Raw genomic sequence first — 57,671 nt, forward strand, 5'->3', positions numbered from 1 at the left:
AAATTTCCCACAGCAATCAGTAAACTTTCCCCAGCAATCAGAGACTTGTCCCTACTGTATTGCCTTGAAACAAAGTACCCATTTCCTCTACCGTCTCAAGCCACGTCATTGACTCCTCCGGGACCCCATCGCCATGCCGCTGGCCCGTTTTCGTACTCTGTTTTTCCCAGGCTTGCTGGCCTCGTTGGCGATCCTGTTTGCCGCTTTCGCCCTCGAAAGAAACCTGGGGTTGCTGCCTTGCTCGCTGTGTTCTGGCCAGCGCCTGCTGCTGGGCCTGTATGCGCTGGTCTGCCTGGTTGCGCTGGTGCATGCCCCACAGCGTCTCGGTTGGCTGGCCTACACGATGTTGGCATTGGCCTGCTCGGCCGGCGGCGCGCTGTTGGCGGCGCGGCAGGTCTGGCTGCAGGGCTCGGAGTTTGCTCATGGCGCCTGCCTGCAGCCGCTGCCGACGGTGTTTGAGCAGCCGTGGCGGCAAGCGTTGGAAACCCTGCTCAAGGGTGGCCCTGACTGCGGCGCGTTGTCCTGGAGCTTTCTCGACCTGACCTTGCCCGAGTGGAGCCTGCTGGCCTTCCTGCTGCTGGCAGCGCTGCCGCTGTCGCGGCTGGTGGCTGATCGTTTGCGCCGCCTCGCCCAACATTGATCCAGCGCAAGCTTGGCGCATGGTTCGACCGGCGGCGCGCTATCAAGGGATGAAACGCTTGTATGAACTTTGTCCGATGCGTACCTTGATGGGCAGCACGTGCGGGAATAATCTCCCAGCACGGACACTGAAAACACAACTGCTCGATGCCGTACTGCTGACTTCCCTTTGTCGCGCACCTTTGCGCAACGAGGTGCAGCGGCATCTACCCAGAAGGGAAGAACTGCCATGCTCGATAGTTGCCAGAATGCCCAGGAACGCTGGGGCGGGGTCCACAAGCTGATCGATCGCTGGCTGCTGGAGCGCCAGGAGTTGGTGGTGGCTTTCCGCGCCCTGCGCGACGCCAAGCCAGCCTTCGCTGACAAGGCGCAGAGCCGTGATTTCTGCGGCGTGTTGGTCGACTATGTATCGGCTTGGCATTTCGAAGTGTTCGAGCAGCTGCTCAGCGAGGCCAAGGCCTTCGACGACAAGCGCGCCCTGGCGCTGGCCGAAGACATGAACCCACGCATCACCGACATCACCCAGATCGCGCTGGACTTCAACGATCACTGTGACAAGGCCGAATGCAACGACCCTGAGCGCTTCGCCCAGACCCTGCAAGCACTGGGCGGCCATCTGCGCGAACGCTTCGAGCTGGAAGACTGCCTGATCGAAGTGCTGCACACCGCACATAAACAGGAAGCTGCACTGCAGGCGTGATCGCCTCGATCAGTCGGCCACTGCCAGCAATTCGATTTCGAATACCAACGGGGTGTAGGGTGCGATCAGGTCGCCCGCCCCGTCGGCGCCGTAAGCCTGCGCCGAAGGGATCACCAACCGCCATTTGGCTCCCGCCTTCATTTTTGGCAGCGCCGCCTGCCAGCCTTCGATCACCGAGTCCAGACTGAACCACTGCGGTTGCTGGTTCTGGTCGAACACCGAGCCATCCGGCAGACGTCCTACATAGCGCACTTGCACCTTGCCGCCGGGCTTGGGCTGCGCGCCAGTGCCTGCCTGTAACTCACTGTAAAGAATTCCTTCAGGTAACTCATGGGTGCCGACTCGGCCGCGTTCATTGGCCATGAAGCGGATTTCAGCCGCTTGTGCCTTGCTGCCCTGGGCCTCGGTTTCATGCTGCTCGAGCAGGCTTTGCATCTGTGCTTGATCGAGCCGCAGCGGCTTGCCTTGGTAGGCCTGGCGCAGGCCTTCGACCAGGGCTTCCAGTTGCAGGTCAGGGACCTCCTGACGCAGCCGCTCACCGAGGCTCGCGCCCAGGCTGTAGGCCATATCCTGATCGGTATTGCTGGCCGGCGCGGCAACACTCAATGGTGCGAGCAGGCAGAAGCTGAGCAGAAGATAACGGGACACGATCGACTCCGGACGCGATGGCCAAGTAGCAACAGCCGAACAAGGGCCAACTACACTTGCTCGAGCGGCACCATAACAACTTTGCCCAGGCATGCAACGCGGCCCCAGCAATACTGTCAAGATGCCCTAGCGGCGGTAGCAGCAGAAGCATAGTATGAGCCGCAATCTCATCAGCCAGGAGGTAAACCATGTCGGCCAAGAAGAAGCCAGTAAGTACGCCGTTGCACCTGCTCCAGCAACTTTCCGGTAGCCTGCTCGAACATCTGGAAGATGCCTGCTCGCAAGCGCTGGCGGATGCAGAGAAACTGTTGGCAAAGTTGGAAAAACAACGTGGCAAGGCGCAGGAAAAACTGCACGGTTCGCGGCTGAAACTGCAAGACGCTGCCCAGGCTGGCAAAGCCAAGGCGCAAAACAAGGCGCACAAGGCTGCCAGCGAACTTGAAGAAGTGCTCGACTCGCTCAAAGAACGTCAATCGCAGACCCGCATCTACATCCAGCAGCTAAAGCGCGATGCGCAGCAGAGCCTGAAAATCGCTCAAGGCGTAGGCAAGGTCCGTGAAGCAGCCGCCAAGGCCCTCGAGCAACGCACTGTTGCCGAACCTGCTGCCAGCAAGGCGCCAGCCAAGGCAGCCGGCAAGACCACTGCCAGCAAAGCTCCAGCCAAAGTCGCTGCGGTCAAACCCGCCGCCAAGCCAGCTGCTGCCAAAGCGCCTGTTAAAGCTGTTGCCAAACCGGCTGCCAGCAAGGCACCAGCCAAGGCCGCTGCAGCCAAGCCTGCCGTTGCCAAAGTAGCTGCCAAGCCCGCTGCCAGCAAAGCCGCAGCCAGGACTGCCGCTGCCAAACCTGCGGCTGCCAAAGCGCCAGCCAAACCTGCCGCTGCCAAACCCGTTGCTGCCAAGGCTGCAGCCAAACCTGCTGCTGCCAAGCCTGCAGCCAGCAAGGCGCCAGCTAAAGCCTCTGCAGCCAAACCCGCCGTTGCCAAAGCACCGGCCAAGGCCGCAGCAACCAAGCCAGCTGCCGCCAAGCCAACCGCTGCCAAAAAAGACGACGCCAAAGCCAGCACCGCAGCAACCAGCACCAACTCGGCAGCACCAGCGGCAACGCCTGCTGTAGCGGCCAACACCCCAGCTCAGTCGCCGTCTTCGGCGTCCTGAAGGGCTGACGCTGCGGCGCGCAATTGATCCAGCGCGCCGTGGTCGCGGCACAGGTCCGGCGCCAGCCGGACCAGCCAATCGTCCGCGGTCTCGTCCGAGCCTGCGGGCCATTGCTGCGAGCAAGCCTGCAAACGCTCGAGCAAGGTTCTTTCAGCTTGTAGTTCCAGGCCCTTCAACTGCTCCCGCAACAGTGCCAGCGCGGCATCGCCCTGCGCTGCCATACGCCATTGCTGACGCAGCGTGCGCAGTGCTTGGACTACCTCGATTCGCCACGGCTCAGCTAAGGCCAGTAGGGCGCACACGCGCTCATCGCTGACGCGTGCCCGGCGCGCTTGCAGCCAGCTTGCGCAGAGCAGCAGGCACACGTCGGCGCCGTCCTCCTGCAGTTGCAGGCAAGCCGCTTCAACCCCGGGCCGGGCGTACAGGGCCAAGGCGTAATTCCACAGGTCGGTGTGCATGGTTCCACTCGCGCTAGCGGCCGAGGAAGCTGGTAGACTCCGCGACCATCATGATCAGACTAACCAACCTCACTTTACAGCGTGGTCCGCAGCGCCTGCTAGATAGCGCCGAGATGACGCTGCACGCCGGTCATAAAGCCGGCCTCATCGGTGCCAACGGCGCCGGCAAATCCAGCCTGTTCGCCTTGCTGCGCGGCGAGCTCACGCCCGACGGCGGCGACTGCCAGCTGCCCGGCGACTGGCGCATCGCACACATGCGTCAGGAGGTCGATACCCTCGAGCGCGTGGCAGTCGACTATGTGCTCGATGGCGACCTGCGCCTGCGTCAGGTCCAGGCCGAGCTGGCAGTGGCCGAGCAAGCCCACGACGGCACTGCGCTGGCCCGCTTGCACAGCGAGCTGGAGGGCGCCGACGGTTATACCGCTGACGCCCGTGCGCGCAAGTTGCTGGCCGGCCTTGGCTTCAGTAACGAGCAGATGGACCGCCGCGTCGGTGACTTCTCCGGTGGCTGGCGAATGCGCCTGAACCTGGCGCAGGCCCTGATGTGCCCGTCCGACCTGCTGCTGCTCGACGAGCCGACCAACCACTTGGACCTGGACGCCATCCTCTGGCTGGAAGACTGGCTCAAGGGCTACCCGGGCACGCTGCTGCTGATCTCCCACGACCGCGACTTCCTCGATTCGGTGGTCGACCACGTGCTCCACGTCGAGCAGCGCAAGCTGACCCTGTACAAGGGTGGCTACAGCGCCTTCGAACGCACCCGCGCCGAACGTCTGGCCCAGCAGCAACAGGCCTTCGAGAAGCAGCAGGCGCAGCGCGCGCACATGGAAAAGTACATCGCCCGCTTCAAGGCGCAAGCGACCAAGGCCCGTCAGGCGCAGAGCCGGATCAAGGCCCTGGAACGTATGGAAGAGTTGTCGGCAGCGCACGTCGACTCGCCGTTCGACTTCGTCTTCCGCGAATCGCAAAAAATCTCCAGCCCATTGCTCGACCTTTCCGAAGGCCGTCTGGGTTACGGCGACACCGCCGTGCTGGAGAAGGTCAAGCTGCAGCTCACGCCGGGTGCGCGGATCGGCCTGCTCGGGCCCAACGGCGCCGGCAAGTCGACCCTGATCAAGAACCTTGCCGGCGAACTGCAGCCGCTGGGCGGGCGCCTGGTGCGCGGTGAGAACCTTTCGGTTGGCTATTTCGCCCAGCATCAGCTGGACTCGCTGGACGACAAGGCCAGCCCGCTGCTGCACCTGCAGCGGATTGCCCCGACCGAGCGCGAGCAAACCCTGCGCGACTTCCTCGGCGGCTTCGACTTCCACGGCCCGCGTGCCGAGGAGCCGGTGGTGAACTTCTCCGGTGGGGAAAAAGCCCGGCTGGCCCTGGCCTTGATCGCCTGGGAACGGCCCAACCTGCTGCTGCTCGACGAGCCGACCAACCACCTCGACCTGGAAATGCGCCTGGCGCTGACCATGGCTTTGCAGGAGTTCAGCGGGGCAGTGGTGGTGGTCTCTCACGATCGTCACCTGCTCAAGAGCACCACCGACGACTTCCTGCTGGTTGCTGACGGCAAGGTCGATACCTTCGACGGTGACCTCGATGACTACAGCCGCTGGCTGATCGACTACCGCCAGCGCAACGCGCCGGTCAGCAGCACCCCGGTCAACCCGGACAAGACCGACAAGAAGGCCCAGCGTCAGGCCGCCGCTGCCCTGCGCCAGCAACTGGCGCCGCACAAGCGCGCTGCCGACAAGCTCGAAGCCGAGCTGGGCCAGGTGCACAGTCAGCTGGCCGAGATCGACACGGCCCTGGCCGACAGCGGCCTGTACGAGCAATCGCGCAAGGACGCTCTGCGTGACCTGCTCGGCCGTCAGAGTAAACTCAAGCAGCGCGAAGCCGAGCTTGAAGAGGCCTGGATGGAGGCACTTGAGCTGCTCGAAAGCATGCAGGCCGAACTTGAGGCATTGTCCTGATGGAAGACCTGCACGGCCTGCTGCCGGGGCAATGGATGGACTCGCTGTGGCTGGGCGCGCAGATTCTGTTGATCCTCACCGCGGCGTTCATCCTGCAGCGCTTTGTCGGCCGTTGCCTGAGCCGGCTGGGCGAACGCTATCCACTGCCACCAGAATTGCTGGTACCGGTACGTGGCGGCCTGCGCTGGCTGATCATGGGCAGTGCTCTGCTGTTTGTGCTGGAGCGTCTTGGCGTCTCGGCCACCGTGCTCTGGACCGCGCTGTCAGGCTTTGTCGCCGTAGCAGCGGTGGCGTTCTTCGCCATGTGGAGCGTGTTGTCCAACCTGCTCTGCGCCGTGCTGATCTTTACTGTCGGGCCGTTTCGTATCGGTGACGTCGTCGAGCTGGTGGAAACCCTCGACAAGCCGGGCGTGAAGGGCCGGGTAATTGCGATCAACCTGCTGTTCACCACCCTGATGGAAATGCCCGATGCCGGCGGCGCGCTGGTGCAGGTGCCGAATAGCCAGTTCTTCCAGAAGTGCGTACGGCGCTGGCGTGGCACCGAGGTGCCGGGTGTAGCCAAGGATGTCGCTGTCCAGGCTGACTGATGTTAGCCGCACCTGCTGCAATCACACAAAAAACCGCTGGTGATTTCGCCGCCAACCTCTTAGCTTAATGTTTTGCAACATATCCGCTATGAGGTGCTACATGTCGATGGAAACGTGGTTGGCGTTCTTTGCCGCGTGCTGGGTGATCAGCCTGTCGCCGGGGGCGGGGGCGATTGCCTCGATGTCCAGCGGCCTGCAGTACGGTTTCTGGCGCGGTTACTGGAACGCCCTGGGCCTGCAACTCGGTCTGCTGCTGCAGATCGCGATCATTGCAGCCGGCGTCGGCGCCATCCTCGCCGCCTCGTCTACCGCGTTTCAGGTGATCAAGTGGTTCGGCGTGTTCTACCTCGTGTACCTCGCCTACAAGCAATGGCGCGCGCTGCCTATGGACATGAGCGCCGAGTCGCCGATACGGCCGATCGGCAAGCCGCTGAGCCTGGTGTTCCGTGGTTTTCTGGTCAATGTCAGCAACCCCAAGGCGCTGGTGTTCATGCTCGCCGTGCTGCCGCAGTTCATCGACCCGCATCAGGCGCTGCTGCCGCAGTACCTGACGATTGCCGCGACCATGGTCTGCGTCGACCTGCTGGTGATGGCCGGTTACACCGGGCTGGCCTCGCGGGTGCTGCGGCTGCTGCGCACGCCTAAACAGCAGAAGCGCCTGAACCGTACCTTTGCCGGGTTGTTCGTCGGCGCCGCGGCGTTCCTCGCCACCCTGCGCCGGGCGCCGCTGTGACGCTTGTCGGATAAAAAGTGCAAATTGCTTCGACCTTGAGTGGCCTGGCTGGTGTCTATCTTTGAGCAAGGTGGCTGCGGCCACCTCATCTCTCACTCAACCAGCGCCGGGCCGGCGTCGTCGACGGCCAGCTTGGCGAGGAGGCACCCATGGAAGCACCGACTCATCAGTTTGCCGAACTGTTCATGCAACTGGGGCTGGACCACGATGCGCAGAGTATCGACCAGTTCATCACCTCGCACTCGCCGCTGAAAAACGAAATCAAGCTGGTCGATGCGCCGTTCTGGAGCGACTCGCAGCGCGCATTCCTCAAAGAAGCGGTGCTTGAGGACGCCGACTGGGCAATCCCCTTTGATCAACTCAACGAAGCCCTGCGTCGCCCCCGCAAATAAAGCGCCGAGCGGCACCTGATGGGTTAAGTGGCGTTGCTATGCTGAGGTAAAACAACAAGGGGATAGCGTGATGAAAGATCCCTACGCAGCCGGTTTCTGGTGCCTCCTGGCAATCCTCGGCACCCTGACCACCGGCTACTTCTACGGTATCTGGCACACCCATCAGCTGAACCAGGCCGTGCAGTTTCTGTACGCCGCTGCTGCGGTCACCGCGGCAGCGGCGCTCTGCGGGCTGGCCTGGATCGCCTGGCAGCACTTGCAGCTGAACAGGCGCGAACTGAGCCAGGGCCATACCCTGGTCACCATCTGGAACACCAAAGTTGCCCTGCGCCGGGTCGAAACCGTGTTCGACCGTTATTTCTGGGGCAGTTACTGGCACTCCGGGCGCACCTTCGAAGAGGTCATGGGCGAACTCAAGGGCACGCCGCTAGAGCAAAGCCTGGATGCGCTGAAGTGCCAATGCCGCGAGCTCGACCGCGAAATCCACGACCCTCATCAGCACTGGCTGGCATTTGCCCGCGACCTTTCCAGCGTGGCCACGGCCATGGCCCGTGAGCGCTACCAACTGGATCTGGGCGACGGGCCGGTGGCCGGCAAAGGCGGCACGGCAGTGCTCAACCGTGATCTGGAAGTGCTGGTGTACACCTGGTCAGCGCGCCTGCGCAGCTTCGACCATCAGTTGGACGAGCTGGAAAGCGCCTATCACTGAAGCAACCTTCACTCGCCGCGAATGTACTGTTGCAGCTGGCTGATCAGGTTGGCCTGCTCGCTAATGGTTTCCTTGACCAGGTCGCCGATCGACAACAAGCCGAGTAGCTTGCCCTCACTGACCACCGGCAGGTGGCGCAGATGGCGGTCGGTCATCAGTTGCATGCACTCATCGAGCTTGGTTCTGGGTTCAACCGTGATCACCGCTGCGGTCATGATTTCGGCCACTGTAGTGAACGGCGAAGAGCGGCCCTTGAGCATCAGCTTGCGCGCATAATCACGTTCGCTGACGATGCCCACCACGCGCTCGTCTTCAACCACCGGCAAGGCGCCGATGTTTTTTTCCGCGAGCAGCTTCAGCGCCGCCAGCACCGACTCGGTTGGGCCGATGGTGTAGACGGTCTGGTGTTGTGCCTTGCTCTTGAGGATTTCGTCGACGGTTTTCATGCAGGCCTCGGTGCGCGAATGGGGGATGCTCAGGTAAATAAAGCATCCGCCAAGGCGCCTTGCACGGCAACGCGGAAAACGGCATGGACTCGATTGAAAAACGTCATGGCTGCAAACGGGCGTACGGCGTGCGCCCGTTTGCGCTTCAGCAGCCGTTGCCCTGCGAGACTTCGCGGCTGGCTTGTTCCAACGCGGCGGCCACCGCAGCTGCATCATCAGCGGTATACACCCGCCCGCCAGTATTGCTGGCGGCGCAGTTGGAGCCGGTGCTGGCACTGATGTTGACGATGTTGATCCGCAGCCGTGGCTGGTTCTGGGCGATCTGCTCGGAGACTTTGCAGATGCTGGTGCCACAGCTGTCGCGGCCGTCGACGAACATCACGATGACGCCATCGCGCTCACGCCCGTCCATGCTGGCCGCTGCCGCCTCCAGGCTGATCCCAAGGCCAGTGCCACCGCGTGCATTGAGCCCGGCGATACGCTCGATCAGGTCGCTGCGCTGATCGCGGGCGAACACGCCGTGGTCGATCGGCGAGTTGCAGCCGTTGAAGGTCACCAGACGCATCGCCACCTTGGGGTCGAGGTCTTCGATGACCGCGCCCAAGGCCGTCTTGGCCACGCTCAGGCGAGTCGTCGGTGGGGCCTTGCCCGACGGCAGATACTGCTCGACCACCGGGATCTTCGCCAGCAGGCTGATGTACCACGGGTCGTCTGCGCGCTTGACGCGGATGCGCTCGTTCATCGAGCCGGAGGTATCCAGCACCACGGCGAACTCCGAAGCCTGAAAGCCAGCGCCTGGGGTGCACATGGCGCTGTGATCGGCCTGCCAGCGCGCCCACAGCATTGGCCAGTTCAACCACAGCGCATAGAGCAACGCCAGCAGCAGGCCGAACAGCAGCCATGGCCACAGCCGCAGGCGCCGCGCAGGTACGGCCCTGGGCGGTGGTGCAGGCCTGGGCTGCGGGGCCGGCCTGGCTGCGGGCGGCGCCGGCTTGGGTGCTGGTGCAGGCGGTGGCGGCGGCGTTGGCGCGGCCACCGGCACGGTCTGCCCCCAGCGGATCACCAACGGCTCGCCGTTGATGCTGTAGAGGTTGCCCAGATCAGGCGGCGCGATCAGGCTGCGCAGGGCGCCTGCTGCCTGGGTCTGACCACGCTGCTGCAGCTCGTTGGCCAACTGACCGACTGCGGCCTGGCGCTCTTCATAGCGTTGTAGCAGCGCTGCCTGCTGGTCGCGGCCCAGCTCGGCATACACATGCGGCTGGCCTTCCAGCGGCGACCACCACTCCAGCACACCGTCACGCCCCTGGCGGGGAATGGCATATAGATGAGCAATGGCCGGCGGGAAGTGCTGGCGGATCAACGCTACCCGCTGCTCGAGTGCAGCGGCGGCGTCCTGGCTGGCGTGGCTGTCGCGAATTACCCGTTGCATCGCTCGTCCTAGTTGCAGTTGTTGCTGCTGGAAACTTCCTGGCTCGCCTGTTTCAGCGCGGCCGCCACTTGCACGGCGTTATCGCCGCTGTAGACCCGGCCGCCGGTGCTGTCGGCAATGCAGTTGGCCAGGCTGTTGTTGCTGATATTGACCAGATTGACCCGCAGCCGCGGCTGCTCCTGGGCGATGCGCTGAGCGACTGCACAGACATCCTCGCCACAGCCATCGGCGCCGTCGACGAACATCACGATCACGCCATCGCGGTCGCGGCCGTTCATGCTTTTTGCGGCAAGGTCGAGGCTGGCGCTCAAGGCGGTGCCGTCATTCGGCACCAGACCCTCGATGCCGCTGATCAGCGCCGGGCGCTGGGCCGGGGTGAACAGACCATGGTCGAGCGGCGCTCGGCAGCCGTCGAAGGTGATGAAGCGCGTGTCGATGGCCGGGTGCAGATCATCGACCATCTGCTTGAGGCTCTGCTTGGCGACATCGATGCGTACCGGCGCGCGGGTAACCTCGGCGACTCGCGCCTGGTCGATGGCGGGGTCGGCGATGTTCTGGAAGAACCACTGCTCGTCCTCCGCCGTCGCTGCGACGCTCAGTAGCATCGAACCGGAGGTATCCAGCACCACCGAGAACTCCGGGGGCAGCGCCTGATCATCTTTCATGCAGGCAAATTTGGCCGGCTCGCGCTGTTCATACCAGCGTTGCAGGTACGGCCAGCCAAACCACAAGGCCAGGGCCAGCAGCAACAGGCCAAGCAGGGGCAGCAGGAACCACGGCAACCAGATCCAGCGGCGCGGGCGCGGTACGGGCACTGGCGCTGCCGCCACCGGTGCTGGCTTGACCGGCGCCGGCTGCGCCCAGCGCACCAGCAACGGGTCGCCGTTGACGCTGTACAGGTGCTCGAGGTTGGCCGGGCCGATCAGCGCGCGCAGCACGCTCGCCTCCTGCTCCTGGCCGCGTTCCTTCAGCTCGCCGACCAACTGGCGCAGGGCGTCCTGGCGCTGCTCATAGACGCGCAGCAAGGTGGTCTGCTGCTCGCTGGTAAGGTCGTGATAGCGCTGCGGCTGGCCTTCCAGCGGCGACCACCATTCACGCACACCGTCCTGGCCGGTGCGCGGGGTGGCGTACAGATTAGCGATGCTGGCCGGGAAGTGCCTGACGATGATCGCCATGGCCTGTTCCAACACCCGCGGATCGTCCTGCGCGGGTCGGGTATCGCGGGTGACCCGCTGCATGTGGATATCCTGAAAAAGGATCGGCAGCCGCAGCTGCCGAAGGGCTTACTCGTAACCCAGGCTCAGCTGCAAACGGCTGACCTGTTGCTGCAGGGCCTTGAGCTCCTGCTTGCGCGCTTCGACCTGCGCGCTGCTGGCGTTCTGCATTGGCGCTGCCTGGCGGTTCTTCAGCTGTTGCTCGAGGCTGGCGATCTGCTGCTGCACTTCCTGCTTGTTGCCATGGCGGCTCTTGAGCGTGGCCAGCAGCCCGTTCAGGGATTTCTCCAGGTTGGCCTGCTGGCGTTGCTGGCCGGCCAAGTCCTGGCGGGTCGAGCTCTGCAGGGCGCTGAGCTCGCTGAACACCTGATTGAACTGGCGGTTCTGCTCCTGCGCGGTGACCAACTGCTGCTCGCTGTTGCGCACGCCTTCGGCATAGCCGCCGCCGTAGTCGCAATTGAGCTTGCTGACCAGGCTGGTGCTATTGTCGGTAGCGTTGCACTGCGAGGCAGTGGTGGCGCAACCGCCGAGGCTGGCGAGCAGGGCAAGGCCCAGGCAATGACGAAGTGACATGGGCTGTTCCTTAACCGAGGGTAATCGCGGAGCGCTGGTTGTAGAGGCCGTCGACCTCCTGCTGCAGGGCGACGACTTTGTTGTTCATCTTGGCGATCTCGGCCTCGACCTTTTGCACTTCGGCCGGGCTGGCACCACCGTCACGCTCGAGTTTGGCGACCTTCTCGAACTCGGTGACGCGGCTTTTCATGTTGCCCAGGTCTTTGCGCATCAGGCCGATGTTGGTATCGACATTGGCGATCTCCTGCTGCGCCTTGGCCTTGTCGACAGTCTTGGCCTTGATGCTCTTCTGGATGTCGGCAATCTGCTGTTTGTCGTCGGCAATCACCCGCTGCAGGGTGTTGCTGCGCTCGACCACCTTGGCGTTTTCTTTCTGCACTTCGCCGGTCATCGCGTTCAACCGCTGGGTAGTGTCAGCGTACTGCGTGCGGCGCTGGTCGAGGTAGTAGTTGGCGCCCATGGCCACACCGCAGGCGGCAACCCCGGCGATCACCGCGCAGGCAGCCTTGTTGCCCGAGTTGGACAGTACGCAGGCGAGCACGCCGGCACCGGCGGCCACGGCGCAGGCCTGGTATCCCGAAGTGCTGAAGAACTTGGCGTCGGCGCCCGAGGTCAGGCGCGGGTCGGCCTTGCCGCCGCCGCTGTCACCAAGCATCGAGCTGCCGGTACTGGCGCAGCCGGTCAGGACCAGGCAGGCGGCCATCATCAGGCTCATCCAGGAGCTGCTACGAGCGGTTTTTCTGTGCATCACGATTACGCTTCCTTGTGGTGTCAGTGGGCGACGGCTTTGCAGCTGTTCAGCCAGGCGTTGGTATCAATTTTCTGCGACTTGAGGAACGACACCTGGTTGGCCCAATGGGCGCGCAGGTACGGCGTCAGTTCCTTGAGATTGTTGTTGGCCGTAAGCACCCCTTCGAGCACCGGCACCTGCGCTTCGAGCAGGCTCTTGCCATACAGCGAGCCGGATTCGACCAGCGAGCTTGCGTAGTAACGGCTGAGCTTGTGCAGGCGCGCACTTTGCTCGTCGAGCTTGCTCTTGCGCATGCCGCAGGTCGGGTCTTCTTCGCCGGCCTTGCAGTTGGCGGCGTAGTTTTTCTGCAGAAAGTCCAGGTACTGGCCGTCGTCGAGCATCTTGGTGCAAAGGAACGCACCCAGGTTGAGGCTGGCGCGAATCGCTTGGTCGCGGGCTTCCTGTTGCTGCTGGTTGCTCGCGCGCAGCTGGTTTTCGACGGTTTTCAACTGACCCTTGAGGGCCTCGTCCTGCACGCTCGAGGCCAGCGCTTCGAGGGCCTTGACCGTGCCTTTTTCCTTGCTGTCGGCGGCCGGCTGGTCGTTACCCAGGCTGCTCCAGCTCTTCTCGATGGCCTTGACCCGTTCGCGTGAGGTCAGGGTCGGCGATACCAGCGCCAGGCGCATGCCGTTGGTTTTTTTGGTCACCGCGCCTTCGGCGTTGTAGTAGGGCTCTTCCTGACGCAGGGCAGTGCGCAGCTCGGCTTCGCTGGTCAGGTAGTTGCCGCCACGCACTACGTAGCCGCCGGCCTGGCCGTGCTGGCGGTCGAGTTTGTTCAGGCGGAACGGTTCGAACATCATCTCGCTGGCGTTGCCGAGCATGTCATGCAGGCCCAGCGGATTGGGCTTGAGCAGGCCGCTCAACTGCAGCTGGCCGTTGGCCGATTGCGCACCGGCAAACCATTCATGGGCGTTCAGGCCATCGGCCATCGGGTAACGAATGTCGCGGAATTCGGCGGTGCTGACCTGCAATCCGCCGCGTGCGGCAAACTCCCACTCGACTTCGGTCGGCAGGCGCACGAAGCCCTGCGCGCCGTCTTCGCGGGGCAGCTTGTCAGCAGCATTGGCTCGCAACCAGCGGTTGTACTTGTCGGCGGCCTGCAAGGCGTCCAGCCAGCTGATCGAGACCACCGGCAGGCGCTGTTTGTTGGACGGCGTCGGGCAGGTTTCGTCGGTCAGGGCGCGGTATTGCAGCTGGCTCATCTCGTACTTGGCCAGCAGGTAATAGCGCGACTTGTCGCCCTTGGCGCTGGTGAAGCTGCCGGCGATAAAGGCTGGCCGGGTCTGCTCGACATAGCCGTACTCGGCGCTGTCGGCGCCGATATTGATCGGGTAGTCGTCGAGCGGCCCGGCCACCGGGATCAGTACCTTGCGAAACACCATTGCGCCGTCACAGGGCATCGGTAGCACGACATCGTCGGCATCGGCCATGGGATTGTAGAATTTCTCGTCCCAGCTCGCTGCCGCGGCGTCCAGGGCGAAGCCAAGCGCGAGGGGCGCCAGGGCCAGGCGAGCAAAGGTTTTACAGTTCACGCAGACTCTCCGCAGGTTGGATCCGTATCGCCCGCACGGCGCCGATCAAGGCAACCAGGCCAGCGACCAGCAAGGCCAGCAGCAGGGCCACCAGGCCATGCCAGACAGTGATATGGCAAATAAAGGCACCGGTCGCCTGGCTGCTGCCGAGCAACTGGTCGAACAGCAGGCTGCCCAGGTAATAACAGGCCAGCCCGCCGACAAACCCGGTCAGGCTCAGCAGCAGCGCTTGCAGCACCACGTAGACGGCCACCGCGCTGCTGGTGAAGCCGAGCAGGCGCAGCACCGCCAGGTCGCGGCGTTTGCGGTCGATGTTGGCCAGAAACGCCCCCACCAACGAGGCAATGCAGCCGATCAGGGCAGCGCCGGCGATGACTCCGAAGATCAGCCCCAGCACATGGTTGATGGCTTTGACGCTGTCGATTTCAGCCAGCCGGCTGCTGGTCTCGATGCGCTGTTGATTGAGCCACTGCTCCAGCGGCGCGACGCTGTCGATATCGCGTGCATAGATCCGCGCACGGGCATAGCCGACTCCGACCGCCTCCAGCGACTGGCCGCTGCCGGCGCCCAACGCAGGCACCAGGTAGCCGTCGCGGTAATGCTCAAGATCCAGCAGCAGCTCAGGGCTGACGAACGCCGCGGGGCGGGCAAAGCGCACCGCGGCAACAATCGCTTGCACGCGCAGGGTACGTTCGCCGCGTTCATTGACTTCGTTGAGGCGGCGGCTGACGCGCAGGCGCACGCTGTCGCCGACCTTGGCTTCGAGGCGCTGTGCCGCGCGCTCGCTGAGGATCAGTTGATCGGCTTGCAGTGCGCTGAATTCGCTGGCCAGCAGCGGGTCGTTGGCCGCGGTCGGGATCACTTCGACGTTGTCGACAAAGCGCCCACGCTCGCCAAGCAGGTCGGCCTGGGTATTCAGCGAGCGGGTCTGGCCAATCGCAAAGCCAACCTCGGGCCGTTGTTGCAGGCGTTGCAGCCAGGCCTGGTCGTAATGGCCGCTGCTGAGCATCTTCACTTCGAGGTTGCGCGGGTCGCTGAGCAGCTCCTGCTGCAATTGGCTGACTACCCCATGCTTGAGGCCGAACAGCAACAGCAATGGCGCGATCACCGCCACCAGCGACGCGGCCATGCACAGCGACACGTTGCGGTCATGCCAGAGGTCGGCCAGCGACAGCCTGACCAGCAGCGCCAGGCGCTTATACCAAGGGTTCAAAACGGGTCTCCCCCTGGCCATTGATCGCGCCCAGACGCGGCAGGCCAAAGCGCTCGACCAGCGCCCAGTCATGCGACACCAGCAAGGCGCTCAGGCCCAGTTCGGCGACCAGCTCCAGCAGCAGCTCGAACAGCCGCTGCGCGTTGTGTGGATCAAGCGCGGCGGTTGGCTCGTCGGCCAGCAGCACCCGCGGTTCATGGGCGATGGCGCGCACGCAGGCGACCCGCTGGCGCTCACCGATCGACAGTGCTTGCGGCAGCTTGTCGAGCAATGGCGTCAGGCTCAGCGCTGCGACGGCTTTTTCGACTGCATGGCTGTGCGCGTCCAGACCGAGCAGACGGCGCGGCAAGAGGATGTTGTCGCGCACGCTGAGAAACGGCAGCAAGCCGCCGCTCTGCAGGACGAAACCCAGCTCGCGTGAGCGCAGTGCAGCCAAGGCCGCATGCTGCTCGCCGGCCAGTAGCCGGGCAACGTCGTGCTGCTCGCTGCCGAGCAGGTAACAGTCCAGTCGCTCAGGCTTGAGCAGCAGGCCGATGGCTTCGAGCAGCGTGCTCTTGCCGCAGCCGCTCTCGCCGGTTACCGCCCATACCTCGCCCGCGCGCAACTGCAGCGCATCCAGGCGCACGGCGTGTGACTGTGGTCCCTGGCCGCGGACCACACGCAATCCCTTGATCTCGAGCATAAGTGGTCAGGGCATCATTTCCAGAGGAACCGGGTAGACGTTGTCGCGGCTGTCGGCGCCCGGGGCCAGCGCCACCCAGCGGTCAACATCGGCGTTGTAACGCTGGTAGTGGCGCAGCTTGGTGCTCAGGTTGCGGATGAATTTCTCCTGGGCCAGGCCGTCCCAGCCTTTCCATGTTTCTTCATCGAGGTTGAGCACTTCGCTCTGGTACGGCAGGCCATCGAGGTATTCGCCGAGCACACCGAGGTCGGCCACGCGGGCGTCTTGCTTGAGCTGGTTAGGGTCGGCGCCCATGGTTGCGGCCACGGCGCGCAGGCGGGTGAACATCTCGCTGGGCGAGATCATGCCTTCGTTGGCGGCGTCGAGGATCTGCTTGAGCACGTCGCTGAGGTCGCTCAGCTGCGCCTTGGTCAGCAGCACCCGTACATCGGTGGTGGGTACGTTCTGCTTGATCGGGTCACGGTCGCTGATCCACGCCTCGAACACCGGCGGCGCCTGGGTGCCGCTGGCCTTGCCCAGGTACGCCAGCTGCATCGCGTGGCCAATCAGCGCGGCGTCTTCGAGCATCTTCTGCTCGGCCGGGCTGGCCTTGGCATTGGTGGCGCTGCCAACGGCGTCTTCGCCCATGTACGCCGAACGGACCTGCTGGGTGATGGCGCCGGCGAGGCTGTCAACCTTGCGGCCGAACTCGTCGACATCACCGGCATTGACCGGGTAGTACAGCGAGGTGTTGGTGCCTGGGTAGGTCGACAGAGCGCGGTACTGCGCTTCGGCGCTGCCGTGGTTCTTGGCCCCGCTCGGGGTCTTCAGGTGCAAGGTGTACAGAGCAACGCCAGGGTTGCTGGCTTCGATCTTGACCTGCTCGGCGCCAAGGCCGGTGCTGGACAGTTTGTCGCCGCCATCCAGCGCGCCGGCATCGGTGATCAGCACCACGTAGCGCGCGCCAAACTGGCTCCAGTCGACCTTGTCGACCGCATGCATGACCCCGGCATAGGCGTCTTCATCGAAGACCTTGCTGGAGACCTTGGCCTGCTTCAGATCCGCCACCTTGCTGAGGAAGTCGGCACCGTCCTTGACCGTGTTGGGGTCGGCGTACATCTTGCTGACGTACTCCAGGCCCGGCACTGCCTGGGTGCTGGAACGGTAGGCGATCAGGCCGAACTTGACCTGCTGGCCGAGGTTTTCCTTCTCGATCTGGGCGTAGACACGCTTGATCGCTTCGCGGGTGCGGTCGATGTACGGGTCCATCGAAATGGTCGAGTCGATGACGAATACCACCGCCGCGCTGAACGCTTTCATCTGGGTGTTGGCGGCAGCCTGGCTGGCAGCGCTGCCGGCCGCAGGTGCCGAGGTGCTGGCCGCGTCGGCCTTGCTCACCGAGGCGACGTTGAGGATGCGCGTGCGAAAGCCTTCTTCAGTCATTACTTCTTCGCCGCTCAGGACCGGCAGCAGGTAGAAGTTTTTCTGCAGGTCGACGAAGTACTCCGGCTCCTGGGCCAATACCCCAGGCGCTTCCTTGCCGTTCTTGAGCTGGGCGCGCAGTGGCGCGACCTTGCTGACCGGGTCGGGCGCATCGAGGATGCCTTCGAGCTGGCTGCGGTCTTTGAAGAACATCAGCCGGTCGCGGTTGGCCGGGTTGGTGAAGGCCAGGGTCAGCTGCATTTTCCATTCGACAGTGCAGTCACCCGGCAGCCAGCCGATGCTCTTGCCCTGGGTATCCGGGCCGACGCGCAGCCACTGGCGGTTGTCCACCGCCGCGCGCTCGTACACATAAAAGCGGCTGAAGGTCGGCTGGGCCTTGCCCGGCGCAGCGCCTGCAGCGTCGCTGAGCTTGCAGCCGGGGGTGGTCAGCACGCGCTGGGACAGGGTCTTCTTGCCCTCTTGCAACAGCGGCTTGTCGGCCGCGTGCAGGGCTGGGCTCAGGCTCAAGGCCAGCAGGGCGGCGCCAAGGCTGCGCAGGCTCATGGCTTGAGCTCCTCGAAGCGTTGCTTGGCTTCGGCGTTGTTCTCATCGAAACCGAGAATGGTCTCGTACCAGTAGGCTGCGGTGGCGTTGTCTGGCGCCTTGAAGCATTCGCTGGGCTGGTGGTACTTGGGGTCGTACTCGCGGGCATAGGCACTGGCGATTTCGATGTCGCCGCCCTGGGCGCGGTTGGCGTACAGCCGCTGGGCAACGCCGCAGTGGTTGCTGGCCTTGGCCTGGTTGATCACTTCCAGCAGCGCGGCCGAGCCTGGGGCGTTCTGGATGCAGGCCTGGACGAACGGGATCTCGCCTTCGCTCTGCATGCTTTCCAGGGTGCAGGGCAGGGCAGCAGTGGGCGCAGGGGCCGCTGGCTGTTCGGTTTTGGGCTCGGGCTTCGGTGCTTCGGCCGGTGCGGTTGGTTGTTTGTTGAACCACCACCAGGCGCCGCCTGCGGCGAGCAGCAACAGAACCACCAGCAGCAGCGGCAGCAGCCAGCGGTTGCCGGTCTTGGCCGGAGCAGGGGAGATCGGCTTGCGGGTATTGATTACCGGCTCTGGGGTCGGCTCCGGTTCAACGGCTGTGGCTACAGGTTCTTCAGGCACGCTGACTGGCGCTGGCGCGACCGGCTCAGGTGCGGGTGGAACCGGCAGCGAGGGCGGCGTCTGCTGTGGTGCACCTGAAGTCGATGGCAGCACCTCATTGTTGATGCGCAGCATGCCCATGTCGCTCTGGCCTTGCTGCGGATCGCTCAGCTCGACGCGGAAGTTGGCGGTGCCGCTGGCTTCCAGCAAGGGGTCGATCAGCTCAGGACCAATGCGCGTTTCCAGGCCCGGCGCGCCGTCCACCGGCTGCAAGGCATCGAGCTTGAAACCATGGGCGACGTTGCCCCAGCGTGCGCCGGGGTGGAGGAACTCGTGGGTCTGGCTGCTCTGCAGAGACAGCTCCAGGCCGTCACTTGCGCCCTCCCAGCCGGTGATCCGCAGCACGGCATGGCCCGGCGTGTTCACGGTCAGTGGCAGCACATCAACTCTGATACCCATTACAGTCAGCTCGCTTCAAAGGTGTTCAGCAACACCGCCAACTGGCGGCGTTGCTCGGTGGTAATTTCTGGGTCGGCGCCGTTCTTGGCGTTTTCCTGGGTCAGCCAGGCCAGGCCCGACAGCCAGTCGACGTGAAAGCCCTGCTCCTGGTGCGACGGCTGCGCCGGCAGCTCCGGCAGTTCGCCGAGGGCGACGTTCTGGTAGAAACTGAACACCGGATGGCGGTCGCCAAGCAGGCTGCTCGGGCGCTGGCCGAGCGGCTGCGCGAGCAGGCCGAACCAGGACAGGAAGTCACGCATCAACAGCTGCACGTTCATCACCTGGCGCTGTACCAGCTGGTCGCGCCGGGCACCGCCGATGATGCGGCGGGTCACGGCCTGGTCGAGCTGTGCGAGGAAGGCCGGGCGGCGCACGGCGCTGATCAGCTCTTCGGTCAAGGCATCGGCCAGTTCGCGGCTGATGCGCATGCTGTTCAGGCGCAAGGTCTGCGTGCCCAGCTCGCGCATGTGGCAGATCCACGCTTTAAGTGCGGCGCGGGCAAAGCGTTGTTCCGAATTCAAGCGCTGGGCCAGCGGTTTGGCTGGGGCTGCGGGCGCAGATGGCGCGGCTGCCGGGCTGGCGAACAGGCTGCCGAAGTTGATCGCGGGGGCTTTGTTGGCCGGCGCTTTGGCGGCGCCCTCCGGCTCTGGTTCGGCGTCGCCATCGATGCCGTTGATGTCATACACACCGCCCAGGTACAGCTCGCGCAGCTCTTCGTCCGGCAGCTGCAGGGCGTTGATCAGTTCGCAGATCGCATCCGGGTCGGCGCCGAGGTTTTCCACCAGGTATTGGGTCTTTTCGCGCTTCTTGTTCAGCAGCTGCTCGAAGTCCTCTTCGCGCCATGCATGCAGGCCATGTTCGAGCAGATCGGCGCGGCACTTGCGCAGCTGTTCGTCGATGCGCGTCAGCTTGAAGTCGATGTCGCTGATGCCTTGGAAGCTGGCGCTGAAGCGGCTGATGCCCCCGTCGTTGAGGGCGAGCATGGCTTGCCAGGCATCGGCCGGGTCTTTGATATGGCGCTGCACCGAGGGGCTTTGCACAAAGCACTGCTGCAGCTGCTGCAGGCGCAACTCGTGGCGCTCGTTGAAGTGAGTTTCTTCGCCGCTGCCGCTGTCGCGCTCGATGAACGCGGTGTCGAGGCGTGGCTTGCGCACCAGGTAGGTGTTGTTGAACGGCCTGTCGGCCCACTCTTTCATCCATTCCTGGGCGCCGAAGCGCTCGATCATGGTCAGCTTCATCATGTTCTCGCAACCTTCAGGCAGCTGCCCTTCGCTGAGGCCGAGGGTGTTGCCGATGAAACCGTCGAGCATGGTCAGCGCCCAGATCAGGCCCGGGGTGCGCTGGCCGCGTTCTTTTGGCGTGGCGCCCTGGGTCTTGTGGATCCAGCGGGTCAGCACCGGGCCGACGCTGACCACTTCACTCTGCTTGAACGAGCTGGTGCACAGCACCAGGCCGTTCATCTGCTGGGCATCGGTGTAGCGCTCGAACAGGTAGGCGACCTTGCCGCGCAGGATCAGGCTGGAGGCCGGGTTGACCTCTTCGACCGCGTCCGGGCTGGCAGCGTCTTCCAGGCGCAGCAGCTTTTGCCGGGTCCGATAGCCAGGGAAGTCGAGCAAATCGACCGCTTCGACCACCGGGTCCTTGGGGCTGTTGATCAGGCGGAAGGTCATCTCGGCAGTCAGCGCGGCGAGCTGGGCGACCGTCAGGCCGACACTGCTCTGGACCTTGTCGCCGTGCAGTGGCAGCACGCTCACCGGCAAATCGCGGCTGGTGCCGAGACGGCCAAGAATATCCACGTTCATGATGCTGTTGGTCGGCGTGTAGCTGCCGTTGTCGTCCTTCACCAACACGCTCAAAGGCGCATAGACGGTGTCGGGGAAGCCCAGCTTGTGCAGGCCGCCGACCAGCAGTTCATACACTTCGGTGAGCGCTGGCTGCTCGCCCCACAGCACCGAAAACAGCTTGGCGCGCTGGCGATAGCTCAGGTGCGGCGCGAGCTTGATTGCTCGTGGCCAGTAATGGTCCTCGAGCTTGCGTACCGATTTTTCGTAGTTGCCCTTGAGGTAGTCCCACAAGGCGACCACGTCGTCACCGTTGACGCCGGGATGCAGTTGCTCCTGCTCGCGGCCTTCGAAGCCTTTGAGCAGCGCTTGCAGGCTATCGTCGGTGAAGCTGTAGTCGAGCTTCTCCTGATCGAAATCCTCGAACCAGGCGTTGGCGAGAATCTTCGCCACTTCAACTTCGCTGAACAGCTTCAGCTCGACCGGGTAGTTGGCATCCGGGCTGGGCTTGGCCAAGCGGCTGAAGCGGGTAACCAGGCCGGTGGCTTCCTTGCCCAACCCGGTCGGGTTGATGTGCTCGATGAAGTCCAGGGTCTTGCCACCAAAGTCGGTTTCAAGCCGGCCGCGCTGATCTGCCGCCAGGGCCGAGATCAGGTACGACTTGCCCGCCTGGGACAGGCCGAAGAAGCCGATCACCATTGGCGTCGACGCGGCCTTGCGCAGGTCCTTGGCGCGGTTGCGCGCCTGGCGCAGGCGCAGGCTCAGGCCATCGGCCTCGGCTTCCACGCTGGCGGCGTTGCCACGCACCTGGTCGATCCACGACAGGGCCTGGCCGGCGCCTTCATGGACAGCGCCCCAGGCGTTCATCAACTGTTGTTGCTTCGGCGTAAGGTCGCTCATTTTCCTTTGACGTTCCCGCTGTCGAGCCAATAGTCGCTGTCACTCAAGCTCATGGTTGGCATGGTATTGAGGGCAAGCTCCAGATCCCGGTCGTAATCGAAATCGGCATCCTGAATATTCGATTGCAGGTCGCAGATGATCAGCTTGTCGCTGATCAAACCCTGCTCCAGCAGTTGGTCCGACGGCTCCTCGACCTCCAGGCGCACGCGCAGTACCGGCGCTTCGCCGCCCTTGCCGAGTGCCTTGGAGAACGCGCTGCTGCCGCGCGGGGTGAAGCGCAAGGTGTACAGCGGCGAGGCCGACCAGCGCTCGGCCGACAACTGCCGATAGCCCAGGTGCATGTCGCCGCGCATTTCCAGCCACGGCGTGCCGCGCTGCTCGCCTTCGCCAACAATCGGCAGTTCGATCCGGCCTTTGGCCGACTGCAGGTTGTGGTAGAGCACGTCGGCATGCTTTATGGTGCCGGCGGTGTCGATCTGGCCAAAGTGCTTGATGATCGAGTACGGCTTGAGCTCGACGGTGCGGAAATAGAAGTTCGGCACGCTGTGCTTGGAGCACAGCAGGCAGATCATCGCGCCGACCGAAGCGGTGCTCTTCGGGTCATCGATCAGGCCGTTGCGGTGGAACGGGTACCAGCCGCCGGTGCGGTAGTTCTGCAGCGGCAGGATGCGCCCTGGCGGCAGCGGCAGGCGCTGGCGGATGAACGCCTGAATGCCCGGCAGGCGCGACGGTCGGCCGGTCAGCAGGAGCATGTCGCAAGGGTAGTGCGAGATCACTTCGCACAGCTCGGCGAGGATCCGGGTGATGTTGATCTGGCCGCCGATGAAGGCGGCATGGACCTGCTCGAGGTCAAACGTGATCGGCGTCTGCAGCAGCTCCAGCGTGCCTTCGCGGCCGACTTCGCGGCGCACTGCGGCATTGACGAACTCGAGCACGCTGTCGTTGATCACGGCAGTGCCCAGCACCTCTTGCCAGGTCTGCTCGACGACGTCCTGCGGCTGCGCCGGGTCGTAGTTCTCGTACGCCTTGAGCAGGGCCAGACCCAGCGGCACGAAGATCTGCAGGTTGAGCTGCTGACGCAGGATGCGCTCTTGCGCCGAGGCATCACCGTTGCCGCACAGGCGCGACATCATCGCGTCCGGCGCACTCACGCCAGCGCCCTGCAGGGCCTTGCGGAACGACGGCAGGATGAACTCCTGGATCACGTCGAGGAGGATGTCGTCGCCAGCCACCTTGAAACCATCGCGGAAACGCTGGTTCGGCACGATGTGCGCGTTGGCCCCGGCGCCGCCGTTGTTGCCACGGTCGAGGCGATAGTCGGTGATCACCAGGTCAGTGGTGCCGCCGCCGATATCGATGGTGGCCAGGGTGATCTGCTCGGCTTCCTGCTTGTCCGGGCGGGCGAGGGCGGCGAAGAATTCTTCCGGATGACCGGCGAAGTTCTCGTTGACCTCGTTGTACAGGTACACCAGCTGGCCGCAGCTGGCTTCATCCCAATCGACGCGGATGCTTGGCAGCGGCGTGCGCGGGACGATGCTCTTGTCCTTGAACGGGTTGCTCTCGCCGGCATGCCAGCCAAAGCTCTTCCAGACCAGGCCGACGGCTTCGTACATGCGGTTGCTGAGGATGCTGCGCTCGGCTTGAGGCATGCCTGGCGGCACGGTCAGGGTGATGCTGTTGAGGCGGCGCGGCACGCGCGCGTGGCCCTGGCGCGAACGTTGCGCCGGGCTGTTGATCTGGGCCAGCGCCTGGGTGACCACTTCGGCCAGCATGAAGGTCATCAGATTGCTGCGCGAATAGCGCGGGGTGAACACCGGCATGTCGTTCTTCGGCGGCAGGTACAGGGCCTGGCCGAGGTCGTTGATCAGGTGCGCGAACGGTGCGGCGGTGGCCAGCGGCTCCTTGTCGCTCTTGACGTAGGAGGTATTGAAGCGCCAGCCATGGCCGTAGGCCTTTTCATCCCACAGATAACGCTTGGGGCTGGACAGCCCGGTCGAGCCTTCGGTACCGCGGCGTCGGCTGGCCAGGCGTCCGGCTTCGCCACCGACGCGGGCGATGGTCGGCCACTGGAAGGCATTGTGGCGGCCGCTCTTGACCGAGAAATTATCCTTGCCGAAGTAGGCCTGGGTGAACTCGACGCGGCTCTCGAAGGCTTCGTTGTAGACCTTCTCCGGCTCGCTCAGGTCGCGCAGTTCGAGCACATAGTTGTGACGCATGCCGGAGCCTGCCTGACCGTGGTCCTCGATGAGGATGCCGCAGGTGCGCGAGTTGCCCACATCGAGTACCAGGTCGACCGGGATTGGCTGCACCACACCCTGAATCTCGTTGGCGACAACCTTGATTTCCGGGATTTCGACCTTGGGCTTCTCGACGCTCTGCTCAGCCGGCACCGGCCGACGCAACAGGCTCAGCAGGTTGAGGTAGTGGGCCAGGTGACGGTTGCCCTGCAGATCACGTTCAAGGCGCTCGCGGGTCCACTCGGCGCGGGCTTCGCCATACAGCTCGGCAAGCCACTCGCGGATCCAGCCGTGGGTCAGGAACCAGCCGTATTCACGGGCGCTGCAGGCCAGCTTGAAATCGACCCCGGAACGCACGTCTTCTTCGTTCGGCGCCAAGTAATGAGCACCGGCCACTGCGGCCATGATGCGCGTATCGAAGGCCAGCGTCAGGCGATGGGTATTGCCGTCCAGGTCCGGCTCGGCCAGCTTTACCAGGCGCATCCGCGACCAGTTGTTGGGGCCTTCGTCAAACCGATGCGGGGCCATGAAGCGCAGGAACGGCAACGGCAGCCAGACGCCATCGAACAGCTTCAGGCTTTCTTCCATGGCGACGCGGAAGTGGTTGTCGTCGCTGCTGTCGAATTCGACCTGGACGACCTTGTCCGGCTCCGGCTCGTAGAAGTCCTTGTACTCGCGCGACCACAGCAGGCGCGTGGGCACCATGCCGTTGTTGAGCTGGACGAACTTGCCCGCTTGCTCGCCGTCCGGGCCGAGACGCAGGGCGAAATCCATGAATTGAATGCCGGTATCGCTGACCAGCGTGACCGTTTCTTCGAACTGGGTGATTTCGGGCAACATCTTCTGCGTCTCGTATTATTGGCCGGCTTGTTTCATCAGCATCGGGAAGGCGTCGGCGCCATAGTTGCCGGCGCAGTCAGCCGGGCCGGATGCGCCTGGCTTGCAATTGACCTGGGGCAGGTCGTAGCTGCTGCCGTCAGCACAGGCGGCTTGGCCGGCACTGGTAATCGACAGCTGACCTTGATTCATGGCCGCCGAAACCGGTGCCTGGCAGCGCACGCCATCGGAGCGGCTGACGGTGGCATTGCCTTTGCCGTCCTTGAAGTCGTACTTCAGGCGCAGCGGCTTGCTGGTGCCGACTTCCTGGATGCCGGCACCGGCCCAGTCGCCATTGAGGAAGCTGGCGGTGCCTTCGGCGGCGTCAGGCGGAATGCTCAGCAGGTTCGCCTGGGGAGCGGGCGCAGGGGGTTCTTTTGGCAGTTCGGGTGGTGTTGGGCTCGGGCCTGGCTCGGGTGCAGGCACGGGCTCCGCGGCGGGTTCAGGTGCAGGTTCAGGCGTTGGCTCCGGGGCGGGCTCAGGCGCGCTGGTATCGCCCGGCACTGGCGGTTCAGGTGTTGGCTCGGGTGCAGGTGGCGTTGCATCTGGGTTGCCGGCCCCTGGGCCAGTGCCGCCAGCGCCTGGCAGGCCAGCACCGGAGCCCGGCACTTGACCGGTGCCAGTACCCAGGTTGCCGGTGCCGCTGCCGCTGTGAGTTCCAGTGTCGATCACCGGCGCTTTCGGATTCAGTTCAGGCAGCTGCAGGCCCGGCACATTCAGGCCCGGCCAGCAGCTGCGCAGGCCGAACAGCAGCAGCAACAGCAGCAAAAATGGCAGCAGCCACCACCAACCCAGCCGACGCCACCACGGCGCGGCAGCAACCGGCAATGGCGGCGCAACCGGCGGTACTGGCGCAGGAGCAATGGGTGGCACGGGCGGTGGTGCGATCACTGGCTCGACGGCTTTGGCGGCACGCGGATACAGGCAATGCAAGGGCTGGCGGCTGCGCTCGGCGCCGGCATGGATAAAGCCCCAGAAGGTCAGGACCGGGCGGCCATCCACCAGATACACGAAGTTTTCGTCGGGAAACGGCACCACACAGGTCAGCAGCTTGCCGAACACCGTGTTGTCGCCCTGCACGGCATTGCGGGCACCGGGCAACGGCGTACCGTTGGCATCCAGGCCGAGCATACTGTTGCTCAGATCGTTGATGCGCAGCTGCAGTACTTCGAGCTGGGCTCGGGCAGGCGCTCGCTCTTCTTCGGTAGCGCTGCTCCACGGGATCACATCGCCCGGGCGCTCGCTGTACCAGTCAAGGGTACTGCCCAGCGCATCCGGCTGCGGGATGGCCAGGTGCTCGACCAGGTGCGGATGCTCCGGGTACTTGCGGCGGATCGCCTCGCGCAGCTGCAAAGCGGCACGATAGACCGGCTGGCCAGTCTCTCCCAACGCGGTAAAGTCTTCACTCTTACCACTGCGTAGCAATACTCCGCGCATCCTTGTAGACCCTACCTAGTCTTGTATAGATCCGTTTCAGTAATCACACCTTGATACTGAATAACCGCGCAACACTACTTGCAAAGTCATTTAGCCGTCAATTTAAGTTAGATGGCTTTTTGACGTCATTGCCCCGGCTTGCGGTTAAACTGCCCGCACCCGTTCAGCGGTACCGGCTGATCTGCCCTTGCACAATGGAGCGTGACCACGATGAGTCTCTGGGATGACCTGAAGAAAAAGGCCTACGACGCCAACCCCGAGCTAGCTGCCAAAGCCGCCCAGGCGCTGGACAAAGCCCGTGACCTGGCTGTTGAGGCCGGGCAAAAAGCTGCGCCGATCCTCAAGCAGGCCAGCGACAAGGCCACCGTCTACGCCCAAGAGAAAACCCCGATTCTCAAGGCCCAGGCGCTCAAGGCCATCGACGACGCCAAGCTGCGCCGCGCCCAGTTGCAAGAGCAGGCCAAGCGCGACAAGGCCGCCCGCGCCGAAATGATCCGCACCATGTACGACATCACCCTGGCGCCCGACGACGTCAACTTCATCGAAGAGCCGTTCAACCACTTCGAGCGCCAGCTGGGGTTCTTTGTCTTCAATGGCGAAGTGCTCGACAGCCAGAAGCGCAACCAGACCCACCTCGACGCCTACCACTCGCACCGCACCACTGGCGGCACGATGTGGCAGGGCACCGGCTCGACTGGCAGCAGTTCGTCGAGCATGCAGGTGAGCACCCACAACGTGCAGGAGCATGAGTTCTGGGTGCGCCTGGAAAACGGCAAAGAGTCGTGCTTCCAGCTCAACAACACCCAGGTGCGCATCCGCCCCGGCCAGCACGTCAGCCTGCTGTTCGTGCATAACGCCGGCAACCAGAACGGCACCCTGGTCGCGCTGTACAACCACAATGCCGGGGAAAACTTCACCGTCCTCACCCCGGCGCAGATCAACCAGGCGTTCGACCTGTACACCCAGGCGCCAGGGTTCTTCAATCAGCGTGAAGTCAACGACACCCGCACCCGGCTGTTGCAGGCGCTCGACCTGCGGATTGGTCAACTGGTGCGCTACATGGCTGTGCACGGCGACCGCCGTAATGGGCAACTGATCGATGCAGAACAGGATTGATCGACTGCGGGTCGCTTGAGCGGCCCGTCACACAAGGAAAGCAACATGAAGTTGAAATGGGCCGTAGCGATGGGTGGGGTACTGGGGCTGGCCGGTTGCGATGCAGTCAGCCAGTTCCAGCAGGCGCGAGCGCTGCAGGAGCTGCGCCAGGAGTGTTTTGGCAATTTCACCAACAGCTGTGTCAGCAAGACCATTGATTACAACATCGGTCTGCTTGAAGCAGTGCCGTTCGCCGCGCCTGAAGACAAGCAGGCCATACTCGCGATGTTTGGCGATGCCGGCTGGGACCTCTATGAACAGGCAGTGCGTGAGGTCAAGGATGACGTCGTCAGTGCGCTCGAAGCGAGCCGTCCCGGGATGTTTTCACGCTGGATTCTTGGCGATGCACAGCCGTTCGATGGCAAAGGGGTGATGGAGTTTTCCCAGAGCGAACTGGAGCCTATTCGCAAGCGCATAAGCGAGGTATACATTGCCAGGATCAAAGCTGCTGGCCTGACCCCGAATGCCCAGGCAATGGCGCACTACAGCGCAGCCAGCCAACCTGCCACCAGCACCGTTATTGCCCCAGAACAGCAGCCAGCCGTGCAGCCGGCAGGCGCAACTGATGCGCTGCTCAAGGCCGCCATCGACCAGATGGTCGCGGACGAAATCGCAACCGACGGCGGCAGTGAATACGACGAAGGCCGTCAGCTGCTGGAAGTGGATCTCGATGGAGATGGCGTCGAAGATGCCGTGGTGCTTTACACCATCGAAGGCCAGGGCGGTGGCAATGGCTCGTTCCAGACCCTTGCGGCGCTGTACCGTGATGGCAACAGCTGGAGCGCCAAAGGCAAGACCATCCTCGGCGGCGCCACCGACCTGCAGCTGCTCGGCCCGAACCTGATCGGCGTGACCGTGTTGACTCACAGCGACGAAGATCCACGCTGCTGCCCGAGCCAGGAGAGTGTGGTCAAGTATCAGTGGAATGGTGCAGCCTTTGCCGAGCTGCCGGATACGGTTAAGTCAGCGCGTTGATGTTTGTATAGGCCTCGGCAGGGATGCGGTAGTGGCGTCTTTGCCGAGCGCTGGCTTGGTGCGCTTCGCTCAAGCTAAGTGATATTCAGCGCCAAGCAGCGCCGCAAAGCTGTCCTTGGCAGGGTGGCTGCCAGTGTGCTTGTTGCAGATGAAGTAGTTCTGCACTGGCGCCAGGTCGGCGAAGCTGAAGCCGTTGATCCCGCCAATGTTCTTGAACTGCTCAAACAAGCCTTTTGGCACCAGCGATACGCCTTCCCCCGCGCGTACGCAGCCCAGAATGGTGCCGTAGCTGGCAATGCTGGTGATGTTCACCTCTAGCCCGTGCGGCGTCAGCCAGCGTTGCAGCGACTGCCGGTACGGGCAGCCTTCAGGCCACATCAACCAGGTTCGCCCCTGCAGATCGAGCGGACTGTGGATAACTCCCGAGTCGGACGCCGCGATAACTACCAGCTCCTCCCGATAGATCGGCGAGCGCTCTACGTCGGGATGCTCGACATTTACCGCAACCACAGCGCCGTCCAGCGTGTGCTTGACCACCTCGGCCAGCAATTGCGACCAGGTCGCCGTGCTGAACTGCATTTCGACGGCGGGGTGTTGCTGCCGATACTTTGCCAGCAGTGCAGGTAAGCGGCCGGTTGCAGCGGACTCGATGGCGCCGACGCGCAGCACGCCTGACGGCTTGGCATCGGCATCGAGCGCTCGACAGGCTTCCTGGCATAGGGCGAGTATGCGATTGGTGTAGTCGAGAAAAAGCGTGCCCGAAGGGCTGATGATCAGGCCCCTGCCTTTGCGAATGAACAGTTGTACACCCAACTCTTGTTCCAGCTGTTTGATCCGGTTGGTGATGTTGGAGGGTACGCAGTGCAGGATTTCAGAAGCGCGAACGATGCTGCCCTGGTCGGCAACCACTTTGAACATGGTGAGTTGGGCCAGCTCCATGAATGCATCGCTCACTGAAAGTGAAGGGTCGAGTGAGTATAAGTAACTTGTCCCGGCAGGCTCAACGCACCTAGTTTGTGAGCTCTGCCACGGGCGACACACTCATGTTATTTGAAACCAGTATTTATCTATTGGGCCTGTTCGCTTTCTGCGCAGGCCTGATCGACGCCGCCGTAGGTGGCGGTGGCCTGATACAGCTGCCCGCCCTGCTGCATGCGTTGCCTCAGCACGCCATACCTACCGTGCTTGGCACCAACAAACTGGTGGTGCTGGCCGGTAATCTGTCGTCGATTTCTACCTACATCAAAAGAATACGGATTGTCTGGAAGCTGATGCTGCCGACCATGGTGGCCGCATTTGTATTTGCATTCCTCGGTGCACTTTCGACTTCGTTGATACGTAAAGACGTGATGGAGTTGCTGGTTTTTTGCATCCTGGTAGTAATGGCGATCTACACCTTTGCCAAGAAAGACCTGGGCCGCTTGCACACCCATTCAACCTGCGGGGCCAAGGAAATAGCACTGGGTGTTTTGTTCGGTGCATTGATCGGGTTTTACGACGGGGTCTTTGGCCCTGGCAGCGGCAGCCTGCTGCTGTTTGTCTTCGTGAAGTACTTTGGCTTCGACTTTCTCAATGCCTCTGCTTCGGCAAAGCTGGTGAACCTGGGCACGTTCAGCGCTGCGCTGCTGTTCTTTGCGCCAGCGGGGCATGTGCTGTGGGCGCTTGGCGCGGTGGTGGCGCTGTTCAACATGGCCGGCTCACTGGCCGGGGCGTTTCTGGCCTTGCGCTATGGCAGCGGGTTTATCCGGATCTTGTTTCTGATCCTGCTGGTGTTTCTGATCGGCAGGATGGGCTTGTCGCTGCTTGGCAGGTGAGGTCCGCACAAACGAAAAAGCCCCGGGACAAGTCCCAGGGCTTTTTCTTGATGTGGCGCACTCGGCGGGATTCGAACCCACGACCCCTGCCTTCGGAGGGCAGTACTCTATCCAGCTGAGCTACGAGTGCAACGCGGCGCAATGATACCCATCTTGGCCTAGCGCGTCCATCGCCTTGATCTGTAGCCGTTTTCGTTGTGAAACATGCCCAGCGGCACTACGGGCACGAATGTCGTAGCGGTGCTTACCTCACAAGGCAATCAACTCAGGGCGCAAGCCCTCCACCCGCTGCGACGCGGGCTTGAAGTAACCGCCGTCGCCGGTGATCTGATGCAGCACCCGCTCGCGCAAACCATGCAGCGCCACCCCGGTGCGCTGGCGCGGGTGCGGCAGGTCTATCTCGACCACCGCCTTGATCCGCCCCGGGCGCGGCTCCAGTACCACCACACGATCCGCCAGATAGGTGGCCTCTTCGGCATCGTGGGTGACCAGCAAGGTGGTGATGCCTGAGCGCTCGCGGATCGCCAGCAGTTCGTCCTGCAACTGCTGTCGGGTCAAGGCGTCGAGTGCGCCAAACGGCTCGTCCAACAGCAGGATGCGCGGGCTGGCGACCAACCCTCGGGCGATGGCCACGCGTTGGGCCATGCCGCCAGACAGCTGGTGCGGATACGCCGTCTCGAAGCCAACCAGACCCACTAACTGCACGAACTCATGCACGCGGCGGGCGCGTTCGCCCTGGCTCAGTTTCTCGTTGACCAGCCCCAGGCCGATGTTCTGCTCGACTGTCAGCCACGGGAACAGCCGGTGCTCCTGAAAGACAATGCCGCGTTCGCCGCCGATGCCCTGCACCGGCTTGCCATCGACGTGAATACTGCCGCTGTAGTCGGTATCCAGGCCCACCAACAGCCGCAGCAAGGTCGACTTGCCGCACCCGGAGGCGCCGACGATGGCGATGAATTCGCCTTCGTTGATGGCCAGGTTGAAGTTGTTGATGGCCTCGAAGGCCTGGCCATCGACGGTAAAGGTTTTGCCGACTTGCTCGAAGCTCACCAGCGCTGGCGTGGTGTCGGCTTGATTGGCGGCGTGCAGGGTCGAGGTGTTGAAGGCATTCATGCAGTTCTCCAGCGCGTGGCGCGCGATTCGAGGCGTTGTCCAAGGTTGCCGAGCACGGCGCCGATCAGGCCGATCAGGACCATCGCCGCCATCACTTGGTCCATGCGGAACAGCTGCTGCGCGCCGAGCATCAGGCTGGCGATACCGCCATCGGACGGCATGAAGTATTCCGCGCCGATGGTGCCCAGCCAGGCATAGATCAGCGACAGGCGCAGGCCGGCAAATATTGCGGGGGCAGCGCCGGGCAAAATCAGCAAGCGCAGGCGTTTGGGCAGGTTCAGGCCCATCACTTGGGCAGCCTCTCCCAACTGCGGCGACAGGCTGGCGATGCCGCGCTGGGTTGCAATGAACAGCGGGAAGAACGCCGCCAGGCCGACAAAGACCAGCTTGGCCGCTTCGCCCAGGCCGAACCACGCGGTGAGCAATGGCACCCAGGCAAAGATCGCCACCTGGCGCAGGGCTGACAGGGTCGGGCCGAGGGTTCGTTCGGCGGGTTTCGACAAGCCCAGCAGCACCCCCAGCGCAAAGCCTGCACCGCCGCCCAGCAGCAGTCCGCTCAGTGCCCGCTGCAGACTCAAGCGCAGCGCCTCCAGCAGCGAGCCATCGGCGAGGCCTGCCTGCAGGCTGGCCAGCACGCCCAGTGGCGAAGTAAGAATATTGTCGTCGACCCAGCCAAAGCTGCTGGCCGCCTGCCACAGCGTCAGCAGGCCCAGCGGCAACAACAATCCTTGCCAGGCCCGTGGTAACTGCGCCCGGCTTTGCTCGCCGGTAGCCGCTTGCGGCCAGAACAGCAGGCGTCGCTCCAGGCTGCTGAAACCGCGGTCCATCAAGAACCCGACCGCGCCGATCAGCACGATGCAGAGGAATACCAGATCGAGCATGAACAGCTGCCGACCCCACACCATCAGGTAGCCGATGCCCTCGCTGGAGGCCAGCAGCTCGACGGCCAGCAGCGAGGTCCAGCCTGTCGCCAGCGCCAGCCGCACTCCCGCCAGAAACGACGGCAGGGCAGCCGGCAACAGCAGCCGACGGAACAGCAAATGTGCCGGCAGGCGCAAGGTCGCTGCGGCTTCCCGCAGTTTGGGTTGTGCATCGCGCACGCCCACCAGCGTGTGCAAGGTCACCGGCACCACTACCGCCTTGATCAGCACCACCAGCTTGAGCAGCTCGCCGATGCCGAAAAACAACATGAACAGCGGGATCCAGGCCAGCGTCGGGATCTGTGCCAGTGCGATGAACGTCGGCATCACCAACGTCTGCGCCCTGCGCGAAGCGCCCAGCCAGGTCCCCAACAGCAATCCGCCGGCAATGCCCGCGAGCAACCCGCAAAGCAGCCGCTGCAAACTTATCCACAGGTGCCCCCAAAGCTCGGCACTGCCAAACTCCAGCGCACTCTGCCAAACCAGCGCCGGCCCCGGCAGAATCTGCTCGCTCATCCAATGCCAACGGCTGGCCACCACCCACAACAACGCCAAACCCACTGGCACTATCCAGGCCAGCCACCCTTGGCCGGAGCGGTCATGTCGGGGCGCCATGTCGGACGCAATAGGGCTGCGCAGCTGCCCCAGCAATCCCCGCCCCTGTCGCAAAATGTCGCCCATCGCGCCCTCCAGCAAACCGCAATTAACATATTCAATAAAAGAATAAAAAATTACGCATAGATAATTTCAAGACATAAGAGCATGCAGGCCACGCATCGAGAACCCCCCAGCCAATGCGTTCTGCTCATATTTCAAATGCACGTTCCGCAACCCCGGCGACACACCCCGCCAACCCTGATTTATGCCTTTTAGTTACTAAGGAATGCACATTCAGTCTTTGTTACTTCTAACCATCCTTGCCTAGCTTCTGCCCAAAGCGCCGGCCCTTGCCGGTGGCAGCCTGCCAAGGAGCCGTGCCATGAAAACCCCGCTACGTCACCTACTCACCCGCTTCGCCCCGACCGTGCTGGCCGGCCTGCTGAGCAGCTTCGCCCTGACTACTCAGGCCGCCGAAGTCGACAGCATCCGTATCGCCGTGCCCGACCTCAGCGCCGGCAGCAAGCCCAGCGCCGGTGGCGTGGTCGACGTGCTGCGCAGCCAGCAACTGCTGGAAAAGGAATTCGCCAAAGACGGCATCAAAATCGACTGGCACTTCTTCAAGGGCGCCGGCCCGGTGATCAACGAAGCGCTGGCCAACGGCCAGGCCGACTTCGCCTACCTCGGCGACCTGGCAGCGATCATCGGCAAGGCCAATGGCCTCGATACGCGGGTGCTGTCGGCTGGTGTGCGGGGGGTCAAGAGTTACCTCGGCGTGGTGCCGGGCTCAGGCATCAAGACCCTGGCCGACCTCAAGGGCAAGCGCGTGGCGGTGTTCCGCGGCACGGCAAACCAGCTGTCGTTCGCCAGCGCGTTGGCCAGCCAGGGCTTGTCCGAACGCGACCTGAAAGTCATCAACCTGGATTTCAACGCCGCCAATGCCGCCATCGCCGCCAAGCAGATCGACGCCACCTGGGGCCTGTCCAATCTGCTCTCACTGCGTGAGCGCGGGCTGGTCGAGCTGCCGGTCAGCTCACGCGACCTCAAGGGTGCTGGCAGCACCCAGGCGGTGCTGCTGGGCACCGGCGAATTCATCCGCCAGCACCCCGAACTGACTGCACGTTTGGTCAAGGCCCAGGAGCAGGCCAGCCAATGGCTGCGCGACGAGCACAACCGCCAGGCCTACATCGAGCTGGTGGCCACCACTGCCAATTATCCGCGGGTGATTCTGGAAGGCGACCTGGCTGACGAAAACCTCGCCGAGTACTTCGATCCACGGCTGGACGCCGAGTTTGTCGGCTTGCTCCAGCAAGGCGTCGATCTGGCTGCCAAAGAGCGCCTGATCCGCCGTGGCTTCCCGGTCTCCGAATGGATCGAGCCACGCTTCCTCGACGCTGCCCTGCAACAGACCCAGGCCACCCAGGCCGCCCGCTGAATCATCACAACGCCTGTCTTATGACCGTGAGGACCACCGCTATGAGCAACGCCGCACTGGCTACCGCGCCACACACCGCTGCACTGGAAATCCTGCCGATTGGCGGCCGCATCGGCGCCGAGATTCGCGGCATCGCGCTGTCGGCCGAGCTGGACGCCGCCAGCATCGATGCCATCCAGGCTGCCCTGGTGGAACACAAGGTGATCTTCTTCCGCGCCCAGCATCACCTCGACGATGCCGCCCAGGAAGCCTTTGCCAAGCGCCTCGGCGAACCAGTCGCACACCCGACCGTGCCGGTACTCGACGGCAGCCATTACCTGTTCCAGCTCGACGGCGCCGAAGGCCAGCGGGCCAATGCCTGGCACACCGACGTGACCTTCGTCGATGCCTACCCGAAAGCTTCGATCCTGCGCAGCGTGGTCGCTCCCGCCTCTGGCGGCGACACCGTCTGGGCCAATACCGCAGCCGCCTACCGCGAGCTGCCTGAGCCGCTGCGCGAGCTGGCTGACAAGCTCTGGGCCGTGCACAGCAACGAATACGACTATGCCGCGGCCAAGCCGGATGTCAGCCCGGAGAAGCTCGAGCGCCACCGCAAGGTGTTCACCTCGACCGTTTACGAGACCGAACACCCGGTGGTGCGTGTGCACCCCATCAGTGGCGAGCGCGTGCTGCAACTGGGCCAGTTCGTCAAACGCATCAAAGGTTATTCACAGGCCGATTCGGCGCACCTGTTCGCTGTGTTGCAAGGGCATGTCACTCGCCTGGAAAACACTGTGCGCTGGCGTTGGCAGGTCGGCGATGTGGCGATCTGGGACAACCGCGCCACCCAGCACTACGCGCTGGACGACTACGGCACCCAGCCGCGCATCGTGCGCCGGGTGACCTTGGCCGGCGAAGTGCCGGTGGGGGTTGATGGCCAGTTGAGCCGCACTACTCGCAAGGGCTGATATGGCTTGGGGCCGCTTTGCGGCCCCAAGATCGACCTGAAACACTCAAGTCTCGCTATCACAGGCAAGCAACTGCCTGACCAACCCCTGCGCCAACGGCGACAAGCCATATCCCACCCGGCTAACCACGCCATAACGGGTATAGCACTCATCTTCCTGCTCCTGGCTGAGGTCAACCAGCTCCAGCGCCACCAGCCCACCTTCCCCCTGATACGGCCGCAGATTGGCGCTGCAGGCGATGCCGATGGTGTCCGAGTGCGCGACCACATTGAGCAGCGCATAACCATGCTCACACTCGACGCTGGGCAAAAAATCTTGCCGGCCACTGAGGTCGCTGAGGATCTTGCGGATGTTCGGCGGGCGGAAGGTGGTCGCCAGCGGATAGTCGAACAGGTCCCGCGCGCGCACCTCGGCTTGAGCCGTGAGCGGATGCCCGGCGCGGCAGCAGAAGTGCCAGCGCTGCGGCGTCAGCTTGTGCACGCGGTAGTCCGGGTCGGCTTCAAACTGACGCGTGTCGGCGACAAAGAACTCGATCTCTTCGGCCATCAACCGGCGGTTCAGCGCCTGCCAGTTATCCACCTGAAAACAGGTGCGCGCCGCCGGGTACTCGGCAACGAACCGCGCCACCGCCCGCGGTACCAACCCGCCGGCCGGCGCCGGCCCCGAGCCGAAGCGCACCAGGCCGGTCGTCGCGCCGTTGAACTGGTTGATCTCGTTGGCCAGGTTATGCGCGCCATGCACCAGCCGACGCGCGTGCTCCAGCACCAGCAAACCCTGCCGGGTCGGTGCCAGCTCCTTGCTGGCGCGGTCGATCAGGCGACAGCCGACGTTGTGCTCGAGGGTCTGAATGCTCCGGCTGAAGGCCGATTGCGACAGGCTCACGGCAACGGCCGCAGCGACGAAGCTGCGGTGCTCGACCAGGGCGATGAAGTGGCGCAGTTGGCGCAGATCTATATGCATTTTCTACATGGAAACTTTCGGTGAAATGCAATTGGCAGGAAGGGTTGTGAACCTTATAAAGGGTGTTACTTATTCCACAAAATATGAATTAAACATATTTATAGATCCAATAAGAATATAAGCCTGCCAGACCGCGATTCGGTTCCGCCAACGGAAATGCTCGCCAAGGCCCACGCCTCTAGGAGCACCCGTATGTCTCGACTTTCCCGCTGGCCCGCCCGGGCCACACTGTTTGCCCTGCAGCCGCTTGCCGCCGGGGTGTTGCTTGCGGCGGCCAACAGCAGTTTTGCTGATCAAACCGTCAGCGCCACGCCTGCGGTGGAGGCGGGCGCCCAGCTCGGTACGGTCACGGTCAACGCCCGCCGCCGCGAAGAAACCGCGCAAAGCGTACCGACCGCGATCAGTGTGCTCAGCAGCGAAACCCTCGAAACCCAGCGCATCTACCGTGTGCAGGATCTGCAACAGCTGGTGCCGAGCACCAACGTCTCCTACGTGCATGCACGTCAGTCGAGCATTTCCATCCGTGGCCTGGGCAACAACCCGGCCAGCGATGGCCTCGAAGGCAGCGTCGGCATCTATCTGGACAACGTCTACCTCGGCCGCCCGGGCATGGCCGTATTCGACCTGCTCGACGTCGAGCAACTGGAAGTGCTGCGCGGCCCGCAAGGCACCTTGTTCGGCAAGAACACCACCGCTGGCGTGCTCAACATCACCACGCGCAAACCCACCTTCCATACAGAGGGCAGCGTGCAGACCTCGCTGGCCGAAGATGGCTACTGGCAGACCCAGGCCAGCTACTCCGGCCCGCTCAGCGACACCCTGGCCGGGCGCATCAGCGCTTACCGCACCGAAGACGACGGCTATGTGAAGAACGTCTATAACGGCGACGATCTTAATGGCGGCAAGCGTCAGGGCTTTCGTACCCAGTTGCTGTTCAAGCCCAACGAGGCGTTCAACCTGCGCTGGATCGGCGAGTACAACGAAGAGGACTCCAACAACGGCATCCTCAGCCTGTACAGCACCGGCCCGACCATCAACGGGGTCAACCGCTATGAAAGCCTGGCCAACCAGGCCGGTGCGACGCTGGTGTCGGGCAAGGACCGCAAGGTCAACTTCGACTCCGATCAGCAGGTAACGGTGTTCCAGGGCGGCACCTCGGTCGAGGCCAACTGGACCCTGCCCAACGACTTCACCCTGACCTCGATCAGCGCCTACCGCTGGTGGGACTTCACCCCGCGCAACGACGACGGCCTCAACGTGGCGGCCAGCTACAACGCCGGCGTGTCGGTGCGCGACAAGCAGTACTCGCAGGAAATTCGCCTGGCCTCGCCGACCGGCGGCTTCTTCGATTACGTGCTCGGTGCCTACTACTTCAAGCAGGACCTGGACAACAAATCGTTCAACTATTACGGCCCGCAGGCGGACATCTGGAACGCCACCCCGGCGGGCGCGCTGGCCAACGTCACCACGATCGGCAACGGCCACATCGATACCGACAGTTACGCGCTGTTCGCCCAGGGCACCTGGCACCTGACCGACCGCCTCGACTTCACCGCCGGCGTGCGCGGCACCTATGAAGAGAAAAGCGCCTGGGTCGACCGCGCTGCGCCCAGCGGTGGCGCGGCGGTTACCGGTGCGGCCGCTGCGGCGCGCAATGGCCGGGTCGGCGCCTACGACTCGGGCGACCTCAACCAGTACAGCTTCAGCCCGACCGGCCTGCTCAGCCTGAGCTACCGCTTCAGCGATGCCGTGCTCGGCTACGCCAGCCTCACCCACGGCGAGAAATCAGGCGGGGTCAACCTTACCGTCGGCGCCGCGCCAAGGCTGGGCACCGACTCGTTGCTGGTCGGTACCGAGCGGGTCAACAACGCCGAAGTCGGGCTCAAGACCACCCTGTTCGACAACCGCCTGCAGCTCAACAGCAACCTGTTCTGGGCCCAGGTGCATGGCTACCAGGCCAACGTCTACGACCAGGTCAACCGCGTGCAGTACCTGGCCAACGCCGGCAGCGTGCGTTCGCGCGGGGTCGAGTTCGAAGCCACGGCGCTGCCGATCCAGGGCCTGACCCTGAACTTCAACGGCTCGTGGAACGACGTGCGCTACACCGACTACAAGGACGCGCCATGCCCGCCGGAAGTGAGCCTGGCCAATGCCACCGCCACCTGCGACTTGTCTGGCCATCAAGTGGTCGGCGCCTCCAAGTACATCGCCAACTTCAACGGCCAATACAAATGGCAACTGACGGATCGCATCGAGCCCTACGTCACCGCCAGCTACGCCTTTCGCTCGCGGGCGGTTGGCACCATCGATGACTCCGACTTCGGCCAGATCCCCAGCTACGCGCTGGTCAACCTCTCTACCGGCGTGCGCCTGGACCAAGGTGACGGCGTCGTCGACCTGTCGCTGTGGGTGAAAAACGCCGGCGACAAAACCTACTTCACCAGCCTGTGGAACTCCGCCAACGGCGGTTATGCCGGCGTGCTCGGCACCCCACGCACCTTCGGTGCCACCGCCCGTTACGACTTCTAAGTACAAGGAGCTTTGCCATGAATGCCAAGACCGAAACCCTCGACCTGCCCGAAGGCGCTTGCCTGACTGCCAAGGTCCCCGACCGTGACGAAGCGCTGCTCGGCGACGTGGTGGTCAACCCTTACCGGCTGGCGCCGCTGACCGCGATCATCCGCGATGGCGGCCGCGCGATCAGCGCCGCCCATGTGCGCGTGCGCGGCCGTGGCGAGCGCGGGGTGGATATCAGCTACGACGTCAGCGACCGCTCGCTTTGGACCTACGGCGGCATCCCGGTGTTTGGCCTGTACCCGGACCACGTCAACCAGGTCGAGGTCAGTTACAAGCTCGACGGCGAGCGCATCCGCGAGCAGTACCAGATCTACGCCCCGGCCGTGCGCCTGCCGGTGGTGGCCAAGCAGACCGCCGCCCTGCCTGAAGTAGTACCGGTCAAGGTCGCGCCGGGCTTCGAGCAGCGCCTGTACCTGTTCAACCACCTGCTCGGCGATATCCCAGGTGGCCGTGCGCTGAAATGGAATGCCCTGGGCGGCGCTGCCGAGTGGGATCAGGTCGGCAACAACTGGATCGCCGACAGCAATGGCGACGTGCGCTGGTATCTGGACATCGAACAGATCCACGACTCTAACCGCCGTGACGGCCTCGGCGGGACCATGGGCTTCCAGCAGACCCGCGACGGCAAACTGATCTGGGGCCAGGGCCAGACCTACTCCAAGTACGATCTGCTCGGCCGCCAGGTGTGGCAGCGCAACCTGCCGGACAAGTTCGCCGACTTCTCCCACGAGATTCGCGAAACACCCCATGGCACCTACCTGCTGCGGGTCGGCACCAGCGACTATCGCCGCCCTGACGGCAAGCGCGTGCGCTCGGTGCGCGACCACATCATCGAGGTCAACGAAGCCGGCGATGTGCTGGAGTTCTGGGACCTCAACCAGATCCTCGACCCGTATCGCGGCGACCTGCTGGAAACCCTCGGCAAGGCCGCCGTGCAATTACCCGCAGGCGTGGCTCGGCAGGACAGCAACCTGGCCAATGAACTGGCCGAGGGCGACCTGCCGTTCGGCGACATCCCCGGAGTCGGCACCGGACGCAACTGGGCCCACGTCAATGCCATCGACTACGACGCAGATGACGACAGCATTATCATTTCAGCACGCCACCAAGGCGTGGTTAAGATCGGTCGCGACAAGCAGGTGAAGTGGATTCTGGCCTCACCGCAGGGCTGGCCGCAGCGCCTGCGCGACAAGGTGCTGAAGCCGATCGCCAGCGAGGGCTTCGACTGGTCGTGGACCCAGCACACCGCCTGGCTCACCGGCAAAGGCACGCTGACTGTGTTCGATAATGGCTGGGGCCGCGACTTTGCCGCGACCAAGCTCAGCGGCAACTACAGCCGCGCCGTCGAATACCGTATCGATGAAGCCAAAGGCACGGTCGAGCAGGTCTGGGAATACGGCAAGGAGCGCGGAGACGAGTGGTACAGCCCGGTCACCTCGGTGGTCGCCTACCGCCCGGAAACCGACACCCAGTTCATCTACTCGGCCTCGGTCGGCTTCCTCACCAAGGACAAACTCACCACCACCACCCTCAACGAAGTGCGCCGCGGCACCCAGGAGGTGCTGGTCGAGCTCAAGGTGCTCAGCCGCCAGCCAGGCAGCGTCGGCTACCGCGCGCTGGTCATCGAACTCGACAAGGCATTCTAAAACCGTACACGTACCTGTGGGAGCGGGTTCACCGGGACGCCGGACCGCCGCGAAGGGCTGCGCAGCGGCCCCGCATTATCAGCTTCGCCGCTGACATCGCCGGGCCCGCTTTGCGGGCCTTTCGGACCGGTCCGGCGCCCCGGCAAGGCCGCTCCTACACCAAGACTGCGCTATTCCCCAAATATCCGCCGCGCCAGCGTCGCTGGCCTTTCACGACGAGCGGGGCTACTGTTGTCGGGCCCTGCGCGGGCCACGCAACGCTGACGAAAATCGGACGAGGTGTTCAACCACTCGTTCTTTTTTTCGAACAGCCTATTGTCCAAGACCCAACAGACCCTTACGATTCGTTTGAGATTTCAAACGCTCAAGCCCCGTAACGGCCGTTTTCCGTGTTGGGGTGCGTGTTCAACAATCAATAATTCGCTCCGTGCGCTCACGGTGCTCAAGGGAAGCCGACATGCAGCTCAAAGACGCTCAGTTGTTCCGCCAGCAAGCCTTCGTCAACGGTGAATGGCTGGATGCGGACAACGGCCAGACCATCCAGGTGACCAACCCGGCTACCGGTGAAGTCATCGGCACCGTGCCAAAGATGGGCGCCGCTGAAACCCGCCGCGCCATCGAAGCTGCCGACAAAGCCCTGCCGGCCTGGCGTGCCCTGACTGCCAAAGAGCGTTCGAACAAGCTGCGTCGCTGGTTCGAGCTGATGATCGAGAACCAGGACGACCTGGCTCGCCTGATGACCACCGAGCAAGGCAAGCCGCTGGCTGAAGCCAAGGGCGAAATCGCCTACGCCGCCTCGTTCATCGAGTGGTTCGCCGAAGAAGCCAAGCGCGTTTATGGCGACACCATCCCGGGCCATCAGCCAGACAAGCGCCTGATCGTCATCAAGCAGCCAATCGGCGTTACCGCGGCCATCACCCCGTGGAACTTCCCGGCCGCGATGATCACCCGTAAAGCCGGCCCGGCTCTGGCCGCTGGCTGCACCATGGTGCTCAAGCCGGCTTCGCAGACCCCGTATTCCGCTCTGGCCCTGGCCGAGCTGGCCACCCGCGCCGGCATCCCGGCTGGCGTGTTCAGCGTCGTCACCGGCAGCGCCGGCGACATCGGCACCGAGCTGACCGGCAACTCGATCGTGCGCAAGCTGTCCTTCACCGGCTCGACCGAAATCGGCCGTCAGCTGATGCAGGAATGCGCCAAGGACATCAAAAAGGTCTCGCTGGAGCTGGGTGGCAACGCTCCGTTCATCGTGTTCGACGACGCTGACCTGGACAAGGCAGTCGAAGGCGCGATCATCTCCAAGTACCGCAACAACGGCCAGACCTGCGTCTGCGCCAACCGTATCTACGTGCAGGACGGCGTCTACGACGCGTTCGCCGAGAAGCTCAAGGCCGCTGTGGCCAAGCTCAAGATCGGTAACGGCCTGGAAGACGGCACCACCACCGGCCCGCTGATCGACGGCAAGGCTGTAGCCAAGGTTCAGGAGCACATCCAGGACGCGGTCAGCAAAGGCGCCAAGATCCTTTCCGGCGGCAAGCTGATCGAAGGCAACTTCTTCGAACCGACCATCCTCGTCGACGTGCCGAAAACTGCGGCCGTGGCCAAGGAAGAGACCTTCGGCCCACTGGCGCCGCTGTTCCGCTTCAAAGACGAAGCCGAAGTCATCGCCATGTCCAACGACACCGAATTCGGCCTGGCCTCGTACTTCTACGCCCGCGACATGAGCCGTGTGTTCCGTGTTGCCGAAGCGCTGGAATACGGCATGGTCGGCATCAACACCGGCTTGATCTCCAACGAAGTTGCGCCATTCGGCGGCATCAAGGCCTCGGGCCTGGGCCGCGAAGGTTCCAAGTACGGCATCGAGGACTACCTCGAAATCAAGTACCTGTGCATCAGCGTCTGATCCAGTAGCAAGGTTTTTACCTCTGCCAGCGGGGCGCGAGAGCGACGTCTCGCTGGTCTTTTTATATTGCAGGACCTGGTGGCCCGGGCGCTCGCGCCAGTCGATCAACGAATACTGATCGCGAACAGACCCAGCCACCCCCAAGCGCCGCTCTTAGTCGGCGCAATTGAGGGCACTATGAGCAAGACCAACGAATCCTTGATGCAACGTCGTGTCGCCGCCGTCCCACGTGGCGTTGGCCAGATCCACCCGATCTTCGTCGACACCGCGAAGAACGCTACCGTGATCGACGTTGAAGGCCGCGAACTGATCGACTTCGCCGGCGGCATCGCCGTACTCAACACCGGCCACCTGCACCCGAAAGTGGTTGCCGCTGTTCAGCACCAGCTGACCAAGGTCAGCCACACCTGCTTCCAGGTGCTGGCCTACGAGCCTTACGTTGAGCTGTGCGAAAAAATCAACGAGCTGGTCCCAGGCGACTTTGACAAGAAGACCCTGCTGGTCACCACCGGCTCCGAAGCGGTTGAAAACGCCGTCAAGATCGCCCGCGCTGCCACTGGCCGTGCTGGCGTGATCGCCTTCACCGGCGGCTACCACGGCCGTACCATGATGACCCTGGGTCTGACCGGTAAAGTCGTACCGTACTCGGCCGGCATGGGCCTGATGCCAGGCGGCATCTTCCGCGCGATCTTCCCGAACGAGCTGCACGGCGTGAGCATCGACGACTCGATCGCTTCCATCGAGCGCATCTTCAAGAACGACGCCGAGCCAAAAGACATCGCTGCAATCATCATCGAACCAGTTCAGGGCGAAGGTGGTTTCATCCCGGTGACCAAGCCGTTCATGCAGCGCCTGCGCGCCCTTTGCGACCAGCACGGCATCCTGCTGATCGCCGACGAAGTGCAGACCGGCGCTGGCCGTACTGGCACCTTCTTCGCCATGGAACAGATGGGCGTTGCGCCTGACCTGACCACCTTCGCCAAATCCATCGCTGGCGGCTTCCCGCTGGCCGGTGTGTGCGGCAAGGCCGAGTACATGGACGCCATCGCTCCAGGCGGCCTGGGCGGCACCTACGCCGGTTCGCCGATCGCCTGCGCCGCGGCCCTGGCCGTGATCCAGGTGTTCGAAGAAGAAAAACTGCTCGACCGCAGCAAGGCTGTTGGCGAGCACCTGGTCGCTGGCCTGCGCCAGATCCAGGCCAAGCACCCGATCATCGGTGATGTGCGTGCACTGGGTTCGATGATTGCAGTTGAAGTGTTCGACGCAGCTGGCTCGCACACGCCAAACGCTGCAGCAGTCAACCAGGTCGTGGCCAAGGCGCGCGACAAGGGCCTGATCCTGCTGTCGTGCGGTACTTACGGCAACGTCCTGCGCATCCTGGTGCCGCTGACCGCCGAAGACGCCCTGCTCGACAAGGGCCTGGCGATCATCGAAGAGTGCTTCGCTGAACTCGCGTAATGTGACCCGCGTCAGAAAAAAACCCGCCTAGGCGGGTTTTTTTATGCCTGTCGACCGGGCTAGACGCTATGGTTAGCCCACGGACCTGTTTTGGAAGCTGCAACGGATTGCGTGACACGATTACTCAGGAGTAGCCCATGAGCGTTGCAAACCCCACCGCGCCTTGCGTTTTGATTGCCGAAGGCGACCCATGGGTGCGCGACATGCTGCGCGAAACCCTGCTAAGCGTGCGCTGCGACGCCCGCCTGCAGATCTGCGCCGACGGCACCCAGGCGCTGGCGGCACTGGCCAGCAAGCCTGACCTGATCATCGCCGACCGTGAGCTGGTGGGTGACATTGACGGCCTCGACCTGCTGCGCAGAGTGCGTGGCAAAAGCCAGACGCCGAGCCTGCCGTTCATTTTGCTGAGCAACCGCAGCGACAGCGCCAGCGTGCGCGAAGTGCTGCCGTTGCAACCCACTGAATACCTGAGCAAACCGCTCAACATCGACAAACTGCGCAAGCGCCTCGAAGTGCTGCTGACCAGCGTCGGCGAGGAGATCGCCTGCCCGGTGCCGCCGCTCAGCCCCGGAGCCAAGCTGCCGGCGTATCTTGAGCAGCGCCGCGCCAGTGCCGACGGTGGGCCGCTGCTGGCCGACGTCGAGCAAGCCATCCAGCGCGCGCTCAACCCGCAAGGGCTGGACCTGCGCGTGCTTGAAGAAGAGGTACGCAGCGACCCGCAGATCACCGCGGTATTGATCGCCGCCGCCAACAGCGCGGCGATGCACAGCGATGCCCCGGCACAGACTTTGCTGCAGGCGCTGAACAAACTCGGCAGCACCCAGAGCATGAACCTGGTGCTCGGCCTGACCCTCAAGCGCAGCGCGCGGCTGAGCGACCCACTGCTGGCCCGGCATGCCGCTCACTACTGGGACTTGTCGCTGCACACCGCAGAGTACGGCCGCACCCTGGCGCGCATGCTTGAAGTTGATGAAGGTCGCTGCTACTGCGCCGGCCTGCTGCATTGTCTGGGCGACCTAGCGGTGCTGCGTTGCCTGCAGGAGTGGCGCCTGGCCGGCGGTGAGCTGGATGAAGATCAGGTGCAACTGTCGCTCAACGAATTCGGCGCCCCATTCGGCTCGGCGCTGCGCACCCGCTGGCGCTTGCCGCTGCCGCTGCGCGAGCTGATTGCGGCGGTGTATGCCTTGGGTGGCGGGGTCTACTCGCGGCAGATTCTGGCCATGAGCCTGGCCGGGCAGCTGGCGCGGGTGCCGGCAGATCAAGGTCTGGAAAAGGTCGCCAGCAACAAGACTGCACGGTTGTTGAAACTCGGCCTGCCAGAGCTGAATCGGCTGCGCAGAGTCGACGCCGCGCCAGTCCAGGAGGCTGCCGCCAGCGAGGCGCCTTCGACCGATGAAGCAGCCACGGTCAGCAAAGAGTAACTACAGGACCGCGCGACAAAACCCGACGCTCAGAGTGCGATTTGTTTCACAAATCGCTCTGCTGTGCTGATTTTTCCTACTTCATCACGCAACTTTTCTGCGAATGACACGTCAGACCGTTCGATTTCAGGCCTGCAGGACATCCCCCCTGTCCCAGGCCTTTACCCGTTTCCGGTTCACAAGGACGTGTCATGCCTCCACTCGCGCAACGCGGCGCGGTGACTGTTGCTGTCGCCCGCTCATTCGCCTCGCTTGTTCCTCCACTATGCCTGCTGCTGGCAGGTCTGGTGGCCAGCCAGTCAGCTTCGGCAGCCGTTGCCGATGAAGAATTGCGCCAACGCGAGCGCGAGCGAATCCTGCGCGAGCAACTCGACACCCGCCCTGACGTGCGCCTGGAAGCTGCACCTGTGGCCGAGGCTCAGGCGCGCCTGCCGCGTGATGAAAAACCCTGCTTCAAGATCAACGATATCCGCCTGATCGGCGAGGCTGCCGAGCAGTTCCAGTGGGCGCTGCAGGCCGCCAACCCCAGCGACGACCCAGCGCTGGGCCAGTGCCTGGGCGGTGCCGGCATCAACCTGACGATGAAGCGCATGCAGAACGCGATCATCGCCAAGGGCTACGTCACCACCCGCGTCCTGGCCGAAGCGCAAGACCTCAACAGCGGCATCCTGGTGCTGACCCTGCTGCCCGGCCGCATCGGCCAGGTGCGCTTTGCCGAGGGCACCAGCGGGCGCGCCAACGCCTGGAACGCGATGCCGGCCAAGCCTGGCGATCTGCTCAACCTGCGCGACATCGAACAAGCGCTGGAAAACTTCAAACGGGTGCCCACTGCCGAAGCCGATATCCGCATCGCGCCTGCCGCCAGCAGCACCGCCAAGCCGGGCGAGAGCGACGTGATCATTGCTTGGCGCCAGCGCTTTCCGGCGCGCCTGAGCCTGTCGGTGGACAACAGCGGCAGCAAGACCACCGGCAAATACCAGGGCGCCGTGGCGCTGTCGCTGGACAACCCGCTATCGCTCAATGACCTGTTCTACGCCAGCTTCAACCACGACCTGGGCGGCGGCACCTCCGGCGACAAGGGCTCGAAAGGGCACACCCTGCATTACTCGCTGCCGTTCGGGTACTGGCAGCTGGCGTTCACCAGCAGCGAGTACGACTACCACCAGACGGTGGCCGGGGTTAACCAGGACTTCCTCTACCGCGGCGAAAGCCGCAACAACGAGCTGCGCCTGTCGCGTCTGGTGTACCGCGATGCGGTGCGCAAGACGACGATGTGGGGCAGCCTGTGGACGCGCTCTTCGGAAAACTTCATCGACGACACCGAACTGCTCCAGCAACACCGGCGCATGGCCGGTTGGCAGGCGGGCATTGGTCATCGTGAGTTCATCGGCGCTTCAACCCTTGATCTTGGCCTGAGCTACCGCCGTGGCACCGGCGCCCACAGTGCCTTGGAGGCGCCGGAAGAAGCCTTCGGCGACGGCACCGCCCGCTCGAAAATCATCCAGGCCGACGCCCAGCTGCAAGTGCCGTTCGACGCCTATGGCCAGCGCCTGCGCTACATCGGCGGCTGGCGCGCGCAGTGGAACCGCACCGAACTGGTCCCGCAAGACCGCTTCAGCATCGGCACGCGCTATTCGGTGCGTGGTTTCGATGGCGAGAACATCCTCTCTGCCGACCGCGGCTGGACCTTGAGCAACGAACTCGGCCTGGCCCTGGGCAGTAGCGGCCAAGAGTTGTACGCCGGGGTCGACTACGGCGAAGTCGGCGGCAACTCCGCCGACTACCTGATCGGCCGGCGCCTGGCCGGTGCCGTGGTCGGTGTGCGCGGCGGTTATCGCAACCTCTCTTACGACTGGTCGTGGGGTACGCCGTTGAAAAAGCCCGATGGCTTTGAAACCGCCAACTTCACCAGCGCGTTTACCGTCGCGCTGTCGTTCTGAGGAGGCTGCCATGCGCATCGACACCTTCGACATCACCGCCCCAGGCTTGATCGACGAACCTTGGAACGAAGCCACCGCGCTGGGCGCTGCGACCTGGCTATGGATGCACTCCACGGCCCACCGCGACGCCCCGTTGCACAGCCTCGCCAGCCTGCTGTTGCCGGCGCTCAAGCACCGCCAGTTCGTGCTGGGCAGCGAGGGCGGTCGCCCGGTGTTTTTCGTCTCCTGGCTGAACCTCAGCGAGGCCGCCGAACAGCGCTACCTGACCCGCTCGCCGATCGAGCTGGACGAAGCCGACTGGTGCAGCGGCGAGCGCATGTGGATCAACGACTGGGTCACCCCGTTTGGCCACAGCGCCGCCCTCGGTCGCCTGCTGGCCCGCCGCTTGATGCCCGAGCGCTGCGCGCGGGCGCTGCATCACCGCGGCGAACAACAGGGCTTCAGGGTCAACACTTTTCATGGCATCGGGGTGATCCCGGAGCAGGCGCGCGCCTGGTTTGCCGCTCACCCATTGGCCGCCGACGCCTGACGCAAAGGGATTTGCAATGAACAAACATCTGTATCGCATCATCTTCAACAAGGCGCGCGGCCTGCTCATGGTCGTCGCCGAAACCGTCAGCAGCGCCGGCAAGGCGCCCGGCGTCAGCAGTGGCAGCGGCGTGGTGGCCAAGCCCTGCGTCGCCAGCCTCAACGGCCTGCGCTACGCCCTGATGGGCGCGCTTGGGCTGATCAGCCTCAGCGTGGCCCCGGCCTGGGCCGCTGGCATCGTCGCCGACCGTGGCGCGCCCAGCGGGCAGCAGCCGATGGTGATCAACAGCGCCAACGGCACGCCGCAGGTCAACATCCGCGCGCCGAGCGCCGGCGGGGTGTCGCGCAACAACTACAGCCAGTTCGACGTCGATGGCCGTGGCGCGATCCTCAACAACGCGGTCGGCAACAGCAAAACCCAGTTGGGCGGCTGGATCGAGGGCAACCCGTATCTTGGCCGGGGCAGTGCCAAGGTCATCCTCAACGAAGTCAATTCGAGCAACCCGAGCCAGTTGCGTGGCTACGTCGAAGTCGCCGGCCAGCGCGCCGAAGTGGTCATCGCCAACCCGGCCGGGATCACCTGTGACGGCTGCGGCTTCATCAACGCCGACCGCTCGACCCTGACCACCGGCCGGGCACAGATGGAGAACGGCCGCATCACCGGCTACCGTGTCGAAGGCGGCACCCTGAGCATTACCGGCAAGGGCCTGGATGCCCGCGACAGCGACTACACCGACCTGATCGCGCGCAGCGTTGAGGTCAACGCCGGGATCTGGGCCAACGACCTCAAGGTCACCGCCGGGCGCAATCAGGTCAACGCCGACAATACCCAGGCCACCGCCCTGGCCAAGGACGACAGCGCCCAGCCCGAGGTGGCCATCGACGTCGCCGAGCTGGGCGGCATGTACGCCGGCAAGATCAAGCTGGTCGGTACCGAGGCCGGGGTTGGCGTACGCAACGCCGGGCAGATCGGCGCCATGGCCGGTGACGTGGTGATCAGCGCCGACGGCAAGCTGCTCAACCAGGGCGCCATCAGCAGTGCTGGGGCGACCCGCGTGGCCAGTGCCACGGCAGTGGACAACAGCGGCAGCCTGTACGCCAAAGGCGACCTGCACGCCAGCAGCCAGGGTACCGTCACCAACACCGGCGAGCTGGCCGCTCAGGGCAATCTAAACATCGACGCGGCCAAACTCGACAGCAGCCGCGACTCGCTGCTGGCAGCCGGCGTTGACGCCCAGGGTACTTCCAGCGGCAACGCCACGCTCACGGTCAAGGCTAAGCAGATTGCCGCCCACGGCCAGAACCACGCCAGCGGCACCCTTGATCTGCAAGGCGACACGGTCGACCTCAGCCACAGCCGCAGCTACGCCGGCAACCTCAACCTGACCGCCAACAACGGCGACCTTGACCTCAGCTCGAGCACCATCGACAGCGCTGGCCGCCTCGACGCCAAAGCCAGCTCAACCGTGCGCAGCGACAGCGCCAAGGTCAATGTCGGCGACCTGCAGGTCAACGCCGACAAGCTCTCGAACAACGGCGGCGAACTGGTCCAGACCGGCACCGCAGCAAGCGTCATCAAAGTCGCCGGCCAGCTCGACAACAGCGACGGCCGCATCGCCAGCAACGCCCGCGAGCTCAGCCTCGACGCAGGCACTCTGGCCAACCGCAAAGGTAAGGTCGAGCACGCCGGCAACGGCAAACTCGACGTCCGCGCCAGCGAAATCGACGGTAACGGCGGCACCCTGGCCAGTAATGGCGCCCTGCAGATCAGCGCGCAAAAGGCCCAGCTTGCCAACGGCCAGACCCAAGGCCGGCAAGTGCTGCTCGACAGCCGTGACCTGGACACCAGCGGCGGCACCGTGATCGCCACCCACGGCGGCACTCTGCAAGTGCGCGACGCGCAGCGCCTGGACAACCGTGGCGGCACCCTGGCTGCTGGCGGCGCCATGACCGTCACTGCCGGCGAAGTGCTCAACGACGGCGGCACGCTCAGCGCCGGCAACACCCTCAACCTGAACGCCGACAGCCTCAGCAACATCGCCGGCACCCTCGCCGCGACCCAGGCCATGCAAGTGATTGCCGGCCAGCTCGACAACAGCGGCGGCACCCTCGGCTCGGTCGAGGCCGGGCTGTTCGTCGAAGTCAGCAACGGTCAGCTGCAGAACCAGGGCGGGCGCCTCGAAGCGGCTGGCGATATTCAACTCGGCGCACTTGGCCTGAACAACAGCCAGGGCGTGATCAGTGGCCGCGAGCTGCTGCTCGACAGCCGTGGGCAAAGCGTCAACAACAACGGCGGCACCCTCGATGCACAAGCCAGGCTCGACCTGCGCAGCGGCGAGCTGCACAACAGCGGCGGGCTGATCCAGGCCGGTGGCCGGCTGTTCGTCGACACCGGCAGCGCCGCCCTGCACAACAGCGCCTCAGGCGCTGACAGAGGCATCGTCGGCCAGGCCGAAGTCGAACTGCGCAGCGCGCAACTGGATAACCAGCAGGGCTTTATCGGCGCCAAGGGCAACCTGTTGCTGGCAGCCACCACCCTCAACAATCAGGGCCAGATCGCCGGCGAAAGCCAGGTGCAGTTGCTCGGTAACCGCCTCGACAACCAGGGCGGCAAGGTGCAGGCCAAAGGTGCGTTGATCGTTGAACAGAACGAGCGCATCGACAACCGCGGCGGCCTGCTGCGCAGCGCTGGGCAAACCCGGCTGACCACCGCGCAGCTCGACAACCGCACCAGCCAGGGCAACGAGCAAGGCATCGAAGGCCAGTCGCTGTTGCTGCGCGCTGACACTCTGGAAAACCAGCAAGGCGCCCTGCGCGCTGACGCCGGCATCGACCTCGGCCTGGCCCAGGCGCTGTACAACGACGCCGGCCTGATCTCGGCTGGCAGCGAATTGCGCTTGGCCGATCGCGACCCGGCGCAGAACCGCCTGGCCGTCGACAACGGCAGTGGCACCTTGCTCGGCGGCAGCCTGCTGTCGCTCAATGCGGCGTACTTCAGCGGCAGCGGCCGCCTGCTCAGCCTCGGTGACCTGATCCTGCGCCAGCAGGGCAACCTCAGCCTCGGCGGCCAGGTGCAAGCCAACGGCAAGGTCGATATCGATATCGGCGGCGGCGCCCTGTACAACAGCGGCAAACTGCTCGCCGGGCAAGCGCTGATCGTGCGCGGCCAGGCGCTGGACAACGCCGCCAGCGGCGAAATGGCAGCCACCCAGGTCGACCTGCGGGTCAACGGCCAACTGCACAACCGCGGCCTGATCGACGGTCAGCAGGTGCGCCTGCAAGCCGATGAGCTATTCAACCTCGGCACCGGGCGCATTTACGGCGACCGTCTGGCCATCGCCAGCCGCACCCTGGCCAACCTCGACGAAGCAGGCCCGGCGGCGGTCATCGCCGCCCGTGAGCGGCTGGACATCGGCAGCCAGCGCATCGACAACCGCGAGCAGGCGCTGATCTTCAGTGCCGGCGATCTCGCCATCGGCGGCACGCTGGATGGCAACGATCAGGCCAGCGGCCGCGCCGACCTGCTGGCCAACGCCAGCGCCACGGTTGAATCGCTGGGCGCCATGAGCCTGAACATCCGCGAGCTGCGCAACACCAACGAACACTTCAGCACTGTCGACGTAGAAGTCAGCCGCGAGCAGTTGCAGGAATTCCAGATCACCGGCTCGCCCAACCGCTACCGCCCTGATCAGGTCTCGGTCTACCGCGACGAAGTCGATCATCTGGTCGCCCCGGATGGCGTGCGCGACAACTTCAATCGCTACGACTACACCCGCAGCGTGGTCGAAACCCGCATCGCCAGCTCGGCGCCCGGGCAGATTCTGGCCGGCGGCAACCTGACCTTCAGCGGCGACAGCGTACTCAACGACAAGAGCCGGATTCTAGCCGGTGGCTTGCTCCAGGCCGGCGCCGCGCAAGTGATCAACACCGAGGTGGACGGCCAACGGGTGACCACAGATGCCGGCACCGCGACCAACTTCTACCGCATCCAGCGCAAGGGCCGTGACAGCCAGGGCCGCAGAATCACCGAGTACCGCCCGGCGCCGCTGATCCAGGACATCGACCTGACCCCCACCGAGTACGGCCAGTACGCCGTGGTCAACGGCAGCGGCACTCAGCTGAGCGGTCGCGAGCTGCTCCAGGTCGGCCAGCAGGTGGCTACGGTTGGTGCAGTCAACGCCGAGGTCGGCGAGCAGTACCGAGTCGGCGCCGTGGTTGAGGTCAAGCTCAACGACGGCCAGGGCATTGCCGACCAGGTGCGCACCGGCGGCCTGAACCTGGCGCTGCCCAACAACAGCCTGTTCCAGACCAACCCCGCAGGCACCAGTAACTACCTGATCGAGACCGACGCGCGCTTTACCAGCTACCGCAAATGGCTGTCGTCGGACTACATGCTCGAGCGCCTGCAGTTCGACCCGGCGCAGACGCAGCAACGCCTTGGCGACGGCTTCTACGAGCAGAAGCTGATCCGCGAGCAGATCGCCCAGCTCACCGGCCGGCGCTTCCTCGACGGCTTCGCCAACGACGAAGCGCAGTACCGCGCCCTGATCGACAACGCCGTGACCCTGGCCAGCGACTGGAACCTGGTGCCGGGTGTTGCTTTGAGCGCCGAGCAGATGGCCCAGCTGACCAGCGACATCGTCTGGCTGGTCGAGCGCAACGTCACCCTGGCCAACGGCGAATCGCGCAAGGTGCTGGTGCCGCAGGTCTACGTGCGCGTGCAAGAAGGCGACATCAACGGCAATGGCGCGCTGATCGCCGGCCAGCAGCTCAAGCTCGACCTGTCTGGCGACCTGATCAACAGCGGCAGCCTCGGTGGACGCAGCGTGGTCGCGCTGACCGCGCAGAACATCGACAACCTCGGTGGCCGCATCCAGGGCAACAACGTCGCCCTGCAGACCCGCGACAACCTGAACAACCTCGGCGGCCTGATCGGCGCCACCGACAGCCTCGCCATCGACGCCGGGCAGGACATCAACAGCCGCTCGCTGAGCCGCGACAGCAGCAGCGAGCAAGGCACCCGCAGCAACCTGTCACGAGTCGCCGGGCTATTTGTCAGCGGTGATGGCGGCAGCATGAAAGTCGCCGCCGGCAACGACCTCAACCTGCAAGGCAGCCAGGTGGTCAACGCCGGCCAGGGCGGCGCTACCCAGTTGCAGGCCGGGCGCGACGTCAACCTCGGCACCGTCAGCGAAAGTTCGCAGCAGGCGATCCGCTGGGATGCCAGCAACTGGCGCAACGAAGCCAGCCGCGGCGAAGTCGGCAGCACCGTGCAAACCAACGGTGACCTGCGCATCACCGCCGGCCAGGACCTCAACGCCCGTGGTGCCACGGTCACCAGCGACCAAGGCATGGTCCTTGCCGAAGCGCGCCGCGACATCAACCTGACGGCCGCCGAGCAGTACCAGTTCGCCGACGAAGCGCACAAGTTCAAGGGCAGCAACGGCATGCTGTCGAGCAAGACCACCACCTTGCGCGACACCGTCAGCCAGACCCAGGCCAGCGGCACCACCTTGAGCGGCGAGCAGACCTACCTGCAGGCTGGCCGCGATATCAGCGTGCGCGGCAGCGACGTGGTCTCGACCAAGCAAACGGTGCTGGTCGCCGAGCGCGATGTGAACATCGAAGCGGCCACCGAAAGCAGCAGCGAACGCCACGACAAGTCGGAGAAAAAGAGCGGCCTGTTCAGCGGCGGCGGTATCGCCCTGACCATGGGCACCCAGCAGCAGAGCGTCAAAGACCTCACCACCCGTGAAACCGCCCGCGCCAGCACCGTCGGCAGCACCGAAGGCGATGTCATGATCGAAGCCGGGCGCCAGTACCGCCAGGTCGGCAGCGATGTGGTCGCGCCGAAAGGCGACGTCGACATCCTCGCTCAACAGATCGCCATCACCGAAGCCCGCGAGACCAGCGAGCGCACCCGCGAGACGCTGTTCAAACAGACCGGCTTCACCGTGACCATCACCAACCCGGTGATCAGCGCGATCCAGACCACCCAGCAGATGCAGCAGGCGTCGAGCAAGACCGAAGACGGCCGCATGCAGGCGCTGGCCGCGGCCACCACCGCACTGGCGGTCAACAACGCCGCCACTGCGGTCGCCCAGGACCCGGGCGCTGCCGGCGGGATCAACATCAGCCTGTCGCTGGGCACCAAGCAGCAACAGAGCACTACCGTGCAGCAAAGCGACGCCGCTGCCGGCTCGACCATCATTGCCGGCAACGACGTGCGCCTGCGCGCCACCGGCGCGGGCAGCGACAGCAACATTCTCGTCCAGGGCAGCGAGGTGCGCGCTGGCAACAACGCCACCCTCGCCGCCGACGGCAACATCGACCTGCTCGCCGCGCAGAACACCAGCAAGCAGGACAGCGACAGCAAAGGCATGAGCGCCAGCGTCGGCATCGGCCTGTCGCTGGGCGGCTCGCGCAACGGCTTCACCCTCGACCTCGGCGTCAGCGGCAACCGCGGCGAAGCCGACGGCGACACCCTGACCCACACCAACACCCAGATCGCCGCAGGCAACACCACCACGCTCGTCTCCGGCGGTGACACCAACCTGCGCGGCGCCGTGGTCAGTGGCCGTCAGGTGCTGGCAGACGTTGGCGGCGACCTCAACATCGAGAGCCTGCAAGACACCGACACCTTCAAGGTCGACGAGAAGAGCATGGGTGTCGGCATCAGCCTGTGCATCCCGCCGTTCTGCTACGGCATGAGCACGGTCAGCGGCGGCAGCGCCAACCTCGGCGGCACCGACATGGACTCGGACTTCGCCAGCGTTACCGAGCAGTCCGGGATCAAGGCCGGCGACGGCGGCTTCGACATCCGCGTCGGCGGCAACACCGACCTCAAAGGCGCAGTCATCGCCAGCAGCGACAAGGCTGTGGCTGACGGCAAGAACCGCCTCGAAACCGCCAGCCTGACCACCAGCGACATCCGCAACAAAGCCGAGTACGACGCCAGCACCTTCAGCATCGGCGGCGGCTACAGCGAGATCGGTAAAGACCCGGACGGCAAGGTCCAGACCGGCGGCAACATCACCCCCGGCACGGAAATCCCCACCAACGAAAACCAGATCGGCGCCAGCCTGCCGATTGCCATCAGTGCCAGTGACAGCGCCAGCAGCGTGACCCGCAGCGGCATCAGTGGCGGCACCATCCTCATCACCGACGCCGCTGCCCAGCGCGAGCGCACCGGGCAGAGCGTCGACGAGACCCTCGCCGGGCTCAACCGCGACGTCTCCAGTGACCGCGACAACACCAACGCGCTCAAGCCGATCTTCGACGAAGAGCAGATCCGCGCCGGCTTCGAGATCGTCAACGCCTTTGCCAACGAGGCCGGCACCCTGCTTGCCAACAAGGCCAAGGAAGTCGACGCCAAGCGCAACGCGGCCGATGCAGCCGAAGCCAAGGCCCTCGAAACCAGCGACGCCGAGCTCAGCCAGGCCCTGCGCGACCAGGCCATCAGGCTGCGCAACGAAGCGGATGGCGTGGCCGGCAACTGGGGCGCCGGCGGCACCTACCGGCAGATCACCACCGCGCTGGTTGCCGCCGCCAGCGGCAACATCAGTGCCGGCAACGGCGCGTTCATGCAAGGCATGGTCGTCAACTACGTGCAGCAGCAAGGCGCCGGTTACCTCGGTGATCTGGTCGCCGACGGCACTCTGGTCGAAGGCACGCCGATGCACGCTGCCCTGCACGGCATCCTCGCCTGCGCCGGTGCGGCCGCCAGCAGCCAGAGCTGCGGCAGTGGCGCGGCCGGCGCGGCGGCGTCGAGCCTGCTCACCGGGCTGTTCTCCGAAGCCAGCCCGACCGAAACCGAAAGCCAGCGCGAAGCCAAGCGCAACCTCATCGTCAGCCTGGTCACCGGCATCGCCGCCACCACCAGCCTCGATGCCGCTACCGCTACTGCGGCGGCCTCGGGGGCTGTGGATAACAACTGGCTGGCGACCCAGCAGTTCGTCCAGGCACGCAAAGAGCTGAAGGAAGCCGAAGGCCGCCTGGATGAACTCAAGGTGCTGGCCAAGTGGGCCTATATCAGCAAGAAGCAGGACCTGCTGACGCAAAGCGGGGTTGGCCAGGGCTTGATCAAGGCCGGCTTCGACGATATCTCAGGGCTGACCCAGATGCTTCTGCATCCGATCGATACGGTGAAGGCCATCGGCGGCCTGATCGACGACCCGAGCGCATTGGCCGGTTACCCGGAAGAGGTCAAACAAAACCTCAAAGCCAAGGTCGCACGCATCGAAAACGCGCTTACCGTCGGCGGTGACGCCAACGCCGAGCAGATGGGCTACGACATTGGCGAACTGGTGTGGGACGTTGGTGGCCTTGTCACCGGGGTTGGCGGGATTGCCAAAGGCAGCGTCAAGCTGGCGTCGGTGGGTATCAAGCTGGGTACCGACAAGCTTGAGCAGATGGCTGCACGGCAGGTTGTGAAGAACGCCGAGTGGAAGGCGGGTAAAGGCGAGTACAGCCTTAAACCTGGCGGGGGCTACGGCTCGCCGTCGACCGTGACCCACAATGGTCAGGCGGTCGAGAATGCAGGAGACTTCTCAGGTTCGCTGCCCAAGCCCGCTGGCAAGGGGGAGACTGGTGCTGGGCCGAAAGAGTCCACAAGTGGTACAGCCAAGGCTAGCTCTGAAGGGACGGATGGTGGCAAGCTTGCGAGCGATAATCCTGGGATAGGTGTCAGTGGGGGGGCTGGTCCAAAAGAGACCCTAGCGCCTGTAGTGGGAGGATTGGATCTTTCGAAGGTCGAGGTATTGACCATAAAAGACGCACGCAAGCTGAAGGGCGAAAATAGAGGTTTGATCTTCGTACAAGAACCTCAGGGAGATTTTAGTAAGCCGTTCGTGAAATTTGAAGCGGGTACAACAGGAGCGTTTTCAGACGTTCTATCGGAGCGTAAGGCAGTGCCTGCAATACGGTTTGACAACCCAAATCCTAACGGTAACAATTTCGTGAAGTTTGACGGTGTTGAAGATGTCGATGGTATTACCCTGATTGACCGAAAAACAGCACTAACATCGTTCGATAAGCAACTTCAGAGTGTTCAGCGAGTATCGAATGCGTTGAAACAAAACCCAGGTATCAAGGCCGTTTTTGAGTTTCCAAGCCAAAAAGCGGCTGATAGAGCAATTGATATTTTGATTGAGCAAAATATCAGAAACATTACTGTGAGGGTTGCACCCTGATGACTAAGCAAAAGCTGGAGTTTCGTCATAGGCCAAATTTTCTAGAGCCTATCGAGCGGCGGCACCAAACTTTTCTTGAGAAGCTGTCCGACTTGGGCAAGCCATGGAATCTGGCCGAAGCCGTGGACGTTCCCGATATTGAAGGCGAGCTTGTTGTTTCTGTTTCTTTAGATAAGTTTCTTCCAAAGGGAGTAAAAGGCCGAATTGCATATTCTCTCAGAAGTGAGAGTTATCTAGAAGACGATGCTCAATTTGACGACTCTCTGTTCATTGAGTTTTCGAATGCTAATGTTGATTACCTCCACTTGTTGACAAGGATTTTTCCTGCATACGTACAGGCTTTTGGTGCCTATAGAGCTGCGCTGCATGAGTGGTCGGTTACCAGAAACGACTGGCCGGCTGTACTAGCTGCATGCGACGCTACAAAAAAAGATGTTAACGGGAGAGATGGTGTTTTTCGTATTAATGCGGCGAATTATTTTGATGGGGAATTGTGCGTTCGCGCATTTGGGAAAAGTCCTCAGCAGGTAATTAGTCTTCTGAAGGGGCACGTTGAAGAGGCTTCGGAATTGGCCGGAGGTGTGTTGATTGTTGTTAGTTATACACCGCTGTCCACCAATGAGTTAATAGATGCTGGAGAGCGATTAAAGGGGCTTTTGATTGGGTGATCCGAGGGGGTTCTCAACGATGATCCGAGAACTTCCCACGAAGCGTTTGTTCATATGAATGAGCCGATCAAGCCTATGTTGGGGCTGGTCTAGTGGGGCGCTTATGAGTACAGATCAGGAAGTTTATCAGGGCTTCGGTGAAATACTCTCGGCGATCGCGCCCCAGCAGGCTCAGTGGGTTTCTGTTGAGGTCGAGCTGTCGCCGACTGGCGACCACGCCAAGCTGTTCTATGACTATCAGGCTGAGGGGAGTGAGCCGCAGTGGTTCGTGCCTGAAGCTGCTCGTGTGGATCA

42 protein-coding genes and 1 tRNA gene (1 of these 43 only partly in view) are annotated in these 57,671 nt (G+C 63.7%); 23 read left to right on the forward strand and 20 right to left on the reverse strand.

Features of this window, described 5'->3' with window-relative positions; all coding sequences use genetic code 11:
- Positions 1-133: 133 nt before the first annotated feature.
- Both HU736_RS16240 and rsd read left to right on the forward strand, forming a co-directional pair.
- Positions 134-640 (forward strand): disulfide bond formation protein B, encoded by a 507-nt coding sequence (locus HU736_RS16240; protein ID WP_103435376.1) that lies wholly within the window; start codon positions 134-136, stop codon positions 638-640.
- A 228-nt stretch (positions 641-868) separates the two neighbouring features.
- Positions 869-1,339, forward strand: coding sequence for a sigma D regulator (gene rsd, locus HU736_RS16245; protein ID WP_103435375.1), 471 nt, complete (start codon positions 869-871; stop codon positions 1,337-1,339).
- Between the two features lie 9 nt (positions 1,340-1,348).
- On the opposite strand, the gene HU736_RS16250 is transcribed toward rsd, so the two are convergent.
- A complete protein-coding gene (locus tag HU736_RS16250) occupies positions 1,349-1,987 on the reverse strand; it encodes an FKBP-type peptidyl-prolyl cis-trans isomerase (protein WP_103435374.1) in 639 nt (212 codons plus the stop codon).
- A 188-nt stretch (positions 1,988-2,175) separates the two neighbouring features.
- On the opposite strand from HU736_RS16250, the gene HU736_RS16255 reads away from it, so the two are divergent.
- Positions 2,176-3,141, forward strand: a complete 966-nt coding sequence (locus HU736_RS16255) for an AlgP family protein (protein WP_186701430.1) — start codon at positions 2,176-2,178, stop codon at positions 3,139-3,141.
- Here HU736_RS16255 and HU736_RS16260 read toward each other — a convergent pair.
- Entirely contained in the window at positions 3,117-3,599 is a 483-nt protein-coding gene (locus HU736_RS16260; RefSeq protein ID WP_186701429.1) for a TIGR02444 family protein, read from the reverse strand. The genes HU736_RS16255 and HU736_RS16260 overlap by 25 nt on opposite strands.
- A gap of 50 nt (positions 3,600-3,649) precedes the next feature.
- On the opposite strand from HU736_RS16260, the gene HU736_RS16265 reads away from it, so the two are divergent.
- The 5 genes from HU736_RS16265 (at position 3,650) to HU736_RS16285 (ending at position 7,981) form a co-directional block, all read left to right on the forward strand.
- Positions 3,650-5,560, forward strand: coding sequence for an ATP-binding cassette domain-containing protein (locus HU736_RS16265; protein ID WP_186701428.1), 1,911 nt, complete (start codon positions 3,650-3,652; stop codon positions 5,558-5,560).
- The gene (locus HU736_RS16270; RefSeq protein ID WP_103435371.1) at positions 5,560-6,147 is read left to right on the forward strand and encodes a mechanosensitive ion channel family protein; all 588 of its coding nucleotides are present in this window, start codon (positions 5,560-5,562) and stop codon (positions 6,145-6,147) included. Before HU736_RS16265 ends, HU736_RS16270 begins: the two co-directional genes overlap by 1 nt.
- 100 nt (positions 6,148-6,247) lie before the next feature.
- Entirely contained in the window at positions 6,248-6,880 is a 633-nt protein-coding gene (locus HU736_RS16275; RefSeq protein ID WP_103435370.1) for a LysE family transporter, read from the forward strand.
- Between the two features lie 149 nt (positions 6,881-7,029).
- Positions 7,030-7,272, forward strand: coding sequence for a DUF2789 domain-containing protein (locus HU736_RS16280; protein ID WP_101322618.1), 243 nt, complete (start codon positions 7,030-7,032; stop codon positions 7,270-7,272).
- Between the two features lie 70 nt (positions 7,273-7,342).
- Positions 7,343-7,981, forward strand: a complete 639-nt coding sequence (locus HU736_RS16285) for an NADH:ubiquinone oxidoreductase subunit N (RefSeq protein ID WP_186701427.1) — start codon at positions 7,343-7,345, stop codon at positions 7,979-7,981.
- A gap of 8 nt (positions 7,982-7,989) precedes the next feature.
- Here the strand turns inward: HU736_RS16285 and HU736_RS16290 are convergent, their stop codons facing one another.
- The 13 genes from HU736_RS16290 to HU736_RS16350 all read right to left on the reverse strand — a co-directional run bounded on the left by HU736_RS16290 (position 7,990) and on the right by HU736_RS16350 (position 26,132).
- Complete coding sequence (locus HU736_RS16290) at positions 7,990-8,427, reverse strand: CBS domain-containing protein (RefSeq protein WP_186701426.1); 438 nt, start codon at positions 8,425-8,427, stop codon at positions 7,990-7,992.
- Positions 8,428-8,572: 145 nt separating this feature from the next.
- On the reverse strand, positions 8,573-9,856 hold the full coding sequence (locus tag HU736_RS16295; protein ID WP_186701425.1) for a VWA domain-containing protein: 1,284 nt from the start codon (positions 9,854-9,856) through the stop codon (positions 8,573-8,575).
- An 8-nt stretch (positions 9,857-9,864) separates the two neighbouring features.
- On the reverse strand, positions 9,865-11,094 hold the full coding sequence (locus HU736_RS16300) for a vWA domain-containing protein (protein ID WP_186701424.1): 1,230 nt from the start codon (positions 11,092-11,094) through the stop codon (positions 9,865-9,867).
- Between the two features lie 45 nt (positions 11,095-11,139).
- Complete coding sequence (locus HU736_RS16305; protein ID WP_186701423.1) at positions 11,140-11,643, reverse strand: hypothetical protein; 504 nt, start codon at positions 11,641-11,643, stop codon at positions 11,140-11,142.
- Between the two features lie 10 nt (positions 11,644-11,653).
- Positions 11,654-12,391, reverse strand: coding sequence for a hypothetical protein (locus tag HU736_RS16310; protein ID WP_186701422.1), 738 nt, complete (start codon positions 12,389-12,391; stop codon positions 11,654-11,656).
- Between the two features lie 23 nt (positions 12,392-12,414).
- On the reverse strand, positions 12,415-13,863 hold the full coding sequence (locus HU736_RS16315) for a formylglycine-generating enzyme family protein (protein ID WP_225913088.1): 1,449 nt from the start codon (positions 13,861-13,863) through the stop codon (positions 12,415-12,417).
- Between the two features lie 91 nt (positions 13,864-13,954).
- Positions 13,955-15,178, reverse strand: coding sequence for an ABC transporter permease (locus tag HU736_RS16320; protein WP_186701420.1), 1,224 nt, complete (start codon positions 15,176-15,178; stop codon positions 13,955-13,957).
- Positions 15,162-15,860 carry an ABC transporter ATP-binding protein gene (locus tag HU736_RS16325; RefSeq protein ID WP_186701419.1) on the reverse strand — a complete coding sequence of 233 codons (699 nt, stop codon included), beginning with the start codon at positions 15,858-15,860 and terminating at the stop codon, positions 15,162-15,164. The genes HU736_RS16320 and HU736_RS16325 overlap by 17 nt, the downstream gene beginning before the upstream one ends.
- A 6-nt stretch (positions 15,861-15,866) precedes the next feature.
- Positions 15,867-17,825: a vWA domain-containing protein gene (locus HU736_RS16330; RefSeq protein ID WP_186701418.1), complete on the reverse strand. Its 1,959-nt coding sequence runs from the start codon at positions 17,823-17,825 to the stop codon at positions 15,867-15,869.
- Positions 17,822-18,862 (reverse strand): hypothetical protein, encoded by a 1,041-nt coding sequence (locus tag HU736_RS16335; protein WP_186701417.1) that lies wholly within the window; start codon positions 18,860-18,862, stop codon positions 17,822-17,824. The genes HU736_RS16330 and HU736_RS16335 overlap by 4 nt, the downstream gene beginning before the upstream one ends.
- A gap of 5 nt (positions 18,863-18,867) precedes the next feature.
- Positions 18,868-21,582, reverse strand: coding sequence for a virulence factor SrfC family protein (locus tag HU736_RS16340; protein WP_186701416.1), 2,715 nt, complete (start codon positions 21,580-21,582; stop codon positions 18,868-18,870).
- Positions 21,579-24,659 carry a virulence factor SrfB gene (locus HU736_RS16345; protein ID WP_101322605.1) on the reverse strand — a complete coding sequence of 1,027 codons (3,081 nt, stop codon included), beginning with the start codon at positions 24,657-24,659 and terminating at the stop codon, positions 21,579-21,581. Before HU736_RS16345 ends, HU736_RS16340 begins: the two co-directional genes overlap by 4 nt.
- 15 nt (positions 24,660-24,674) lie before the next feature.
- Entirely contained in the window at positions 24,675-26,132 is a 1,458-nt protein-coding gene (locus tag HU736_RS16350) for an SrfA family protein (protein WP_186701415.1), read from the reverse strand.
- Positions 26,133-26,342: 210 nt separating this feature from the next.
- On the opposite strand from HU736_RS16350, the gene HU736_RS16355 reads away from it, so the two are divergent.
- Positions 26,343-27,248: a hypothetical protein gene (locus tag HU736_RS16355; RefSeq protein ID WP_103435356.1), complete on the forward strand. Its 906-nt coding sequence runs from the start codon at positions 26,343-26,345 to the stop codon at positions 27,246-27,248.
- 45 nt (positions 27,249-27,293) lie between these two features.
- Positions 27,294-28,262, forward strand: a complete 969-nt coding sequence (locus tag HU736_RS16360) for an LppP/LprE family lipoprotein (protein WP_186701414.1) — start codon at positions 27,294-27,296, stop codon at positions 28,260-28,262.
- Positions 28,263-28,331: 69 nt separating this feature from the next.
- Here HU736_RS16360 and HU736_RS16365 read toward each other — a convergent pair whose 3' ends face one another.
- Entirely contained in the window at positions 28,332-29,201 is an 870-nt protein-coding gene (locus HU736_RS16365; RefSeq protein WP_186701413.1) for a LysR family transcriptional regulator, read from the reverse strand.
- Positions 29,202-29,305: 104 nt separating this feature from the next.
- Between HU736_RS16365 and HU736_RS16370 the strand changes: the two genes are divergently transcribed.
- Complete coding sequence (locus HU736_RS16370) at positions 29,306-30,076, forward strand: sulfite exporter TauE/SafE family protein (RefSeq protein WP_186701412.1); 771 nt, start codon at positions 29,306-29,308, stop codon at positions 30,074-30,076.
- Positions 30,077-30,129: 53 nt separating this feature from the next.
- On the opposite strand, the gene HU736_RS16375 is transcribed toward HU736_RS16370, so the two are convergent.
- From HU736_RS16375 to HU736_RS16385, 3 genes are all read right to left on the reverse strand, one after another.
- Positions 30,130-30,206: transfer RNA gene (locus HU736_RS16375), tRNA-Arg, on the reverse strand.
- Between the two features lie 119 nt (positions 30,207-30,325).
- Entirely contained in the window at positions 30,326-31,189 is an 864-nt protein-coding gene (locus HU736_RS16380) for an ABC transporter ATP-binding protein (protein WP_101322600.1), read from the reverse strand.
- Positions 31,186-32,724, reverse strand: coding sequence for an ABC transporter permease (locus tag HU736_RS16385; RefSeq protein ID WP_264081801.1), 1,539 nt, complete (start codon positions 32,722-32,724; stop codon positions 31,186-31,188). The genes HU736_RS16380 and HU736_RS16385 overlap by 4 nt, the downstream gene beginning before the upstream one ends.
- 364 nt (positions 32,725-33,088) lie before the next feature.
- Between HU736_RS16385 and HU736_RS16390 the strand changes: the two genes are divergently transcribed.
- Together HU736_RS16390 and HU736_RS16395 are read left to right on the forward strand one after the other, a co-directional pair.
- A complete protein-coding gene (locus HU736_RS16390; RefSeq protein ID WP_186701410.1) occupies positions 33,089-34,141 on the forward strand; it encodes an ABC transporter substrate-binding protein in 1,053 nt (350 codons plus the stop codon).
- 41 nt (positions 34,142-34,182) lie between these two features.
- Positions 34,183-35,088, forward strand: coding sequence for a TauD/TfdA dioxygenase family protein (locus HU736_RS16395; protein WP_186701409.1), 906 nt, complete (start codon positions 34,183-34,185; stop codon positions 35,086-35,088).
- Between the two features lie 45 nt (positions 35,089-35,133).
- Here HU736_RS16395 and HU736_RS16400 read toward each other — a convergent pair whose 3' ends face one another.
- A complete protein-coding gene (locus HU736_RS16400; protein WP_101322596.1) occupies positions 35,134-36,048 on the reverse strand; it encodes a LysR family transcriptional regulator in 915 nt (304 codons plus the stop codon).
- Positions 36,049-36,240: 192 nt separating this feature from the next.
- Between HU736_RS16400 and HU736_RS16405 the strand changes: the two genes are divergently transcribed.
- From HU736_RS16405 to HU736_RS16450, 10 genes are all read left to right on the forward strand, one after another.
- Entirely contained in the window at positions 36,241-38,577 is a 2,337-nt protein-coding gene (locus tag HU736_RS16405; RefSeq protein ID WP_186701408.1) for a TonB-dependent receptor, read from the forward strand.
- Positions 38,578-38,594: 17 nt separating this feature from the next.
- Positions 38,595-40,271 (forward strand): aryl-sulfate sulfotransferase, encoded by a 1,677-nt coding sequence (locus HU736_RS16410; RefSeq protein WP_186701407.1) that lies wholly within the window; start codon positions 38,595-38,597, stop codon positions 40,269-40,271.
- A 457-nt stretch (positions 40,272-40,728) separates the two neighbouring features.
- Entirely contained in the window at positions 40,729-42,171 is a 1,443-nt protein-coding gene (gabD, locus tag HU736_RS16415; RefSeq protein ID WP_101322593.1) for an NADP-dependent succinate-semialdehyde dehydrogenase, read from the forward strand.
- A 177-nt stretch (positions 42,172-42,348) separates the two neighbouring features.
- Positions 42,349-43,629, forward strand: a complete 1,281-nt coding sequence (gabT, locus tag HU736_RS16420) for a 4-aminobutyrate--2-oxoglutarate transaminase (RefSeq protein ID WP_101322592.1) — start codon at positions 42,349-42,351, stop codon at positions 43,627-43,629.
- A gap of 137 nt (positions 43,630-43,766) precedes the next feature.
- Complete coding sequence (locus HU736_RS16425; protein WP_186701406.1) at positions 43,767-45,050, forward strand: response regulator; 1,284 nt, start codon at positions 43,767-43,769, stop codon at positions 45,048-45,050.
- 191 nt (positions 45,051-45,241) lie between these two features.
- Positions 45,242-46,990 carry a ShlB/FhaC/HecB family hemolysin secretion/activation protein gene (locus HU736_RS16430; RefSeq protein WP_186701405.1) on the forward strand — a complete coding sequence of 583 codons (1,749 nt, stop codon included), beginning with the start codon at positions 45,242-45,244 and terminating at the stop codon, positions 46,988-46,990.
- A gap of 10 nt (positions 46,991-47,000) precedes the next feature.
- Positions 47,001-47,519 (forward strand): toxin-activating lysine-acyltransferase, encoded by a 519-nt coding sequence (locus tag HU736_RS16435; protein ID WP_186701404.1) that lies wholly within the window; start codon positions 47,001-47,003, stop codon positions 47,517-47,519.
- A 16-nt stretch (positions 47,520-47,535) separates the two neighbouring features.
- Positions 47,536-56,709 (forward strand): two-partner secretion domain-containing protein, encoded by a 9,174-nt coding sequence (locus HU736_RS16440; protein ID WP_186701403.1) that lies wholly within the window; start codon positions 47,536-47,538, stop codon positions 56,707-56,709.
- Positions 56,709-57,377, forward strand: a complete 669-nt coding sequence (locus HU736_RS16445) for a hypothetical protein (RefSeq protein WP_103435348.1) — start codon at positions 56,709-56,711, stop codon at positions 57,375-57,377. Before HU736_RS16440 ends, HU736_RS16445 begins: the two co-directional genes overlap by 1 nt.
- Positions 57,378-57,480: 103 nt before the next feature.
- Positions 57,481-57,671, forward strand: partial view of a hypothetical protein gene (locus HU736_RS16450; protein WP_186701402.1) — the 5' portion only. Its footprint extends 142 nt past the window's final position; only the first 191 of its 333 coding nucleotides appear in the window; it begins with the start codon at positions 57,481-57,483; its stop codon lies off the right edge, out of view.

Origin of the sequence: Pseudomonas shirazensis (assembly GCF_014268785.2) — a bacterium.
Lineage (GTDB): Bacteria > Pseudomonadota > Gammaproteobacteria > Pseudomonadales > Pseudomonadaceae > Aquipseudomonas > Aquipseudomonas shirazensis.

Bases quoted from the DNA above. Each gene is read 5' to 3' on its own strand.
- HU736_RS16360 (WP_186701414.1), top strand. From the start codon at position 27,294: ATGAAGTTGAAATGGGCCGTAGCGATGGGTGGGGTACTGGGGCTGGCC.
- HU736_RS16410 (WP_186701407.1), top strand. From the start codon at position 38,595: ATGAATGCCAAGACCGAAACCCTCGACCTGCCCGAAGGCGCTTGCCTG.
- HU736_RS16405 (WP_186701408.1), top strand. From the start codon at position 36,241: ATGTCTCGACTTTCCCGCTGGCCCGCCCGGGCCACACTGTTTGCCCTG.
- HU736_RS16440 (WP_186701403.1), top strand. From the start codon at position 47,536: ATGAACAAACATCTGTATCGCATCATCTTCAACAAGGCGCGCGGCCTG.
- HU736_RS16380 (WP_101322600.1), bottom strand. From the start codon at position 31,189: ATGAATGCCTTCAACACCTCGACCCTGCACGCCGCCAATCAAGCCGAC.
- HU736_RS16335 (WP_186701417.1), bottom strand. From the start codon at position 18,862: ATGGGTATCAGAGTTGATGTGCTGCCACTGACCGTGAACACGCCGGGC.
- HU736_RS16345 (WP_101322605.1), bottom strand. From the start codon at position 24,659: ATGTTGCCCGAAATCACCCAGTTCGAAGAAACGGTCACGCTGGTCAGC.
- HU736_RS16260 (WP_186701429.1), bottom strand. From the start codon at position 3,599: ATGCACACCGACCTGTGGAATTACGCCTTGGCCCTGTACGCCCGGCCC.
- HU736_RS16430 (WP_186701405.1), top strand. From the start codon at position 45,242: ATGCCTCCACTCGCGCAACGCGGCGCGGTGACTGTTGCTGTCGCCCGC.
- HU736_RS16290 (WP_186701426.1), bottom strand. From the start codon at position 8,427: ATGAAAACCGTCGACGAAATCCTCAAGAGCAAGGCACAACACCAGACC.
- rsd (WP_103435375.1), top strand. From the start codon at position 869: ATGCTCGATAGTTGCCAGAATGCCCAGGAACGCTGGGGCGGGGTCCAC.
- HU736_RS16400 (WP_101322596.1), bottom strand. From the start codon at position 36,048: ATGCATATAGATCTGCGCCAACTGCGCCACTTCATCGCCCTGGTCGAG.
- HU736_RS16390 (WP_186701410.1), top strand. From the start codon at position 33,089: ATGAAAACCCCGCTACGTCACCTACTCACCCGCTTCGCCCCGACCGTG.
- HU736_RS16355 (WP_103435356.1), top strand. From the start codon at position 26,343: ATGAGTCTCTGGGATGACCTGAAGAAAAAGGCCTACGACGCCAACCCC.
- HU736_RS16270 (WP_103435371.1), top strand. From the start codon at position 5,560: ATGGAAGACCTGCACGGCCTGCTGCCGGGGCAATGGATGGACTCGCTG.
- gabD (WP_101322593.1), top strand. From the start codon at position 40,729: ATGCAGCTCAAAGACGCTCAGTTGTTCCGCCAGCAAGCCTTCGTCAAC.
- HU736_RS16310 (WP_186701422.1), bottom strand. From the start codon at position 12,391: ATGCACAGAAAAACCGCTCGTAGCAGCTCCTGGATGAGCCTGATGATG.
- HU736_RS16385 (WP_264081801.1), bottom strand. From the start codon at position 32,724: ATGGCGCCCCGACATGACCGCTCCGGCCAAGGGTGGCTGGCCTGGATA.
- HU736_RS16435 (WP_186701404.1), top strand. From the start codon at position 47,001: ATGCGCATCGACACCTTCGACATCACCGCCCCAGGCTTGATCGACGAA.
- HU736_RS16300 (WP_186701424.1), bottom strand. From the start codon at position 11,094: ATGCAGCGGGTCACCCGCGATACCCGACCCGCGCAGGACGATCCGCGG.
- gabT (WP_101322592.1), top strand. From the start codon at position 42,349: ATGAGCAAGACCAACGAATCCTTGATGCAACGTCGTGTCGCCGCCGTC.
- HU736_RS16255 (WP_186701430.1), top strand. From the start codon at position 2,176: ATGTCGGCCAAGAAGAAGCCAGTAAGTACGCCGTTGCACCTGCTCCAG.
- HU736_RS16395 (WP_186701409.1), top strand. From the start codon at position 34,183: ATGAGCAACGCCGCACTGGCTACCGCGCCACACACCGCTGCACTGGAA.
- HU736_RS16330 (WP_186701418.1), bottom strand. From the start codon at position 17,825: ATGAGCCTGCGCAGCCTTGGCGCCGCCCTGCTGGCCTTGAGCCTGAGC.
- HU736_RS16350 (WP_186701415.1), bottom strand. From the start codon at position 26,132: ATGCGCGGAGTATTGCTACGCAGTGGTAAGAGTGAAGACTTTACCGCG.
- HU736_RS16305 (WP_186701423.1), bottom strand. From the start codon at position 11,643: ATGTCACTTCGTCATTGCCTGGGCCTTGCCCTGCTCGCCAGCCTCGGC.
- HU736_RS16285 (WP_186701427.1), top strand. From the start codon at position 7,343: ATGAAAGATCCCTACGCAGCCGGTTTCTGGTGCCTCCTGGCAATCCTC.
- HU736_RS16325 (WP_186701419.1), bottom strand. From the start codon at position 15,860: ATGCTCGAGATCAAGGGATTGCGTGTGGTCCGCGGCCAGGGACCACAG.
- HU736_RS16295 (WP_186701425.1), bottom strand. From the start codon at position 9,856: ATGCAACGGGTAATTCGCGACAGCCACGCCAGCCAGGACGCCGCCGCT.
- HU736_RS16340 (WP_186701416.1), bottom strand. From the start codon at position 21,582: ATGAGCGACCTTACGCCGAAGCAACAACAGTTGATGAACGCCTGGGGC.
- HU736_RS16315 (WP_225913088.1), bottom strand. From the start codon at position 13,863: ATGGCCGATGCCGACGATGTCGTGCTACCGATGCCCTGTGACGGCGCA.
- HU736_RS16370 (WP_186701412.1), top strand. From the start codon at position 29,306: ATGTTATTTGAAACCAGTATTTATCTATTGGGCCTGTTCGCTTTCTGC.
- HU736_RS16280 (WP_101322618.1), top strand. From the start codon at position 7,030: ATGGAAGCACCGACTCATCAGTTTGCCGAACTGTTCATGCAACTGGGG.
- HU736_RS16275 (WP_103435370.1), top strand. From the start codon at position 6,248: ATGTCGATGGAAACGTGGTTGGCGTTCTTTGCCGCGTGCTGGGTGATC.
- HU736_RS16265 (WP_186701428.1), top strand. From the start codon at position 3,650: ATGATCAGACTAACCAACCTCACTTTACAGCGTGGTCCGCAGCGCCTG.
- HU736_RS16240 (WP_103435376.1), top strand. From the start codon at position 134: ATGCCGCTGGCCCGTTTTCGTACTCTGTTTTTCCCAGGCTTGCTGGCC.
- HU736_RS16365 (WP_186701413.1), bottom strand. From the start codon at position 29,201: ATGGAGCTGGCCCAACTCACCATGTTCAAAGTGGTTGCCGACCAGGGC.
- HU736_RS16445 (WP_103435348.1), top strand. From the start codon at position 56,709: ATGACTAAGCAAAAGCTGGAGTTTCGTCATAGGCCAAATTTTCTAGAG.
- HU736_RS16425 (WP_186701406.1), top strand. From the start codon at position 43,767: ATGAGCGTTGCAAACCCCACCGCGCCTTGCGTTTTGATTGCCGAAGGC.